Origin of the sequence: Phenylobacterium sp. (assembly GCF_020402505.1) — a bacterium.
In the GTDB taxonomy this organism is placed as follows: Bacteria; Pseudomonadota; Alphaproteobacteria; order Caulobacterales; family Caulobacteraceae; genus Phenylobacterium.
Genome location: NZ_JADBZL010000023.1, coordinates 1 through 55280, shown reverse-complemented (window position 1 = coordinate 55280; position 55280 = coordinate 1). Strand labels below are relative to the sequence as shown.

57 protein-coding genes and 1 pseudogene (1 of these 58 running past the window's edge) are annotated in these 55280 nt (G+C 66.0%); 36 read left to right on the top strand and 22 right to left on the bottom strand.

The window, feature by feature from the left end; translation table 11 throughout:
- A protein-coding gene (locus tag IM632_RS01995; RefSeq protein ID WP_296479905.1) for a transglycosylase SLT domain-containing protein crosses the window boundary here: on the top strand, positions 1–445 show its 3' portion. 416 nt of this gene lie to the left of the window's left edge; only the last 445 of its 861 coding nucleotides appear in the window; the start codon falls outside the window, past its left edge; the stop codon is at positions 443–445.
- A gap of 9 nt (positions 446–454) precedes the next feature.
- On the opposite strand, the gene IM632_RS01990 is transcribed toward IM632_RS01995, so the two are convergent.
- Positions 455–1651 (bottom strand): CaiB/BaiF CoA-transferase family protein, encoded by a 1197-nt coding sequence (locus tag IM632_RS01990; RefSeq protein ID WP_296479904.1) that lies wholly within the window; start codon positions 1649–1651, stop codon positions 455–457.
- Positions 1652–1902: 251 nt separating this feature from the next.
- Here IM632_RS01990 and IM632_RS01985 point away from each other — a divergent pair, with 251 nt between their 5' ends.
- Entirely contained in the window at positions 1903–2067 is a 165-nt protein-coding gene (locus IM632_RS01985; protein ID WP_293541222.1) for a leucine zipper domain-containing protein, read from the top strand.
- A gap of 45 nt (positions 2068–2112) precedes the next feature.
- Here the strand turns inward: IM632_RS01985 and IM632_RS01980 are convergent.
- Positions 2113–2247 (bottom strand): annotated as a pseudogene (locus IM632_RS01980) (integrase core domain-containing protein); the annotation flags it as partial.
- A 103-nt stretch (positions 2248–2350) separates the two neighbouring features.
- Positions 2351–4666 carry a TonB-dependent receptor gene (locus IM632_RS01975; protein WP_296479903.1) on the bottom strand — a complete coding sequence of 772 codons (2316 nt, stop codon included), beginning with the start codon at positions 4664–4666 and terminating at the stop codon, positions 2351–2353.
- Positions 4667–4788: 122 nt separating this feature from the next.
- On the opposite strand from IM632_RS01975, the gene IM632_RS01970 reads away from it, so the two are divergent.
- Genes IM632_RS01970 through IM632_RS01960 form a run of 3 tightly spaced genes read left to right on the top strand, consistent with a single transcriptional unit; the run spans position 4789 to position 6874 of the window.
- Complete coding sequence (locus IM632_RS01970; protein ID WP_296479902.1) at positions 4789–5586, top strand: hypothetical protein; 798 nt, start codon at positions 4789–4791, stop codon at positions 5584–5586.
- Positions 5583–6281, top strand: a complete 699-nt coding sequence (locus IM632_RS01965) for an isochorismatase family protein (protein WP_293541229.1) — start codon at positions 5583–5585, stop codon at positions 6279–6281. The genes IM632_RS01970 and IM632_RS01965 overlap by 4 nt, the downstream gene beginning before the upstream one ends.
- Positions 6278–6874 (top strand): VOC family protein, encoded by a 597-nt coding sequence (locus IM632_RS01960; RefSeq protein WP_296497746.1) that lies wholly within the window; start codon positions 6278–6280, stop codon positions 6872–6874. Before IM632_RS01965 ends, IM632_RS01960 begins: the two co-directional genes overlap by 4 nt.
- Positions 6875–6877: 3 nt before the next feature.
- Here the strand turns inward: IM632_RS01960 and IM632_RS01955 are convergent, their stop codons facing one another.
- From IM632_RS01955 to IM632_RS01935, 5 genes are read right to left on the bottom strand one after another with little or no spacing between them, the layout of a single operon-like run.
- Positions 6878–7732, bottom strand: coding sequence for a polysaccharide deacetylase family protein (locus IM632_RS01955; RefSeq protein WP_296520750.1), 855 nt, complete (start codon positions 7730–7732; stop codon positions 6878–6880).
- Between the two features lie 34 nt (positions 7733–7766).
- Positions 7767–8717, bottom strand: coding sequence for a polysaccharide deacetylase family protein (locus tag IM632_RS01950; RefSeq protein WP_296503768.1), 951 nt, complete (start codon positions 8715–8717; stop codon positions 7767–7769).
- Positions 8714–9592 carry an oxaloacetate decarboxylase gene (locus IM632_RS01945; RefSeq protein ID WP_296497334.1) on the bottom strand — a complete coding sequence of 293 codons (879 nt, stop codon included), beginning with the start codon at positions 9590–9592 and terminating at the stop codon, positions 8714–8716. Before IM632_RS01945 ends, IM632_RS01950 begins: the two co-directional genes overlap by 4 nt.
- Entirely contained in the window at positions 9589–10101 is a 513-nt protein-coding gene (locus IM632_RS01940; protein ID WP_296518091.1) for a 3-isopropylmalate dehydratase, read from the bottom strand. The genes IM632_RS01945 and IM632_RS01940 overlap by 4 nt, the downstream gene beginning before the upstream one ends.
- Positions 10098–11408, bottom strand: coding sequence for an aconitase/3-isopropylmalate dehydratase large subunit family protein (locus IM632_RS01935; protein WP_296518093.1), 1311 nt, complete (start codon positions 11406–11408; stop codon positions 10098–10100). The genes IM632_RS01940 and IM632_RS01935 overlap by 4 nt, the downstream gene beginning before the upstream one ends.
- A gap of 380 nt (positions 11409–11788) precedes the next feature.
- On the opposite strand from IM632_RS01935, the gene IM632_RS01930 reads away from it, so the two are divergent.
- Positions 11789–13096 carry an MFS transporter gene (locus IM632_RS01930; RefSeq protein WP_296497341.1) on the top strand — a complete coding sequence of 436 codons (1308 nt, stop codon included), beginning with the start codon at positions 11789–11791 and terminating at the stop codon, positions 13094–13096.
- Between the two features lie 113 nt (positions 13097–13209).
- On the opposite strand, the gene IM632_RS01925 is transcribed toward IM632_RS01930, so the two are convergent.
- Genes IM632_RS01925 through IM632_RS01915 form a run of 3 tightly spaced genes read right to left on the bottom strand, consistent with a single transcriptional unit; the run spans position 13210 to position 16486 of the window.
- Positions 13210–14610: an alpha/beta hydrolase gene (locus IM632_RS01925; protein WP_296497344.1), complete on the bottom strand. Its 1401-nt coding sequence runs from the start codon at positions 14608–14610 to the stop codon at positions 13210–13212.
- On the bottom strand, positions 14607–15608 hold the full coding sequence (locus IM632_RS01920; protein WP_296497346.1) for an NADP-dependent oxidoreductase: 1002 nt from the start codon (positions 15606–15608) through the stop codon (positions 14607–14609). Before IM632_RS01920 ends, IM632_RS01925 begins: the two co-directional genes overlap by 4 nt.
- On the bottom strand, positions 15605–16486 hold the full coding sequence (locus IM632_RS01915) for a hypothetical protein (RefSeq protein ID WP_296497349.1): 882 nt from the start codon (positions 16484–16486) through the stop codon (positions 15605–15607). Before IM632_RS01915 ends, IM632_RS01920 begins: the two co-directional genes overlap by 4 nt.
- A 96-nt stretch (positions 16487–16582) precedes the next feature.
- Here IM632_RS01915 and IM632_RS01910 point away from each other — a divergent pair, with 96 nt between their 5' ends.
- Both IM632_RS01910 and IM632_RS01905 read left to right on the top strand, forming a co-directional pair.
- Positions 16583–16864, top strand: a complete 282-nt coding sequence (locus IM632_RS01910) for a DUF1330 domain-containing protein (RefSeq protein WP_296497352.1) — start codon at positions 16583–16585, stop codon at positions 16862–16864.
- Positions 16865–16907: 43 nt separating this feature from the next.
- On the top strand, positions 16908–17783 hold the full coding sequence (locus tag IM632_RS01905) for a DUF1838 family protein (RefSeq protein WP_296497354.1): 876 nt from the start codon (positions 16908–16910) through the stop codon (positions 17781–17783).
- Between the two features lie 40 nt (positions 17784–17823).
- Here the strand turns inward: IM632_RS01905 and IM632_RS01900 are convergent, their stop codons facing one another.
- Genes IM632_RS01900 through IM632_RS01890 form a run of 3 tightly spaced genes read right to left on the bottom strand, consistent with a single transcriptional unit; the run spans position 17824 to position 19833 of the window.
- Positions 17824–18312 (bottom strand): VOC family protein, encoded by a 489-nt coding sequence (locus IM632_RS01900; RefSeq protein ID WP_296497357.1) that lies wholly within the window; start codon positions 18310–18312, stop codon positions 17824–17826.
- 1 nt (position 18313) lies between these two features.
- The gene (locus IM632_RS01895; RefSeq protein ID WP_293519961.1) at positions 18314–18676 is read right to left on the bottom strand and encodes a hypothetical protein; all 363 of its coding nucleotides are present in this window, start codon (positions 18674–18676) and stop codon (positions 18314–18316) included.
- Complete coding sequence (locus IM632_RS01890; protein WP_293541235.1) at positions 18673–19833, bottom strand: class I SAM-dependent methyltransferase; 1161 nt, start codon at positions 19831–19833, stop codon at positions 18673–18675. Before IM632_RS01890 ends, IM632_RS01895 begins: the two co-directional genes overlap by 4 nt.
- A 158-nt stretch (positions 19834–19991) precedes the next feature.
- Between IM632_RS01890 and IM632_RS01885 the strand changes: the two genes are divergently transcribed.
- Together IM632_RS01885 and IM632_RS01880 are read left to right on the top strand one after the other, a co-directional pair.
- A complete protein-coding gene (locus IM632_RS01885) occupies positions 19992–20303 on the top strand; it encodes a hypothetical protein (protein ID WP_293519959.1) in 312 nt (103 codons plus the stop codon).
- Positions 20303–21127, top strand: coding sequence for an SDR family NAD(P)-dependent oxidoreductase (locus IM632_RS01880; RefSeq protein WP_296497362.1), 825 nt, complete (start codon positions 20303–20305; stop codon positions 21125–21127). The genes IM632_RS01885 and IM632_RS01880 overlap by 1 nt, the downstream gene beginning before the upstream one ends.
- A 124-nt stretch (positions 21128–21251) precedes the next feature.
- Here the strand turns inward: IM632_RS01880 and IM632_RS01875 are convergent, their stop codons facing one another.
- Positions 21252–21425, bottom strand: coding sequence for a hypothetical protein (locus IM632_RS01875; RefSeq protein WP_293524137.1), 174 nt, complete (start codon positions 21423–21425; stop codon positions 21252–21254).
- Positions 21426–21686: 261 nt separating this feature from the next.
- Between IM632_RS01875 and IM632_RS01870 the strand changes: the two genes are divergently transcribed.
- The 7 genes from IM632_RS01870 to IM632_RS01840 are packed head-to-tail and all read left to right on the top strand — an operon-like array spanning position 21687 to position 28049.
- Positions 21687–22571: a polysaccharide deacetylase family protein gene (locus IM632_RS01870; protein ID WP_296497364.1), complete on the top strand. Its 885-nt coding sequence runs from the start codon at positions 21687–21689 to the stop codon at positions 22569–22571.
- A complete protein-coding gene (locus IM632_RS01865) occupies positions 22568–23197 on the top strand; it encodes a glutathione S-transferase family protein (RefSeq protein ID WP_296497367.1) in 630 nt (209 codons plus the stop codon). Before IM632_RS01870 ends, IM632_RS01865 begins: the two co-directional genes overlap by 4 nt.
- A gap of 50 nt (positions 23198–23247) precedes the next feature.
- Positions 23248–24036: a CoA ester lyase gene (locus tag IM632_RS01860; RefSeq protein ID WP_296497368.1), complete on the top strand. Its 789-nt coding sequence runs from the start codon at positions 23248–23250 to the stop codon at positions 24034–24036.
- Entirely contained in the window at positions 24037–24558 is a 522-nt protein-coding gene (locus tag IM632_RS01855) for a MaoC family dehydratase (protein WP_293519952.1), read from the top strand.
- Between the two features lies 1 nt (position 24559).
- Positions 24560–25753 (top strand): acyl-CoA dehydrogenase family protein, encoded by a 1194-nt coding sequence (locus tag IM632_RS01850; RefSeq protein WP_293519951.1) that lies wholly within the window; start codon positions 24560–24562, stop codon positions 25751–25753.
- On the top strand, positions 25753–26892 hold the full coding sequence (locus IM632_RS01845) for a CoA transferase (RefSeq protein ID WP_296497372.1): 1140 nt from the start codon (positions 25753–25755) through the stop codon (positions 26890–26892). The genes IM632_RS01850 and IM632_RS01845 overlap by 1 nt, the downstream gene beginning before the upstream one ends.
- Complete coding sequence (locus IM632_RS01840; RefSeq protein WP_296523136.1) at positions 26889–28049, top strand: CoA transferase; 1161 nt, start codon at positions 26889–26891, stop codon at positions 28047–28049. Before IM632_RS01845 ends, IM632_RS01840 begins: the two co-directional genes overlap by 4 nt.
- Before the next feature lie 82 nt (positions 28050–28131).
- Here the strand turns inward: IM632_RS01840 and IM632_RS01835 are convergent, their stop codons facing one another.
- Both IM632_RS01835 and IM632_RS01830 read right to left on the bottom strand, forming a co-directional pair.
- Positions 28132–28845, bottom strand: coding sequence for a GntR family transcriptional regulator (locus tag IM632_RS01835; protein ID WP_296504108.1), 714 nt, complete (start codon positions 28843–28845; stop codon positions 28132–28134).
- A gap of 8 nt (positions 28846–28853) precedes the next feature.
- Positions 28854–30104, bottom strand: coding sequence for an acetyl-CoA hydrolase/transferase C-terminal domain-containing protein (locus tag IM632_RS01830; RefSeq protein ID WP_296504107.1), 1251 nt, complete (start codon positions 30102–30104; stop codon positions 28854–28856).
- A gap of 55 nt (positions 30105–30159) precedes the next feature.
- Between IM632_RS01830 and IM632_RS01825 the strand changes: the two genes are divergently transcribed.
- From IM632_RS01825 to IM632_RS01805, 5 genes are all read left to right on the top strand, one after another.
- Positions 30160–31509: an MmgE/PrpD family protein gene (locus tag IM632_RS01825; RefSeq protein ID WP_296497380.1), complete on the top strand. Its 1350-nt coding sequence runs from the start codon at positions 30160–30162 to the stop codon at positions 31507–31509.
- Positions 31506–32873 (top strand): MmgE/PrpD family protein, encoded by a 1368-nt coding sequence (locus IM632_RS01820; protein ID WP_296497383.1) that lies wholly within the window; start codon positions 31506–31508, stop codon positions 32871–32873. Before IM632_RS01825 ends, IM632_RS01820 begins: the two co-directional genes overlap by 4 nt.
- Positions 32870–34267, top strand: a complete 1398-nt coding sequence (locus IM632_RS01815; protein ID WP_296497386.1) for an AMP-binding protein — start codon at positions 32870–32872, stop codon at positions 34265–34267. Before IM632_RS01820 ends, IM632_RS01815 begins: the two co-directional genes overlap by 4 nt.
- Positions 34267–35601: an amidase gene (locus IM632_RS01810; protein ID WP_296551958.1), complete on the top strand. Its 1335-nt coding sequence runs from the start codon at positions 34267–34269 to the stop codon at positions 35599–35601. Before IM632_RS01815 ends, IM632_RS01810 begins: the two co-directional genes overlap by 1 nt.
- Before the next feature lie 87 nt (positions 35602–35688).
- A protein-coding gene (locus IM632_RS01805) for an IS630 family transposase (RefSeq protein WP_296497390.1) occupies positions 35689–36637 on the top strand; the annotation gives its coding sequence in 2 pieces (ribosomal slippage) (positions 35689–36029 and positions 36028–36637; 951 coding nt in all).
- A 12-nt stretch (positions 36638–36649) separates the two neighbouring features.
- On the opposite strand, the gene IM632_RS01800 is transcribed toward IM632_RS01805, so the two are convergent.
- Complete coding sequence (locus IM632_RS01800) at positions 36650–37429, bottom strand: enoyl-CoA hydratase-related protein (RefSeq protein ID WP_296497393.1); 780 nt, start codon at positions 37427–37429, stop codon at positions 36650–36652.
- 139 nt (positions 37430–37568) lie between these two features.
- Here IM632_RS01800 and IM632_RS01795 point away from each other — a divergent pair, with 139 nt between their 5' ends.
- Positions 37569–38015, top strand: a complete 447-nt coding sequence (locus tag IM632_RS01795) for a DUF3598 family protein (protein WP_296518102.1) — start codon at positions 37569–37571, stop codon at positions 38013–38015.
- Between the two features lie 17 nt (positions 38016–38032).
- Entirely contained in the window at positions 38033–38458 is a 426-nt protein-coding gene (locus IM632_RS01790) for a hypothetical protein (RefSeq protein WP_296497399.1), read from the top strand.
- Here the strand turns inward: IM632_RS01790 and IM632_RS01785 are convergent.
- The 3 genes from IM632_RS01785 to IM632_RS01775 all read right to left on the bottom strand — a co-directional run bounded on the left by IM632_RS01785 (position 38455) and on the right by IM632_RS01775 (position 42985).
- Positions 38455–39405, bottom strand: a complete 951-nt coding sequence (locus tag IM632_RS01785; RefSeq protein WP_296497402.1) for a chromophore lyase CpcT/CpeT — start codon at positions 39403–39405, stop codon at positions 38455–38457. The genes IM632_RS01790 and IM632_RS01785 overlap by 4 nt on opposite strands.
- Positions 39406–39419: 14 nt before the next feature.
- Positions 39420–41771 carry a TonB-dependent receptor gene (locus IM632_RS01780; protein ID WP_296497404.1) on the bottom strand — a complete coding sequence of 784 codons (2352 nt, stop codon included), beginning with the start codon at positions 41769–41771 and terminating at the stop codon, positions 39420–39422.
- A 167-nt stretch (positions 41772–41938) separates the two neighbouring features.
- Complete coding sequence (locus IM632_RS01775; RefSeq protein ID WP_296520762.1) at positions 41939–42985, bottom strand: nitrilase-related carbon-nitrogen hydrolase; 1047 nt, start codon at positions 42983–42985, stop codon at positions 41939–41941.
- A gap of 63 nt (positions 42986–43048) precedes the next feature.
- Between IM632_RS01775 and IM632_RS01770 the strand changes: the two genes are divergently transcribed.
- The 7 genes from IM632_RS01770 (at position 43049) to IM632_RS01745 (ending at position 49671) form a co-directional block, all read left to right on the top strand.
- Positions 43049–43840 (top strand): GntR family transcriptional regulator, encoded by a 792-nt coding sequence (locus IM632_RS01770; RefSeq protein ID WP_293519936.1) that lies wholly within the window; start codon positions 43049–43051, stop codon positions 43838–43840.
- 69 nt (positions 43841–43909) lie between these two features.
- Positions 43910–44560, top strand: coding sequence for a hypothetical protein (locus tag IM632_RS01765; RefSeq protein WP_296497410.1), 651 nt, complete (start codon positions 43910–43912; stop codon positions 44558–44560).
- The gene (locus IM632_RS01760) at positions 44557–46143 is read left to right on the top strand and encodes an FAD-binding oxidoreductase (protein ID WP_296497412.1); all 1587 of its coding nucleotides are present in this window, start codon (positions 44557–44559) and stop codon (positions 46141–46143) included. Before IM632_RS01765 ends, IM632_RS01760 begins: the two co-directional genes overlap by 4 nt.
- The gene (locus tag IM632_RS01755; protein WP_296497415.1) at positions 46140–47567 is read left to right on the top strand and encodes an aldehyde dehydrogenase family protein; all 1428 of its coding nucleotides are present in this window, start codon (positions 46140–46142) and stop codon (positions 47565–47567) included. The genes IM632_RS01760 and IM632_RS01755 overlap by 4 nt, the downstream gene beginning before the upstream one ends.
- Entirely contained in the window at positions 47564–48277 is a 714-nt protein-coding gene (locus IM632_RS01750; RefSeq protein WP_293519932.1) for a hypothetical protein, read from the top strand. The genes IM632_RS01755 and IM632_RS01750 overlap by 4 nt, the downstream gene beginning before the upstream one ends.
- Before the next feature lie 83 nt (positions 48278–48360).
- Complete coding sequence (locus IM632_RS14465; protein ID WP_363278547.1) at positions 48361–48528, top strand: FAD-dependent oxidoreductase; 168 nt, start codon at positions 48361–48363, stop codon at positions 48526–48528.
- A 58-nt stretch (positions 48529–48586) separates the two neighbouring features.
- Positions 48587–49671, top strand: a protein-coding gene (locus IM632_RS01745) for an IS3 family transposase (RefSeq protein ID WP_296497418.1) whose coding sequence is annotated in 2 segments (ribosomal slippage) — positions 48587–48836 and positions 48836–49671 — 1086 coding nt in all. Because the reading frame shifts where the segments join, the coding sequence is not laid out codon by codon here.
- Between the two features lie 88 nt (positions 49672–49759).
- Here IM632_RS01745 and IM632_RS01740 read toward each other — a convergent pair.
- A complete protein-coding gene (locus tag IM632_RS01740; RefSeq protein ID WP_296497420.1) occupies positions 49760–50311 on the bottom strand; it encodes a pentapeptide repeat-containing protein in 552 nt (183 codons plus the stop codon).
- Between the two features lie 81 nt (positions 50312–50392).
- On the opposite strand from IM632_RS01740, the gene IM632_RS01735 reads away from it, so the two are divergent.
- The 5 genes from IM632_RS01735 (at position 50393) to phhA (ending at position 55117) form a co-directional block, all read left to right on the top strand.
- The gene (locus tag IM632_RS01735; RefSeq protein ID WP_296497422.1) at positions 50393–50713 is read left to right on the top strand and encodes a DUF6665 family protein; all 321 of its coding nucleotides are present in this window, start codon (positions 50393–50395) and stop codon (positions 50711–50713) included.
- Positions 50714–50867: 154 nt separating this feature from the next.
- Entirely contained in the window at positions 50868–51998 is a 1131-nt protein-coding gene (gene hppD / locus IM632_RS01730) for a 4-hydroxyphenylpyruvate dioxygenase (protein ID WP_296497425.1), read from the top strand.
- A complete protein-coding gene (locus IM632_RS01725) occupies positions 51995–52537 on the top strand; it encodes a VOC family protein (RefSeq protein WP_296497427.1) in 543 nt (180 codons plus the stop codon). The genes hppD and IM632_RS01725 overlap by 4 nt, the downstream gene beginning before the upstream one ends.
- A complete protein-coding gene (fahA, locus tag IM632_RS01720) occupies positions 52474–53832 on the top strand; it encodes a fumarylacetoacetase (RefSeq protein ID WP_366817219.1) in 1359 nt (452 codons plus the stop codon). Before IM632_RS01725 ends, fahA begins: the two co-directional genes overlap by 64 nt.
- Before the next feature lie 424 nt (positions 53833–54256).
- A complete protein-coding gene (gene phhA / locus IM632_RS01715) occupies positions 54257–55117 on the top strand; it encodes a phenylalanine 4-monooxygenase (protein ID WP_296503356.1) in 861 nt (286 codons plus the stop codon).
- Positions 55118–55280: the final 163 nt, after the last annotated feature.

The following is a 55280-nucleotide window of genomic DNA, read 5'->3' as shown; positions in this document are numbered from 1 at the left end:
CCACTTCCTCGGTGTCCTGGGATCCGCCCGACTCATCGAGGCCCTCGAGAAGCAGGGCGCGGCGCCGGCCGCGAATCTCTTTCCGGAAGCGGCGCGGGCCAATCCGACCATCTTCTACAAGGAAGGGCGTGCGGCGACCGTGCAGGAGCTCTACGCCAACCTCAGCCGGACGGGCGGCTCTGCGCCGGCGAGCCCGCCTTCCGCGCCCGAACCGTCCGGCTTCATCCAGTACGCAGGCAACAGCCGGTCCCAGGATATACAGCGCGAGCAGGAGGTGCTGATGTCCCTCATTCTCGGCGGAGACCGCGGCGGAGACGGTTCGACCCCCGGGGCGCGGCTGGGCGGCTCGATGTTCTCGACGGAGATGCTGAGAATCCTGTCCGAGGCGTCCGCGGGGAGGGACTCCGCCGCCGGTCGCAGGGGGGATGAGCCCCTCCTCGGCTAGCCCGGCGCCTCAGGCGGCGGCGCCGCTGGCGTAGAGGGCCTCGATCTCGCTTTCGGAGTATCCCAGCTCGGAGAGGACTTCGCGGGTGTGCTGGCCCAGCCCCGGCGGGGGCGGGCGGACCGGCTGGTCGGCCCCGGGGAACCGGGCGGGCGCCGCCGGGGACCGGAAGTGACCTCCCGCGCCATCCTCGACCTCGACCCAGCCGCCTGCGGCGGCCACCTGCGGGTCCGCTGCGACCTCGGCGGGCGTCTGGACCGGCGCCCAGACGAGGTCCTCGCCGTCCAGCCGCGCCCGCACCTCCTGAAAATCGAACGCAGCGAAGGCGGCCTCAAGCTCCCGGACCAGGGCCGCGCTGTTCATGCGCCGGGAGCGGCCGTTGGCGAAGCGCTCATCATCGGCGAGGTCAGGGCGACCGCAGGCGCGGGTGAGCGCCTTCCAGTCCGCGCCACCCCCACGGGGGTTGAGCACGAACCAGTGGTCGTCGGAACTGCGATAGAAGTTGGCGAGGGGATCGAAGGGATCCGTGCGCGGCCGGTTGGAGGCCAGACGCCCGAAAGCGAGCTGAACAGCCATGTCGGAAGAGACGGTGTAGACCCCGGTGGCCAGAAGCGAGGTCTGCACCAGCCGGCCCCGGCCGGTCTGCTCGCGCTCATAGAGGGCGGCCAGTATGGCGGAAACAGTGGCCATCGAGGTGGTGTGATCGCCGACCCCGGTGCGCAGGATGAAGGGGTCCGTCCCCTTGGGGGCATGCATCCGAGCGACTCCGGAGCGGGCCCAGAAGGCGGTGACGTCAAAGCCGGGCAGGTGGGCGTCGGGGCCTTCGAGACCGTAGCCGGTGACCATGGCGTAGACCAGACGGGGGTTGTCCCGGCGCAGAGCCGCCTCATCGAGACCGGCGCGCTTCAGGGCGGCGGGACGGACATTGGTCAGGAACACATCCGCCGTGGCCGCCAGACGGGCGAGGGCGTCCCGGCCTTCGGGACGTGAGATGTCCAGGACAATGGCGCGCTTGCCGCGGTTGTCGACGGCGAAGGTCGGGTTTCCGGCGACGGCGTTCTTGGTGTCGGCGAAAACGTGACGCATGGGGTCGCCTTCGGGGCGTTCGACCTTGATGACGTCCGCCCCCCAGTCGCCGAGGACGCCAGCGGCGCCCGGCGCTGCGATATAGGAGGCGAATTCGATGACTTTCAGACCTTTAAGCAGCATTTCCTCATCCCGAATTCTGATCTCTGGCCGGGGTTCCCCGACGAGATACCAGCCGGGGTGCGGCAAGTCTTGCTGAACTTGATGCGACAGCCGGGCCCGGTCGGAAAGGTTTGCCGGCGGGCCATCTTCATCGGTGGCGTCGATGGACTCGCAAGGCGACCTAGGTGTCGTTGCTACGATGGTTGTTCACCCGAGGAGGCGCTTGAGCGAAGCTGGAGTTGCAACACACCACTTCCAGCGGAACTCCTCGGATGAACGTGCACCAGAAAGCCCGGCTGACGCCTTCGGGTCGAGACCTTCTGGCTGAGCGGATTTATCAGGGCTGGTCGGTTAAGGCGGCGGCGCAGGCCGCCGCGTCTCGACGGTGTCCGCGCAAGACGCCTGATCTGCGGGTGGCTGTGATCCGCTACGAATGACCCTGTCCCGGATTTGTATCCGCCCAGAACGAGAGATCTGGCGCTTCATCGGCCGGGGTTAACCCCGGCCGATGAAGCAAATTCGGCAGGCGTCATGAACCCCAGAGATGTGTGAGGACGGCTCTCGTCGAAGTCCCGTCGCCACGCCTCAATCTTGGCCCGGGCATCGTTCAAAAACGAAGAGGGGCGCGAGCCATGTGCTCGCGCCCTCTGAGGGTTCGCGTTCAGAACCGCCCCCATGGCGCCGCCAGCCAAAAGCGTGCGGCGGCGCAATCTGTTGGCGTCAGAAATTCCGGCGCAGGCGGAAGGTGATCCGACGCGGATCGTTCGGATAGGCCAGGCCCACCAGCGAGGTGGTGACGTAATACTCTTCACCGCAGTTCGAGCAGTCCAGCGATGCTTGCCAGGCCCCGTCGCTGCTCTCGTAGCGCACGCCGATGTTGTAGACCGTGGTTGCTGCGGTCAGGGATAACGGCGCCGTGATGGCTGTCGTTCCGCCAAACGGCACACCGGTCACGGTGCGCGCATCGTTGTAGGTCGAAGTCCAGTACTCGTCAGAGTAGCTGATCGAACCGTTCAGCGACCACTCGCCGTCGAGCAGTGTGGTGGGCAGGGTATAGCGGCCGCCTAGCGTGCCCTGACTCTCCGGGAAACGGACCGGCTGGTCGCGAGTGGTCACACAGTTCAGCGGCTCTGGCGTCGTTGAACACGGGACGCCACCTGCGCCGTTACGCAGCGGGATGTCGACGTATTGCCGATCAGCGATTGAGCCGGTGGCATAGACTTCCAGCGCTTCTGTCGGACGCCAGGTGATCTCGGCCTCAAGGCCGGTTGCTTCGAGCCCACCCGCATTACGGGTCACGAAGTCGATCCCGCCGCCGGGGCGAGGTTGACCCGAAAGCAACTGCAGGTTCTCCACCTCCAGACGATACAGGGTCAAGTTCAGGCGCAACGTATCCTCAAGAAGGTCAGAACGCATGCCGAGTTCGTACGACCATGCCTCCTCCGGGCCGAAGGCGGAGTTGGTGATTGCGGTTGTGCCGCGCGCGTTCCAGCCGCCTGACTTGAAGCCATTGGTCGCCGAAGCAAAGAACATCACGTCATCGTTCATTTGGTAGGCGAGGGCGACGCGGGGCGTGAACTTCGAGGTGGACTGCGACACCGGTATTCCGGCCGCAATCAGGTTCGCGGTCGTCGGCCGTGAGGTCGCGGCGCCGGTGAAGCCGATGAAGCCGGCCGGATAGGTTGCTCGGGTCCGATCACCGAAACGGACGTCCTTGTCTTCATCGGTGTAACGCCCCCCAAGCGTCAGGGTGAGCTGGTCCGTGATCGCGAAGTCGCCCTGGGCGTAGGCCGCAAAGGACCGGGTCCCGTTATTGAGCAGACGATCGCCCAACACCAGGGCGCTGGTGGCCGTCGGCGTCGTGGCGAAGGTGTCGACCTGATAGGTCGAGTTGTCCTCATCAAGGTAGAAGAGGCCCGCGACCCAGTTGACGCGGCCGGTTTCGCCGACCAGCTTGAGCTCCTGCGTCCATTGCCTCGTCTCGACGTCATTGGAAATGACGAAGCCGCCGAACGGCGTCGGGCTGCCGCCAAGGCCGAAGTCGACCGAGAAAATCTGATCGGTGGAGATGTAGCCGCTGATCCAGGTGACACTGGCCCAGTCCATGTCGTGGGTCAGGTTCGAAATCACGGTGGTGACCCGAGTGCGGGCACAGTTGCCAAGGCGTTGGTTCAGGAACGACTCCACCGCGCTGTCGGAGCAGTCGCCGCGCCTCAATCCCGTCCGGCTCGTGTACTGGCGATCCAGCGGGTTCACGCCAATGGTGGTCTTGGCCTGGTCGATGTAGTCGGCGGACAGGTTCCAGTCCCAAGTCTCGTTCGGCTGGAAACGCAAGGCCGCGCGGACGCCCCAAGTGTCCTCGCCGTTCAGATCCTGTCCGGTAACAAGGCTGCGCGAGTAACCGTTATCGCCGATTCGGAGTACCGTCGCGCCCGCCGAGACGGCGTCATTCAGCGGTCCACTGATTGCACCGCGCAAGGTATAGCGGTCGAATGATCCGAAGGCGCCTTCAACGGAGGCTCGGAAGTCCTGACTGGGCTTGCGCGTCGTGATGGAAATTGCGCCGCCTGTTGTGTTGCGTCCAAACAATGTGCCTTGCGGCCCGCGCAAGACCTCGATCTGATCCACGTCCAGCAGGGTGATGTTGTTGGCGATCTGCCGGGCGACATAGACTTCATCGACATAGGTCGCGACAGGCACATCGAAGGTAGCGACCTGTTCGGTCGATCCGAGACCGCGGATGAAGTAGCTGACAGCGCCTCCCGTGCCGGTGTTCAACCCCCCCGTCAGGCTTGGCGTCACTCGCACGAGATCGCTTGTATCCTCTACGATCGCGACTTCCAGCTGCGTATCCGTGAAGGCCGTAACGGCTATCGGCACGTCCTGGATGTTCTGCTCCCGGCGCTGGGCAGTGACGATGATTTCATCGACGCGCGTGACGGCCTGGTCGGACGGCCCATCCTGAGCAGCCGCAGGAAGTGCGACAAACATGGCGGCGGCGGAGGCGGTGGAGAGAAGCAAAACGGAAAAACGCATGGAGGGATCTCCGGGTTCATGTTGTGGGCCCGGATCTCAGCCCGGTTCTATTGGTATAATCTTATATCATTTGAAGCCGCCGACAAGCGGGGTTACCCTGATTGCGGATTGGAGGCGCACAAATGCGACGATTGACCCTGCTTGCATTCATCGCGGCCACTCTGGCTGGCTTGGGAGACGACGCCAAGAGCCAGGGGTTCAACCGGGAAAGCTTCGACGTGTTTGTCGATGCTCGCACCGGGACGGGGCGGCCGGTCTATTGGTATTCCGTCGGCACTCTGCGGGCCTATCCTTCGGGCGATCTGCTTGCGCGGGTCGAAGGCTTCGACACATCGATGTCCGACCGCCCGGATCCCGGCCGGGCGCTGGCGCGGCAGTTCTCGCGCAAGATTTACATCTATCGGGACGCGGAATCGAACGAGGTCCTGCGGGAGAGGAACGGAGTCGCCGTCGAACCGGTGGCTTATCCCTATCAGTTCATCACCTACGAGCTGGTCGGTGATCGCCTGACAACGATGGTGGAACAAGGCTCAGGCGCGCGTCTCCAGCGCATCGGACCGGGCGATACGATGCAGGCGCGCCGGATCGGCGACGCCTACGTGTTCACCGCGCCGCTCTTTCTGGACATACCGACCCGCGGGGAGCGCCGCTACCAGGCCTTCGAGAACTACGATTTCTTCATCCAGGCGCCGGGCGGGGCCTCCAATCCGAACCAGCTTTCCTGGGTCCGGTACGGAGAGGCCCCGGCGTGGGCAGGCGGTGGGCCGGCGATCATGCACCTGGTTACTTGGCGCATTGACCAATGGAAGGACGTGCCCGCCTCGCTGCGCGACTACGTCGAGACGGAGGCCCCGCTCTGGCGAGCGCCGCCGACGGGACTTCAAGAGATCCGGCGCCTGCAGTCCGGGGAGCCGCAATGATGGGCGATCTGCGTTTCGAACCCACGATGACCCGCGACGACCGGCCCGCTAGACTGATCTATGAGGAAGTGCGGGCGAGCCCGGCGCGCCGGAGTTTCGGCTTCGGCCAGCGATCCGCTGTTGTCAATGTCGATGTGCAGCAAGCTTACACCCGGCCAGACCTTTTTCCGAAGACAGCCTACGTGACTGACCCGGACCAGATAGCCTGGATCAACCGGATCAGCGAAGCTGCTCGCGCCGCAAGTCTGCCGGTCGTCTGGACCCGCGTCTGTTACAAGCCCGACGGCGGTGACGCGGGCGTGTGGGGCACACGGAGCGACACGCCCGACAGCCTGCAGAACATCCGGTTCGGCTCGGACCGTCACGCGTTTGATCCGCGCGCTCGGCCCGACTGCGAGGTCGACCTGATCTTCGACAAGCGCATGCCGTCGGCATTTCACGAGACGCCGCTGCAGAGCTACCTGATCTGGCATCGCATCGACACGGTGATCGTCACCGGTGGCTCGACCTCGGGCTGTGTTCGCGCCACGGCCGTGGAAAGCCTGTCGCGCGGATACCGGACGATCGTCCCGGTCGAATGCGTCGCCGACAAGCACGAGAGCTACCACTACGCCAACCTGACGGACCTGCTGCTGAAGTACGCCGATGTCCTGCCGGCGGCCGATGTCCTGAACCACCTGGAGACCGCCCGATGATCCGCGCCCTGATGTTGGCTTTGGTCGTGGCGACCTCGGCCTGTGGCGCCGGTGCAATTGCCGCGCCCGCTCCCGAGCGGGTGTCGGCCGACCAGCGTGTTCCGCTGGACCTGCGGCGCACCACCCTGGTGGTGCGCGACATCGAGGCATCTCTGGCCTTTTACCGAGCGATCGGTCTCGTGCCGATCTATGACAACGTGATCCGTACGCCGCGAGACGCCAAGAACGACGAGTCGGCCGAGCAGTCTTTGCGGCTCGTCTTCCTGCGCGCCAACAACGACTACATCGGCATCCTCGGCCTGATGGAATACACTAGGCCTGAACGCCAGCCCCGGCCCAAGCGCGCCCCGGACGACAACTTGCTGAATCCCGGCGACATCGTGCTCGTGTTCAACGTCGAGAACCAGGAAGAGGTCTTCGCCCGCGCCGTCGCCTCGCCGGGCGTCCGGGTGGGGGAGACGCCTCATGTGGTGACCTACCCCGGCTACGACGGGACCAGCGTGATCCGCGTGAGCTTCTCGTCGGTTTATGATCCCGACGGTCATTACGTCGAACTGAATCAGGTACTTACCGATCTCCCGGTGGGAGAATAGGCGTCAGGCGGCCGCGATCTCGCTCGCCGTCGCAGACCACGCCCGAACTTCCGCCAGACCCGCGAGCATGCGGCGCACGGCGCTCATCCGGAACGGCTGGCCCGCGACGTAGCTCGTCAGGGTAAAGCCCAGCACCCGCCGGTCTTCGGTTCCGGCGTCGGCCTTCAGATAGGTCGCCGCCTCCAGCACCTGATCGATCCACGCGTCTTCTGTCTGTCGCCGATCGATCAGCAGCGTCCGGTCGTCAAGCTCGTTCATCAACGGCACGGCGTGAACCATCCCGGCGTCGGTGGTCATCACCACCGGCACCTCGTCCTGCTCCCAGTCCAGGCAGACGTCGAAGCCTGCCTCGGCGATCAGCGACAGGGTGCGGAATGACTGCTGCCGTGCCGGGCTCATCCACGTGCGGGGCTTCAGGCCCACGCGCTCGAAGGCTTCGCGTGCGCGCGCCACCAGCGCCCTCTCTTCGCCCTCGGACAAACCCGAATGATGGATCGCATCCGTAGACCAGCCGTGAGCTGCGATCTCGTGCCCGTCCTCCAGCGCCGCCTCGACCAGCGGCCGGTAACGCTCCAACGCGATTCCGTTCACCGGGACAGTCGCCTTCAGCCCCGCCTCCTTCAGCGCCCGTAGCAGGCGGAAGCCCCCCACGCGGGGGCCATAGTCTCTTGTCGTGTAGTGCCGGAGGTCCGGCCATGCGGTCTGCATGGCGCCGGGATGCTTGAACGGCTTTCCCGAAGGATCAAGCATGTGCCACTCGACCGGCATCACAATCATGATCGCCATCTCGCGGTCGCCGGGCCAGCGCCCCCTGGGCCGCGCCGTCGCCGGCCGCCAGTCGTAGAGCGACTGGTCCATGCCCCGTCGCCGGTGTGGATAGATAAGATGCTCCTCAGGCAGCGGCATCGTCGAACCCATATCCGCCTGTCGCCAGGCCGCGCCGCTGAATGTCCGCCACCGTCTGATCCCAGCAGTGCTCCAGGTAGTGAGCCGCGATCTCCGACCCCGTCGCGAACCAGACATCATCGCGGTGGTCCATTATGTGCTCCAGCGCGTTCTCGAAGGCCCGGATACGATGCGGCTGGCTGACCAGATAAGCGTGCAGCGGTATGCACATCACCGTTCCGCTCTCGCGCCCCTCGGCCAGCAGCTGGTCGAAATGACGCTTCAGGATGTCGGCATATCGCCAAGGGTCCAAGCCCATCACCGAGTAGCCGATGACGTCGTTGACCTCGAGCGAATAGGGCATGGAGACCAGCCGCCCGGATCTCGTCTTCAGTGGTTGGGGCTGGTCATCCTGGAACAAGTCGCAGGAATACCAGAAGTCGTGCTCGCCGAGCAGATCAAGGGTCCGCGCCGTGTGCGTCAGGGCAGGCGCCAGATAACCCCGGATGCGCTGGCCCGTCGCGGCCTCGACCGAGCGGATCGAGTCGACCAGAATCGCCCGTTCCTGGGCCTCGTCCATGCCGTAGGAGTAGCGGGTGTTGTAGATACCGTGGCTGAAGAACTCCCAGCCCCGCGCGTTGGCTGCTTCGATGATCTCGGGGTGGTGGTCGATCAGCCCGATCGACAGCGATACGGACCCCCTCAGCCCGTGCCGGTCCAGCAGGTCCTGAAGCCGCCAGTGCCCGACCCGATTGCCCCAGTCCCTCTGGGAATAGCCAACCACATCCGGGGCCGGGCGCGGCCAGCCGGGTCGCGCCGGGTTCACCGGCGGGTCGAACTCGTAGAATTCGATGTTGGGCGCGATCCAGAAGGCCAGGGCCTTGCCGCCCGGCCAGGTGATCTTCGGCCGGTCGCGATAGGGCCAGTGGTCGTAGAGGTTGGGATCGGAGCGGTTCACTCTGCCGCTTCCTCTCGCTCCCGCTCGTAGCGGTCGCCGAGCGCCAACATCTCCTCCAGGCCGATTCGGGCGTTTACCCCGGCGAGGTCCGTCATCCTGTCCCTGTAGCTGACGGTCGACCCTTCCGTCCCGAGCGTCCTCAGGAAGCTCTCCGCCGCAGGGATCAGGGCGCGCACGAGGGCGCCAGGGCTGATAACCAGCCTGAAGCCAATCTCTCCCAGGGCGTCCCGGGTCAGTATCGGCGTCTTTCCGCCCTCGACCATATTGGCCATGGCGGGCGTGCGGCCGAGCGTCGTCACGATGCACTTCATCTGCTCCTGGTCGCGCGGGGCCTCGACAAAGACAACGTCCGCGCCCGCCTCTGCATAGGCGACCGCTCTCTCCAGTGCGGGTTCGAATCCCTCCACCGCGATGGCGTCGGTCCGGGCGATGATCAGGGTCTCGTCGAATCTCTTGGCATCCAGCGCCGCATGGATCTTGCCGACCATGTCCTTCGTCGAGGTCACGCCCTTGCCGGCAAGGTGTCCGCAGCGTTTCGGGAACGTCTGATCCTCCAGCTGAATGGCGCGGGCCCCGTTACGCTCGAAAACCTTGACCGTACGCGCCACGTTCAGGGCGTTCCCGAAGCCCGTATCGGCATCGACGATCAGGGGAATGTCCACCCGCTCGCAGATGCGGGCCACCACATCTGCGACGTGGTCGAAGCTAACCAGCCCAAGGTCCGGCCGTCCAAGTTGGGTGTAAGCGATAGACGCGCCGGACAAGTAGATGGCCTCAAAGCCCGCCTGCTGGATCAGCAGGGCCGACAGAGCGTCGAATGCACCCGGTGCGTGGACCGCCGGTCCCGGCGTTGTCAGGCGGGCCTTCAGGCTCACGATGCGGCTCCCGAGGGTTCAGAGGCGGAACGCTTCAGATGGGCGATCAGCCCTCCATCGCGCATCATCGCCGTCAGGTGGTCGGGGAAGGGGGCGAACGCATAGACCCGACCCGAAGTCTCATTGATCAGTTCGCCCGCCTGCAGATCGAGGCTCAGCCGGTCGCCGGCCATGATCTCGTGCGCGGCGGCGAGAGTTATCGCAGGTAGGCCCAGGTTGATGGCATTGCGCCAGAAGATTCGCGCGAAAGACCGGGCGATGACGGCTCGCACCCCCAGGCGCTTCAGCGAGACTGCGGCCTGCTCGCGCGACGACCCCAGACCGAAGTTCAGCCCGGCCACGACGAAGTCTCCCGCGCGTACGCTGCTCGCGAACGTCGGATTGATGGCCTCCAGGCAGTGGCTTGCCAGAGCGTCTGGATCGAGCTTCATCAGGTGGCCTGGCGCCAGGAGGTCGGTATCGATCTGGTCGCCGAACACGAAGGCACGGCCGCTGTCGGGTAGGGTCATGCCGCCGCCCTCCGTTGACCGAGGTAACCCCGCGGATCGATGATCCTTCCAGCGACGGCCGCCGCCGCCACACTATAGGGCGAGCCGAGATAGACCTCGGCTCCTGCATGGCCCATCCGGCCCTTGAAATTCCGATTGGTCGTCGAGATGCAAACCTCGCCATCGGCCAGCAGGCCCGCGCCCATCCCCGCGCAGGCCCCGCAACCCGACGGCAAAAGGGTGGCCCCGGCAGCCATCAGACAGGCCAGGGTCCCATCTCGCGCGGCGGCCTCCGTAACCCGCGACGACGCCGGGGCGACGAGCAACCGCACGCCAGGCGCTATCCTTTGGCCCGCCAGCACCCGCGAGGCCATGTGCAGGTCTTCCAGCTTTGCTCCCACGCAGGCTCCGACATAGGCTTGGTCAATTCGGCGACCAGCGGCGCTGGCGACCGACACACTGTTGGCGGGGGAGTGGGGCAGGGCGATCATGGGTTCGAGGGCGCCCGCGTCGAACCGGTGTAAAGCGATATAGTCCGCGTCCGGATCGGACGTCCAGGCCTGCGCCGCCGCCTCATCCTCGACCGGCGCTCCGACCTCCCTCAGCCAGGCAAGGGTGGTCGCGTCCGGCGCCACGATCCCGGTTTCGGCTCCCAGCTCGGCGGCCATATTGGTCAAGACCAGCCGCTCGGGCATCGACATGGCCTCGACCATCGGACCGGCGAACTCCACCGCGCGGAAGGCATTGTCCATGCCCAGTTCGCGGCACAGGAACAGCATCACGTCCTTGGCCGTCACCCCGTCCGCCAGGGCCCCGGACCACTCCACCCTGATCGTCGCGGGCACTTCCAGCCAGGTGCGACCCGTTGCAGCGATCGCCGCCATATCTGTCGCTCCGTAGCCGGCGGCATAGGCCCCGAAGGCGCCGGCCATAGGCGTATGGCTGTCGCCCCCCGCCACGAGCATGCCAGGCCGCACCAGTCCCCGTTCGGCCAGCAGCATATGGCCGATTCCTTCCATGTCGTAGAAGCGGCCCACGGCATGTTCGGCAGCGAACCGGCGTGTCAGGCTCAAAATAGCTGCGCTCTCGGCGTCAACCGCAGGCACGTAGTGATCCGACGCGATCACGACCTTGGACGGATCCCACAGGCCGCGCCCAATCTCCGCCAGCATCGGCGCCCAGCGGCGTGGTCCAGAGCTGTCATGCGCGAAGCAGAGGTCCACCTCGGCCGTCACCAGATCGCCCGCGCGCGCGTCTTTTTGACCCGACGCCTTGGCGGCGATCTTCTCGACAAGCGTGCGACCCCTTGTGGCCTTGGCTCCAGCCATCCGAACCCCTTAGTGGCGCGGGCTGACCGCGCAAAAGATATAATCCTATATCATTTGCTCTTGCGGGCTTGCAAAGGCAATTCCGCGGTCGGGCTTCCGGCCTCCTGCTCCCGCAGCGCGCCAATGAACTGCGTCTCCTTGAACCTGCTCCTCTTCACGTCCGTCTCCTTGCTGTGACAGACTCTCACTCAAATCGACGGATCAGAAAGGGGGGCAGGTCATGGACTATATCAGCCCATCCGACGCCGAGCGCCGATCGGCTAAACCCCGTCCACTAATTCGAGGGAAGATCACGGACAGCGTCGCGGCGGTCGGCTCTTGCATTGGTCGGGAATCCATCGGCAAATGGATTTACATTTTACCCACTGAACGGGACCGGCATGCAAGAAAAGTCTGGGGCGAAGGCCGGATACGGTGAGTTCAAGCTGGGCTGGCCCGTCGTGGTGTCCGCCATGCTTGGCATCGGGCTCGGTCTGTCGCCGCTGCCGTTTTACACCATTGGCGTCCTGGCCCCGGAGCTGGCCAGAGAGTTTGGCTGGGGCTTCGCCGAGATCCTCGGCGGGCTTCCGATCATGACGTTCGCCGTGCTGTTGGCGAGCCCGCTGGTGGGGCTGCTGGCGGACCGGATCGGCGTACGGACGGTGGCTCTGTTGTCGCTGCTGCTGTTCGGCCTGGCCTTCGCGGGGTTCGCGGCGAGCAACGGCGACATCATGCTCTTCTACGTGACCTGGGGCGTCATGGCGCTAGTTGGCGCGGGCACCCTGCCGGTGACCTGGACGCGGGCGGTGAACAACCGGTTCGAGGTGCACAAGGGGTTGGCGCTCGGACTGTCGCTGGTGGGCACCGGTCTGTTTGGTTTCGCATGCAAGCCCTACACGGCCTGGCTGGTGGAAGAGTTCGGCTGGCGGATCGCCTATCTGGGTGTGGCGGCCTTGCCGCTTCTGATCGCCCTCCCGGTCGCCTTCATCTTCTTCCACGACGTGGGCGGCAGGACCGTCACGGCGGCCGAGCGGCGTGCGGCGGATGCGGAGCGCAAGGCCGTGACGCCGGGAAAGAGCTTCGGGGAGGCTCTGCGTGACTGGCGTTTCTGGATTCTGGCGGTCGCCTTCGTGCCGATCAGCTTCGCGGTCGGGGGACCGATCCCGAACATCGAGAACATCTTGCGCTCCAATGGCTTCGAAGCCGGGGATATAGTTTCGCTCGCCTCGCTTATCGGTCTGTCGGTGATCGGAGGTCGGCTCTTGGGCGGCTGGCTGATCGACCGCTTCTGGGCGCCGGGTGTGGCCTTTGTATTCCTGAGCGCGCCCGCCGTGGCCTGTTGGCTCCTGGCTGCCGGAACAACCGACCCGCTTATCGCGGGCCTGTCAATCGTACTGATCGGGTTCGCGGCGGGTGTGGAATTCGATCTGATGGCCTTTATGGTGGCGCGCTACTTCGGGCTGAAGAGCTATGGCGGCATCTATGGCGCGCTGTACGGCTTCTTCGCGCTGGGGGCCGGCGTCGGGCCGGTGATCTTCGGCCAGTACTTCGATCGGACCGGCAGCTATGAGACGATCCTGCTGTACTCGGCTTTGGGGCTGGTTGCCGGGGCGGCGCTGCTGCTCTTGATGGGCAGGTACCGCAATTTCGGTGGGGATCGGACGGAAGGCCTGGCTGCAGCGGGGCAAACGGCGGATCCGGCGGCCTGAGACCCGGTGAAGGACACGGTTCGCTGGGTCCACCTCGTCATCCCGATTGAGCCGCTCGACTTCGACATCAGGCAACGCTTTGCACCTAGACGTCCGTATCGTTCGAGTCCCCTTCAGGGCGCGTTTTGAACCGCCCATGTCTCCAGGGCGGACCATCTCTGTTGGGCGAGGAGCAGACTGACTGCTCGGGCATGGACGGCGCTGAGGTCTGACGGACGGTGGATGCGATGAGCAGGGTCGCGGCGGTGCCAAGGGTCGAACAGCCGCTCCCATGAGGCGATGCGGAAGGCGCGGATCAGGTGGGCGCCGTCCCATTGGGGCGACAGCTTCGGCGGGGGATTTGGCACGCCGAGGACACGGCAGGGCATGGGCGCCGCGCCGGACAGGGCGGATGCGAGCACAGAGCCGGCGCCCACGCCGGAGACCTCGGCGTCAGAGAGGTTCAACGCGTTTAGCACGGTGCGGACGATCCCGGGCCAGTCAACGGGACCGTGCCAGCCCTCTGCAGAAAGTCCGTGGCCAGGGAGATCCAGCGCGATGACGGGGCGGTCGGTCGGCGCTGTCAGATCTTCGGCTGAACCGCCGGCGTCGTGGAGGATTACGAGCGGGCAGCCGGGCCCTTCGGAGAGGCGGTGGATCGCGAGGCGCTCGTCGCCGAGCGCGAGGAAACCGCCCTCGAGGTGATTGGGAGCCGGCTCACCAGGATGGGCCGCGAGGTGGTCGGCGGCGGCGGCGTGAAGGTTCGGCATGTCCGGCAGGATCAGGCCACGACCAGCGAGCGCCGGGCGGTCAAGATGGGTGGCGAGGACGTCGGAGGCGGCGCATACGACGAGGGCGGTGGACGGCAGGCGAGCAACAACGGTCTCGGCCCGGAACGTAAAGGCGGCGCGATAGACCGGGCGATAGCAATCTCCCGCGGCCAGGAGGTCCATAGCGTTGGCATGGATTTGCTCCGGGCTGGAGACGGCCATCGACATGCGCTCTGAAGGGGCGGTCGAGTGCCAGGGGAAGAAGACGGTCTGGGCCTCCATACGCGCCCACAGCCAGGCCATGTGGGAGCCGTCCCACCTCGGTTCGAAGGGCGTCAGATAGTCCGCGAGAAAGCGGGCGCGTTCGGTTTCGGTCCACGCGGGCAGGCCGTCACAGACAAGAGCGGCGGTGTTCTGAGGGAACAGGGCCGCAAAGGTTGCGGCGGTCGCGGCCCCGGTGTGAAAGCCGTAAAGGCCAACACGGGAAAGGCCCAGCGTCCCGGTCAGGCGGTGCAGGGCGGCGGCGAAGTCGGCGCTGTCGGGGTCTGCAAGGGGCAGGGGATCCGAAGCTCCGGCCCCCGGCGTGTCCGGGGCTATGGCGGTCAGGCCGCGCGCGGCGAGGGTCTGACACACGGCCTCGACGGCGCGCGAGGACTGGGGCGAGCCGTGGATCACAAAGACCGCAGGGCCGCGTCCGTAACGACGGATCAGGACGCGACGGCCGTCGACCGTGACGAAGCCGCGCTCGCCGCCGGGGCGGATCACGCTACCCGGACCAGGGTCTTGCCGACGTTCTCGCCGCGGACAAGCCGTTCCAGCTGGGCGCCCGCGTTGTCGAGGCCTTGCCCTATGTCCTCGGCGATGGTCAGGCGGCCCGCCTTGACCCAGGGCTCGGCCAGAGCGGTCCACTCCGCCCAGCGGGGATAGAAGTCGTAGACGACCAGACCAAAGACGGCAGCCCGCTTGCCCAGGAGGGGACCGATGGCGGTGACGGCCGGGCCGGCGTCGGCGTGATAATGCTCGGCCAGCCCGCACAGGACGATGCGGCCATAGAGGTTGAGGTTTCGGATGCCGGCGGCGAGTTGGCTCGCGCCGACGTTCTCGAAATGGATGGTCGACCCCGGAGCGACCGCGGAGGCCAGCTGTGTCTCCCAGTCCTCGGTACGGTAGTCGATGCAGGCCTCGAAGCCATAGCGATCAACGACGAGGCCGCACTTTTCCGATCCGCTCGCGATGCCGACGGCGCGGCCGCCGAGGTTTCTGGTGATCTGGCCAGCGACTCCGCCGACCGTTCCGGCCGCCGCGTTGACGGTCAGGAGATCGTCAGCGCCGGCCTTCGCCAGCTGGGTAATGCCGGCCCAGGCGGTCAGGCCAGGCATGCCGAGCACGCTGAGATGCAGGGACGCGGCGATATCGGATGAGACTTTGCGTGCGGTCCCGGATCGGACCCAGACAAGGTCGGTCCAGCCGGCCTCGGTGACGACGCGGTCGCCCGGCGCGAAGGCGGGGTCACAGCTCTCCTCGACCTCGGCGACGCAGAAGCCGGGCAGGGGCTCGCCGGGCGCAGGGGCGGGCTCGCCCATGTGACGACCCCGGATGCGGGCGCCGATGTAGGGGTCGAGAGACAGGAACAGCGGTCGGACTTTCAGCCACCCCTCGCCCTCGGGCTGTCGGCGGTCGCGAGTCACGACGGTGAAGTCTGCGGCGACCGGGGCGGCTGTGACAGGGCGGGCCAGGACGACTTCGCAAGCGGTGTTGGTCATGCCGCCTCGACGACCTCGACAAGGGCGCCGTCGGGCGCGCGAAGCGTACCCGCACGCCTGCCGCCGTAGACGGCGCCGTTGCGGACAACCGGCGGGCTGATCCAGCCCTTCAGGGCGTCGAAGTCCGGGTGGCGGAAGGTGGTGATGGCGATGCCGGGGGGCAGGGCCCCGGGTTCCGTCGGGCGGGCGGTCGTCTCGTCCGGATACTGGTCCAGCTCCAGGAAGCAGTCGCGCCCGTGCATCATGGTGGCGAGGGCGTGCTTCGTGTCCGCGGGCAGGTCGAAGGCCGCGTTGATCATGGTGTAGACCAGGTCCATTGAACGGCCAGCTGACAGCTTCAGCTCGGTCTCGAACCAGTCCAGCGAAGCCTGAAGGTCCGAACAGGCCAGCACGATGATGAATAGCTTGTCGATCAGACTTGCAGCACGGGGCAGGTCGTAGGCCGGCAGATTGTCCCGAATCTGGGTCAGGTAGACGATTTCCTGATCCGGACCCTTCACCTGCATGGGGAAGATGGAGGGCAGCCCGTCAAGCTCCTTGGGCGGGCCGATGATCTGGAAGGGCGAGCCCTCCATGCGCGCGTTTACGGCGTGGGTGTCCTGAGTGCAGATCTCGATGGCCGCCCAACCGAAGGTGCGCAGGGGCTTGAAGTCAGCAGGCGTCGCGCCCTCGATGAAGCGAAGGAAAACCTCCGCAGCCGATGCCGGACGGCAGACTACCGACGCGCGGCCCGCTGACGCCGGACATCCCCATGCGGCAGCCAGATCGACGGAGACCGGGCCGCGCTCGACAATCGAATAGTCGAGCCACTCGACATAACGAGCCGCCGTCGCTTCCGGATCGGCAACGGTCAAGGTGGCGGCGCGCAGAAGTTCCATGAGGCCCGGTTCTCGTTAGTTGGCGAAATGATATAGATTTATGCCATTTGAGCGCGCTAGTGTGGATATGGCAAGGGGGCTGACGTGGCGGCATATATGATCGTATTGGCAAAAATCGCGGACCGCGAGGCGTTCCTCGGTGGCTACGGCAAGGCAGCCGCGGCCCTGATCGAACAGCACGGCGGGCGCTATCTGCTGCGCGGGCCAGGGGTGCGGCTGCTGGAGGGTGACTGGGGCGACGGATCGTCGGCAGTCATCTCCGAGTGGCCGGACATGACGGCTTTGCGCGCCTTTTGGGACAGCCCCGAGTACGCAGAAGTGAAGAAGCTCCGCCAGGGCGTCGCCGACTGCCGCGTATGGGCCGTCGAGGCCCCATGAATCATCTGAACGCACCGGAGGGCGAGAGGTGAGGCTTGTACTGATGACCTCGGCCGTGCTGGCCGCCATGGCGATGCCGATGGCGGCGTCGTCGCAGACGATCGATCTGTCGACGCCGGCCGGCGCGATCGCGGCGAACCGTAAGATACAGTGCTCGACCGTGGACGGTGAGCCGGTGGTCTATCACTGGTCCGGTCGAGTCTACGCCCGTATGCCGGGCATGCCGGACCGTCACGTCTTCAACGTCGAGGGGATGAACGTGCGCCAGTGCGGCACGGTTAGGGACTCCTCACGCGGGACCGGCTATCGCCTTGTGTCGCGCGAACTCATGATCTACCTCGACCCCCGTACCAACGAGATCCTGCGGACCTGGACCAATCCCGAGACCGACCAGGTCGTCGAGGTGGTACACGTCGCCAACGATCCGGTGAACTCGCGCCCGACCTATGAGCGGACAGCGGACGGGTCTCCGTTTCGGTTTTCGGGCCGGGTCAGCCAAGGCTGGGTCTTCCTGCCGTTCGAGGCACCGCTGTTTTACGTGAACCCGTTGGGCGGCGATTATCAAGAGTATGTCGGCAACCATTACCACGCCATGGAGATCTTCGACTTCTCGGTGCGGCAAGACGACCTCCTGGACGCGTCGCGCCCCCGCGCCGACGCTTCGATTGCTTGGGTGCGGATCTCGCCGTGGCTGCCTTGGATGAGGATGGGCGGTCGGCCGGGCGGGCTGGTATTCAACGCGGTCGGCCAGACCATGGCGAATGGCATCAACGGCCTGCCGCAGATTCTGAGAGACGAGATCGCGACGAACTACCCGGACTATGTCGCCCCGCCCCCGCTGAATGATGCGCGGCCGAACGAGACCAGCTGGTCGTATTTCCGGAAAGTCTTCGACGCGAAACGTGCTGTGGCGAAGTGAGGGTACAGGTCTCCCTCTCCCGGTGGGAGAGGGATGGCCGTCATCTGACCGGGATCGTCCGGTCCTGCTCTGCAGGGTCGCGGTCGATGAGATTGACCAGCACGCCGTCAGGATCGCGCAGGCAGACCTCCATCTGGCTGCGATGAGGCATGGTGAAGATAATCGGCTCAGGCGACCAGGTGGCGCCGGCCCGTCGCGCCGCGATCAGCACCTCCATGAAGGGCTGGGCGTAGAAGACCAGCGCCGTCTCGCCCAGGCGTGGCGGCCCGGCGGGCACGGGCAGGGGCTCTAGCGCCGGCGTCAGCTCGAACAGGCCGACCATGCCGAAGTTGGGTGCGTCCGCGCTGCGCTTGAGGATTCGACAGCGCAGGGTCGATACCGCCGGGACATGAAGCGCGCCCTGCGAGGACTCAGGGTCGAGGTCACCCTCGAAGTAGACGGCGTTCAGACCCAGCGCACGGTAAAAGGCGGTGGATCGATCCAGGTCCGAGCAGAACACGGCCGAGCGGATGAGGCTGGAAATCGGCATCTCAGCCGTCGGCCCTGGACACTTCAAGCGCAACCTCTTCCGAGGCTAGGTCGTCCGTGGTCTGCATCGCTTCCGCTTCCTGTTGCAGGGTGCGCAGCACGCGGTTGAGATACTCCTGCATCCATAAGCCCCGCTCGGCGGCCTCGTCCTTGTTTGGCTCAAAGCGCTCGATCTCGGACCGGGCGACAATGCCCTTGGCCTCTAGCAGCCGTTCCAGAGTGTCCAGCCTTTCGCGCGTGACGGCCAGTTCCTGGACCGTCGCCATCAGGATGTTGAGGACCCGCTCAACCTCGCGGTCCATGAAGTAGGGTCGTTTGCCCGCCGCCTTTGCGGACGACAGGGCCAGCGCAAGATCGATGCTCATTTTCGAGCCCCGATCACATGCCATGCGGCCTTACGGCCAAAGTCCTCCCCCTCATCGTCGGCCGCGTCGGGGAAGACATCCTTGTCGACCACGGCCGTGACGCCGCCGTGGATCAGTCGATCGCTCCGGAAGCCCGCCTCGATCAGGAAGCCGTCGATGTCCAGGCCGTGCATCGTGCTCCAGAAGGGCTCGTTGTTGTAGAAGGCATCCCAGTCGCGCATGGCCTGTTCGAACAGGGGCATGTCAGCAGCGTACTGGGGCTGTTCAACGTGGAGCACGATCCCGTCGGGTGACAGGACGCGGAAGGATTCTGCGAAAATGGACTTCATGGAGGTCAGGGACAGCTCGTGCAGGGTCATGGTGGTCTGCACCCAATCGAACGAGCCGTCTGCCCAGCGCGACAGGTCCGATCCATCGCCTTGAACGAAGCGCACGTTCTCGACGCCCAGCGACTTCGCCCGCGCCGCTCCGTAGCGCAGCATGGGCGCGCCGACATCCAAGGCGACCACCTCGGCCTCGGGAAAGGCCTCTGCGATCGGAAGGACGTTCTGGCCGAGGTTCGCGCCGATGTCGAGGATGCGACGCGGCCGGAAGTCTGGAAGGGTCTTTCTGATCCACTTGACCACAGCATGGCCGCCACCGTCGGAGAATCGGCCCAGCGCACCGCCCGTTGTGGCGAAGATGCCGCTGTCGTAGTTGGCCGCCCCGGAAACGTCACCCGGGAAGACCTCGAGGTGATAGCTGCCCGGCATGCAATGATGATCCACAGCCGAGACATAGCGTGGAATCGGGATGGCGGGGTTCAGCTCCAGCTGGTCGGCCGACCTGGTCAGCGCGTCGACTTTGGCCGACAAGGTTTCGGCCTGCCGAAGGGCGATCCAGCGGCCGGCCTGTTGACGTTGTTCCATGGTCGCGCGGCGCAAGGCAGACCAAGCCTGGTAGTAGGGATCCTGCAGCAATGCCTTGCGCACCTCGTGGCGGTCCTTCGGTGTGCGGCCTTCGCGGGCCTCGAAGGCCGGACCGGCGCGGCGCTCCCATGCCGTCTTTACCGCCGGCATGACCCTGGTCGAGAGGTGCCGGTTCAGGTGAGCCAGGAAGTTGAATCGCGCGATCTCGTCGTGGCTGGTGTCAGGAAAAACGCCGTGGCGACCGACCACGCGATAGTCTGGGGGACCCGAGTAGGTCTGGGCCGGGCCAGCGTTCTTCACATCGGGTGAACCATCCATGATCGACCTCCGGGGCTTGCCGCGCACAAATGATATAGGGTTATATCATTTGCCCGTCGAGGGTTCCTTTAGCTTCCAGGATGATGCACATGCCCGCCACCCGAATCTTAGCCCTTTTCAACCTGAAGACCGGCCAGAATCCGGCGGCCTATGAAGCGTGGGCCAAGGCGACCGACATTCCTGCGGTCAGGGCCATGGCGTCTGTCGACGACTTTCAGGTCCACAAGGTCGAAGGTCTGCTCGGCTCCGACGTCGCCCCGCCATATGGCTACATCGAAACCATTGATGTCCGTGATATGGATCAATTCTTCGCCGAGATTTCCACTCCGCAGGCGCAGAAGATCGCAGGTGAGTTCCAGTCGATGGTCGACGTGACCTTCCTCGTGACCAAGAGTCTCTGATGGGGCGCTTCGATGGCAAGGTGGCGGTCGTCACCGGATCAGGCCGCCGCAAGGGTCTGGGCGAGGCGATCGCCAAGACGTTGGCGATGGAAGGCGCGCGGGTGGTCATCTCTGACATCGGCGCTTCAAGGGATGCGGCCACGCCGGGCGGTATGATTGGCGCGACCGGAGAGATGGCGGCGATCGCAGCCGAGCTGCCGGGCGCCTCGACCTGTGTTTGCGACGTGCGCGATCCGAACCAGGTGCGGGCTCTCGCGGCCCATGCGGTCGAGACGCACGGCGGGCTCGACATCTGGGTCAATAACGCCGGCATCGGTTACATCATGAAGCCCCTGATGGATGTGACGCCCGACGACTGGCGCGCCGTGATCGACGTCAATCTGTCTGGCTGCTTCTACGGCATCCAGGCGGCTGCGGAGGTGATGATCAGACAGGGCCGTGGTGGACGGATCGTCAATATCGCCTCCCAGGCCGCCAAGTCCGGCTTTCCCCACGCCCAGGCCTATACCGCCTCCAAGCACGGCCTCGTCGGTCTGACGCGGTCGGCGGCAATTGAACTGGGCCCGCACGGGATCACGCTGAACAACGTCTGCCCCAACCACGTCACCACGGGTCTGGGGGCTTGGCAGAACGAGTACTTCTCCAGGGTCGTGGGGGCTGCCTCGGTCGACGACTACCTGCAGGCCATGGCCAATCGCATTCCCATGCGCCGCCCTGGCCTGCCGCAGGACACAGCGGACGCTGTCGCCTTCCTATGCTCGGACGCGGCCAAATACATCACTGCCGAAAGCCTGAACGTCTCCGGCGGAGAAGAGCCCCACTGAACGGCCAGAATGGTTTGGCTTCCCCGAGGAACGCCGCCGACGCAATCTCGATTCCGAAGACATGGGCCAGGCCGCGTCCGATGGCGATCTCGCGCTTCAGCGCGGCTTCCTCCCGGGGGTTGGGTCACTTGGCGAGGCGACGAAAGCGCGTGGTCCACGCCCGCATGATGAAGCGCAGGCCAAGCCCAATGACCAGCATCAAGCCATAGACGGTGATCTTCGCCGGGTACCACAGCGTGCCTTCACCGACAGCCAGCGGACCGTGGTCCAGAAGGGAGGCGACCCCGACGATCAGCAAGGCCGGAATGAGGATTTATCGCAGTGTCTCATCGATCTTTGTGAGACGGAAACCCAGATCCGTTTCGCGCTGGAAGAAGGCGGACCAGGTCAGGCTTAGCAAGGCGATGAAGACCCCCCCACTCCCCCCAACAAGTAGACCATGGCCAGAATGTGCAGCCGGCGCAGGACCTCAATTTCGCCGATGATCATCGCGTACCCTTCCCCCGAAAACGAATAAAGTTGTATCAATCGATCATAAGATCCTCCGCAAGAGTTTTCGATGCCCGCACCCTCCGACTTCATCTGGCCCGGTGGCCATCGCCTGGCCCTGTCCATTGTCGTCAATGTCGAGGAGGGAGCGGAGCAGAATATCCGCGACGGCGACAAGGGGCCCGAGCCCGTTGATGAGTTGTCTGCCGTGCCCAAGCGGCCGATGCGGATGCACGGAAACGAGTCCAACTATCAGTACGGCATAAAGGCGGGGGCGCCACGCATCCTGAAGCTGCTGGACGACCACAAGATCGAGGCGACCTGGACGGCGGCCGCTCTGGCGCTGGAGCGAGCTCCGGAGCTTGCGGCAAGGATCGCCGAGCGGGGCGACGAGGTCTGCTGCCATGGCTGGCGCTGGGCGCACCAGTTCTGGATGGACGAGGAGAAGGAGCGCGACTTCATCCGGAAGGGCTGGCAGTCCATCGAGCGCACGATCGGCAAGCGTCCGATCGGGTGGCTCAGCCGCTATTTGCACACCGATGCGACCCGGAGATTGCTGGCCGAGGAGGGGTTCTCCTATCACATGGACGACTACTCCGACGACTTTCCGTTCTGGGACGTGGTCGAGACTTCAGAGGGCGCTAAACCCATCGTCATTGTGCCCTATGCGCTTGACTCCAATGACATGAAGTTCTGGCTGGCCCCGGCGCTGACGGCGCGGGACTGGCTACAGTACGCCACCGACACCTTCGATCAGTTGCACGCCGAGGCCATGGAAGGAGAGACCAGGATGATGAGCCTGGGGCTCCACCTTAGGATCATCGGCCGACCCGGTCGGATCGGCGCATTCCGAGGCTTCCTGGAGCACGTAGCAGGGAAGCCTGGGGTCTGGATCGCCAGCCGCGCAAGGATCGCCAAGGCCTTCGCCGCCGCCGTTCCGCCGCCCGTCGCATGATTGACCTCTGGTCCGTCCCGACGGCGAACGGTCAGAAGGTCCACATCGTGTTGGACGAGGCCGGGCTGGCCTGGCGCGCGACCATGGTCGACCTCACAAACGGCGAGCACCAGACGCCGGAGTTCCTCGCGCTGAACCCCTTCGGAAAGGCCCCGGTGATGCGGGACTCAGAAGGACCGGGCGGGCGGCCTTTGGTGCTGGCCGAGACGCTCGCCATCGCCTGGTACGCGGCCGAGAAGGGCGCAAACGGCTTGATCTCCGACGACCCGGCCGCGCGCGCCGAGCAGATGATGTGGGCCGCCGCCATCTCATCCTCGGTCGCCATGCCCTTCGCCATGCAGTTCTTCGCCACTCACCTGGCTCCCAAGCCCGACCCCTGGCTCATCGAGACGATGACCAGTGGCGCGCGCCGCTCACTCGACGTGTTCGAGGCGCTTCTGGCGGAGCGGGCTTGGGTTTGCGGTCCGACTTTCAGCATCGTCGATTGCCTGCTGTTCCCGGTCGTTGCAACCTCGGCGAAGCGGCTGGACGGCTGGCTGGACGGCTACCCGTCGCTCAGGCGGTGGCATGACGAGGTAGCCAGACGCCCAGCCGTCCAAAGAGGCATGGCGGTCGGGACGGATTGACCTCCGCGCCTGGCTCCGACAGAATGTCCGGACATTTGATCCGAGGCGTCATGGCCTATCGCTCTCTCCTATTCGTACCCGGTTCGCGACCCGACCGCTTCGACAAGGCGGCCAATGCGGGGGCCGACGCCGTGTGCATCGACTTGGAAGACGCCGTGACGCCTGACGGCAAGGACGCGGCGCGCGAGGTGGCAGTCGCGGCCCTGGATGGCCTGTTCGGGCTGCGGATCAACGCGGTCGGCACGGCTGAGGGCGAGGCGGACCGGGACGCGCTCGCGGCCGTAAAGCCGGTCTTCGTCATGATTCCTAAGGTAGCCTCTGCCGCCGATGTCGCCGCCGTACGGGTCAAGACCGACGCCCCCCTGTGGCCCATCGTAGAGAGCGCCGGCGGTCTGCACGCCGCCTGGGAGATCGCCGGTGCGCCGGGCGTCGTCGGCGTCCTGTTCGGCGGGGCAGATTATGCCGCCGACCTGGGTTGCACCATGGAGTGGGAGCCGCTGTTCCATGCGCGGAGCGTACTCGCCGCCGCCTGCGCGCGGGCGGGAGTCGAGCTCCTGGACGTGCCCCACCTCGACATCGCCGACGAGGTGGACCTCTCGGCCTCGACTCGACGGATCAAGGCCATGGGCTTCACGGGCCGCGCCTGCATCCACCCCTCGCAGATCTGCCCAGTTCACGCCGTCTTCACACCGACCGAGGTCGAAATCGCCCGCGCGCGCCGGATACTGGAGGCCTTCAAGGCGGCCGGCGGCGGCGCCGCCCTGCTGGACGGCAAGCTGATCGAAAAACCCGTGATCCGCGCCGCGATGCGCACGCTCGAACACGTCGGAGGTGCCTAAATGGTGCAGAAGTTCAAGGAAGTCGGCCCCCAACGCTATCGGGAGACCTTTGGTCGCTATTTCGAGGATTTTGTCGTCGGTGACGTCTATGAGCACCGTCCCGGCAAGACGGTGACGGAGTACGACAACCACCTGTTCACGCTGCTGACAATGAACACCCACCCGATGCACTTCGACGCCGAGTTCGCCAAGTCCTCGGAGTTCGGACGGAACATCGTGGTCAGCCCCTACACCCTGGCGCTGCTGATCGGCATGAGCGTGACGGACTGCAGCCAGAAGGCCATCGCGAACCTGGGCATGGATGAGGTCAAGTTCACAGCTCCCGTCTTCGCAGGAGACACCATCTACAGCGAGAGCGAGGTCCTGGCCAAACGCGAGAGCAAGTCGCGGCCGGGCCAGGGCATCGTTACCATCCGCACCATCGGCCTGAACCAGGACGGGGTGAGAGTCTGCACCTTCGTGCGCAACATGCTGATCCCGGCGCGCGGCAACGCGGTCGAGGATCGCGCCGGGAACTACTGACATGAACGCCCATAGTTCGATCATCACCGACGCTGACGAACGCGCCTTCCTGGACGCCATAGACAAGTGGATCGAAAAGAAGGTCCGCCCCGTCGCCATGGAGCTCGAGCACGGCGACATCTGGCCTGCCGATCTGGTGGACGACATGGCCGAGCTGGGCCTGTTCGGAGCCATAATCGATCCGGAGTACGGAGGCCTCGGCCTTTCGGCGACGACTTACTCGCGCATCGTCATGCGTATCGCCGAGGAGTGGATGAGCCTGACGGGCATCTTCAACTCCCACCTGATGATGGCCACCGTCGTTCAGCGCTTCGGCACCCGGAAGCAGAAGGACTACTGGCTGCCTCGATTTGTCACCGGCGAGATGCGCGGCGGCCTCGGCCTGACCGAGCCGGACGCGGGCACCGACCTTCAGGCCATCCGTACCGTCGCTGCGCGCGACGGCTCGGACTACGTCGTGACCGGGACCAAGACCTGGATCTCCAACGCTATCATGGGCCACTGCTGCGCCCTGTTGGTGAAGACCGACCCGGAGGCCCAGCCGCGCCACAAGGGCATGTCGATGCTGATCGTGTCCAAGATCGACCCGGAGACCAAGGCGCCGCTGCCGGGCGTCTCGAACGGAAAGAAGCTGGAGAAGCTTGGCTACAAGGGCATCGACTCCGGTGAGTTCATCTTCGACGGCTATCGCTGTGACGCCGAGCTGAGCCTCGTCGGCGGCGAGGAGGGCAAGGGCTTCGCCATGGCGACCGGCGGGCTGGAGATCGGCCGCGTGAACATCGCCGCCCGCTCGGTCGGCATCGCCAAGCGGGCGCTGCGCGAGAGCGTCGCCTACGCCCAGACCCGCAAGACCATGGGCAAGCCTATTGCCGAGCATCAGGCCATCCAGCTGAAGCTCGGCGACATGGCCGCCCGCACGCGCGCGGCTGAGCTGCTGGTCGAGGACGCCGCCCGCGCCTTCGACGCCGGCGGTCGCGTCGACATGGAGGCCGGCATGGCAAAGTACTTCGCCTCCGAGACCGCCGTCGACGTCGCCACCGAGGCGATGCGCATCCACGGCGGTTACGGCTACTCCAAGGAATACGTGATCGAACGCCTGTACCGCGATGCCCCCCTGATGTGTATCGGTGAGGGCACCAATGAGATGCAGCGTATCATCATCGCCAAGCAGCTGGTGGCGAGGAACAAGATCTGATGCGCCCCCTCGAAGGCGTCCGCGTCCTCGCGGTCGAGCAGTACGGGGCAGGCCCCTACGGCACCATGCTGATGGCCGAGCTGGGGGCGGAGGTCATCAAGATCGAGGCTCCCTCCATGGGCGGGGACGTCAGTCGCCAGACCGGGCCCTACTTTCTCGGCGATCAGGACAGCCAGTTCTTTCAGACTTTCTCGCGCTCAAAGTCCTCGGTGGCGCTGGAGATCAAGACTCCGCAGGGCCGTGCCGACTTCGAGCGGCTGGTGCGTTCGGCGGACGCCGTCGTCAACAACCTGCGTGGCGATCAGCCGGCGAAGATGCGCATCGATTATCCAGCGCTAAAGGACACCAAGCCATCCATCGTCTGCGCCCACCTCTCGGCCTATGGGCGGGGCAACAGCCGCGAGGCCTGGCCCGGCTATGATTACCTGATGCAGGCCGAGGCCGGGTTCATGAGCCTTACCGGAGAGCCCGATGCTCCGCCGACACGGTTCGGACTGTCGATGGTCGACTTCATGACGGGGACGATGTGGGCCATGGCCACGGTCAGCGCCATTCTGAAGGCGCGCGAGACCGGCGTCGGCTGTGACGTGGATGTCAGCCTGTTTGACGTGGCGCTGCATCAGCTCAGCTACCCCGCCGTGTGGGCCATGAACGAGGGCCACGACGTCGGTCGCCTGCCGAGGGGCGCCCATCCCTCGATCGCGCCTTCGCAGCTGGTGAAGACCCTGGACGGTTGGGGGCTTCTGATGTGCCAGACGCCGAAGTTCTGGGCCCGCTTCTGCGAGCTGGCGGGCGCGCCGCACCTGATGGCAGACCCGCGCTTCGCCGACATCCCGTCGCGTCGGGCCAATCTGGCGGCCCTTAGCGAGGCGGTAGATGCGGTCACCTCGATCCGAACGACGGACGCGTGGCTGGGTCTGTTCGGCGGCGATGTTCCGTTCGCACCGGTTCGCGACGTGCCCGAGGCCTTGTCCAATCCTTTCGTCACCGAGGTCGGTATGCGGGACGTGGTTGAGCACCCTGACCGCGACGGTGGGCTGCACATGCTGGCGAGCCCGGTCAAGATCGATGGCAGGCGCGCGCCGGGCGTGCGGGCTCCCAAGCTGGGCGAGCAGACTGCCAGGGTGCTGGGCGAATGAAGCTCGAAGGGGTCAAGGTCCTCGACCTCAGCCTGTTCCTTCCGGGACCAATGCTGACAATGATGATGGCCGACCACGGGGCCGAGGTGATCAAGATTGAGCCGGCCGGAGAGGGCGAGCCCACCCGTCACGTCGGTTACCGCAAGGGTGGGGAGAGCGTCTGGTTCAGGAACACTCATCGCGGCAAGCGCTCCATCCAACTGAGCCTTAAGGACCCGGCGGATCATGCCATCTTCATGGCGCTCGCAGCCGAAGCCGACGTCGTGGTCGAGAGCTTCAGGCCCGGCGTCGCCTTGCGGCTGGGAGTCGACTACGATGCCGTGCGGGCGGTCAATCCCGGCGTGGTCTACTGCGCGATTTCGGCCTTCGGGCAGGACGGACTTTATCGGGATCGCCCTGCACATGACGTGGCGGTCCAGGCGCTGGCAGGCGTGGTGTCATTGAATGAGGGACAGGACGGTCTGCCCGCCATGCCCGGCATGCCGGTGGCCGATGCGCTCGGGTCGCTGACAGCGCTTTCGGGCGTCCTGATGGCGCTGTTGCGCAAGCGAGAGACCGGGCAAGGCGACTATCTGGATGTGGCCATGTTTGACAGCGTCATGGCCTGGACCCCGAATGTCACGGGCCGGATCTTCGCGACCGGGCAGGCCCACGTCGTCAAGGACGAACGGTCCTGGGGCGGCAATGCCATGTACGGCCTCTACCGCACCGCCGACCAATGCTGGCTCGCGCTGGGTGGGGCCGAGGTGAAGTTTGCTCGCAACCTGCTGACGCCGCTCGGCCGCGAGGATCTGGTCCGGTGCGCCGAGCTGCCGCCGGGGCCGGGGCAGGAGCCGTTGCGAGTCTTCCTTCGTGAGACGTTCGCGAGCCGAACGTTGGCGGAGTGGCAGACCTGGTTCGCCGACAAGGACGTTTGCTGGGCGCCGGTCCGGACGCTGAAGGATGCCTTCGACGATCCGGCGCTGGTCGAACGGGAGATGCTGGCGCGGGACGCGAACGGCAACGAAATCGTCGGCACGCCCATCCGCTTTCGCGAAGAGCCTGCGGTGATAGACCCAAAGGCGCCGTCGCTGGACGAACACGGTGCGGATATCCGGGCGCGGCTTGGATGCTCTGCCGTTGGGGGACGGGGACTGCGAGATAGTGGAGGGCGGTAGCCACGAATGGCGGCATGTGCGGCTGGGACCCTCCGTGTGGTCGCCCCGAGCTCAGATCCGCCTCTAGGAAGGGGAGGGACCTCTATCCCTCCCGCCGGTATGTCATCGCATAGACGAACCGCCCCCCAGGATGGACGGAGTCCGACGCCAGGATCAGGGTATCGTCCTCGGCGAAGTAGCGACGAAGCGTCCGCAGTGCGGCCCCACCCGTCTCGGCCTTAAGGGTCCTGGCGTCCACTGCGGACAGCAACTCCGCCGTGATCTCCTGCTCGATCCGGCCTGCCGACACCCCGAACCGATCGTCAAGCAAGGCATACACAGAGCGACCTTCGCCCAGATCACCCGCAACGCTGGTGAACGGCTGGGGTACATAGATCCGCGACAGGGCCAGTGGCGGCGACTCCGCGATGCGCAGCCCGTCGATCACCAGCCAGTCTCGTGACAGGTCCCCACCGATCCGCGCCGCTTCCTCGGACGTCAGCGGACGTTCGACCTGGGTCAGCACCGTCAGCCGGGCGGTCTGGGCATACTGCATCAAATCCTCGACCCCACCCAGCGGCTGGACATAGGCCTGAGGGCTGGAGGCGGCGATCACAGTGGTGCCCGCCCCCCGTCGCCGTGCGATCAGCCCGGCCTCCCTCAGCAGGCGGATGGCGTCGCGAGCGGTGTGGCGCGACACCCCGTGGGTCTGGGCAAGCTCCAGTTCGGGCGGCAGCTGAGACCCGACGGGGAAGTCGCCGCGAGCAATGGCGGCGCGCAGGGTCTCGGCGAGCTGACGATAACGGGGGGACGCCATGGTTTCCCCTACATCGCCCGTCGCATCGCGGACCAGGCCTCGGCCAATCGATCGCGGTGCGAGGGTGCTGCGACGTCGATCAGAGCTGCAGCCCGCGCATCGATCGACAAACCGCGCAGATCGGCGACGCCGTGCTCCGTCACGATCACGACCGGATCGCCTCGACCGACGCTGGGCGGACACGACAGGCGCGGCACGATCCGGCTGAGCGCATCGCCCTTGGCTGAGGCTGGCAGGGCGACGACCGGCACCCCGCCGTCGGACGCCCAGGCCCCGCGAAGGAAGTCGATCAAACCACCGCCCCCCGACACCTGCCGTCCATCCATCCACTCGGCGTTCACCTGCCCGAACAGATCGATCTCGATCGCCGAGTTAACGGCGATGAAGCGCGGGATGGCCGCGAGCGTCGAGATCGCGTGCGTCTCGCCCACTGAACGGAAGCGAACACGCGGATCGGTCGCGACGCGGGCGTAGAGGTCGGCCGAACCGAGCGCGACTCCGGTCGTCACCCCCTCCACGGCGTCGCGATCCAGCAATGCGATCAGCGGCTCGGTCACCATGCCGGAGTGGATCGACAGGCCCCGGTGATCGGCCAGCGCTACCAGCGTTGCCATGCCGATCTTGCCGAGGCCGGTCTGGACGGTCGCACCCTCGGGGACCAAGGCCCCAACCCGCGCGGCGATGGCGGCGCTGACCGGATCGATCGTGCCCGCGCAATAGCCCGGCAGGGGCGTGTCGACCTGCACCACGACATCGAAGGTGTCCAGCGGGACGGTCGGCCCGTCACACACGGCCGGCATGGCCGCATGGATCAGGCCTATCCGCAGTCGGGTTCGGTCGAACACGGCCGGGCTGAAGTCGGCCGCGACACCGAGACTGCAACGACCGTCCGCGCCCGCTGGAGCAATGGTGAAGACTCCGGCGTCGAACGGGCGCCCCGATAGCCGTCTCCAGACCTGGGTGTAGGTCATGGGCGAGAAGGTCAGCTGACCCGCCCTGAAGCTGTCGCGCCATTCGGGCGCCAGAAAGATGGCCTCGGCCCGTGCAAGGGCATGCAACCCGGCCCAGTCCGTGCGATTGACCCCCGGTATCCATACGCCTTCGAACGTCAGCCTCGCCGCCGCTTCGGGCTGCCGCGCCAGGGCCTCCGCCAACGCCAGCGGCTCGCCCGCGCAGCCCTGGACGAAGACACGGCCGCCGTTTGGCAAGGTCGACTTGAGGGCGCCGATAGCAGCGTCTATCGTCTCGGAATACGGCATGGGTCGAGGATGGCTCCGGCTTGACCGGCGAGGGTCGGGGACGCGATAACACCATATGTCCGGACATTTGTCCTCCATCGCCGAACGACTGTCGGTTCTGCTGGCGAGGCCGGTCTCGCCGGATGATCGCGCGCGGGCCCGATTGCACCTGCTCGACTGGGTCGGCTGTACCGTGGCGGGAGCACGGGAGTCCGACGCGGAGCGGGTCCGGGGTTTGGCTCAGGCAGAGGGCACGGGCGCCTGCAGCATCATCGGCGGCGCTCGCGCTGGGCCCCAGGCGGCGGCGCTCGCCAACGGTCCAGCCGGAGCGATCCTGGAGATGGACGACGTCGATCGCCGCGCCCTGCTGCACCCTGGCCCCGTGGTCATGCCCGCCGCCCTGGCGCTGGCCGAGCATCTCGGAGTGACGAGCGGCGATGCGCTGTTAGACGCGGTCGTTCGCGGCTATGAGGTCATGATCCGCATCGGCCGGGCAGCCGGGGCCTCGCACTATCGCTTCTTCCATCCGACCGGCACCGTCGGTGGATTCGGTGCGGCGGCGGCTGGTGCGAGCCTCATGGGACTGGATGACGAACGGACCGCCTGGGCGCTCGGATTAGCCGGCCAGCAGGGCGCCGGGCTTTGGCGGGCGCGGCATGAACCTGGGTCGGTCAAGGCGCTTCACGACGGACGGGCTGCGGCGAACGGCGTGGCTTCGGCTCTGCTGGCGCGCGACGGTTTCCGCGGGCCGCTCAGGGTGCTGGAAGGCGAGCAGGGCTTCTTCCCGGCCATGGCCCCTGACGCGGACCCCGAGGCCGTACTGATTCCCGCCCACAGCTGGTTCATGCACGAAGTAAGCTTCAAGCCCCACGCCGCCTGCCGTCACGCCCACCCCACCATCGACGCCGCCCTTGCTCTGCGCGCGCGGATCGCCGGGCTGCCGGACACCGTGCGGGTCGAGACCTACCGCGATAGCGTCCTCTTCTGCGACAAGCCTGCGCCGACGACTGCCCCGGAGGCCAAGTTCTCGCTCCAGCACAGCGTCGCCGTCGCCCTGATCCGCGGCGACGCGGGCCTTGACAGCTTCGAACCCGCCGCCCTGGCCGATCCGGAGATCGCGGCGATGCGCGCCCGCGTCTCGGTCGCCGTGGCCGACGACCTGACCGCCACCTATCCGGCCCGCTTCGGCGCGCGTTTGATCGCCACGGCAGGCGCCGTAGACCACCGGATCGAAACGCTTGACGCACTCGGCGATCCCGAGAACCCCCTGTCGCCCGGTGCAGTTTGCGACAAGGCCCGCGCCCTGTTGGCCTGGGGAGGCATGAACCCGGATGCGGCCGAGCGCCTGATCGCCGCCGTCCAGGGGCTGGGCGTCAGGACCACGGTTGCGGACCTTTCGGCCGCCCTGCCGGGGCGCGACGCATGACCCTGTCTCGCACGCTGGGCGAGCGCGTCCTGGCCCTAACCTGGGCGGACATCGACCCTGCTGCGCGAGCGGCGGCGAAGACCTTCCTGCACGATACCCTTTGCGTCGGTGCCGCCGGAGCCCACGCACCGCTTGCCGACAACGTGCTCGCCGCCGCCAGGCGTTGGGGCGAGGGCTCGGCCTGCGGCGTGCTCGGCCGGCCCGATGTGCGATTGCCCCAGCCCTCGGCCGCCTTCGTCAACGCCTTCCAGATCCACGCCCAGGAGTTCGACTGCGTCCATGAGCCGGCCGTCGTTCACCCCATGGCGACTGTTGGCGCCGTGATCCTGTCCGAGGCCGACCGCGCCGCCTCCGAGGGCAAACCCGTCACCGGCGAAGGCCTGCTGACAGCCCTTGTCGCCGGGGTCGAGGTCGCCGCCTCCCTGGGGCTCGCTGCCAGCACGCCGCTCAAGTTCTTCCGCCCGGCGACGGCGGGAGTCTTTGGCTGCATCGCCGCCCTGATCTCGCTGCGCCGTCTGCCGGTGAATCAGGGTGTCTCCGCCTTCGGCTATGCCCTCGCTTTCGCCTCGGGCACAATGCAGGCCCACGCCGAGGGCAAGCCAGCGCTGCCAATCCAGATCGCCAACGCCGCCCGCGCCGCCGTAATGGCGGTTGATCTGGCTGAAGCTGGACTGCCAGGCCCAGAGGCTTCGCTGGAAGGGCCGTTCGGCTACCTTACCCTGTTTGAGACGGCACACGACGCCGCACCCCTGACCCACCCCGCCCCCGGCTTCCGCATCGCCGAGGTAAGCTGGAAGCCCTTCCCGACCGGCCGCGCGGCCCACGGAGGCATTGTCGCCCTTCAGACCCTTATGGCGGATCACGGACTGACTTCGAAGGATGTGGCGGAGATCGTTTATCGTGCGCCGCCCCTCATCCACCGCCTCGTCGGGCGTCGCCCCGGCGCCGGCATGGTTCCAGCCTGGGCGCGGCTTTGCCTGCCGTGGCTTGGAGCCATAGTTCTCGCCCGAGGCACCGTGGGTCTCGCTGACTTCACGCCGGAGCGGCTGTCCGATCCGGCGCTTCTCCAGCTTGCGGACCGCATCCGCGTCGAGGTCGATGATAACCCCGACCCCGCCGCCTTCACGCCGGCGACCCTTACTGTCAACACGACCGATGGTCGCTTGTTCCGACACACGATCACGGCTCAGTTGGGTTCGCCCGAACAACCCTTGACCCGCGAGCAGCACCTGGCCAAGCAGGCGACCTGCCTCGACTTCGGGGGCCTCGGTTCTAATGCGGCCGCGCTCGCCGACGCCATCGACCGGTTCGAGGCCCTGCCTGACGCCGCTTCGATCCTCTCTCTCCTCGGAGCCCGCCGATGACCGACACCCACCGCAACTACTGGGACGAGATCGATTTCGCCGCCATTGCTCGTGACCACCCCATCGGGGATGCCTTCACCAGGCTGGTGACCTCCATCAGCCGCGACGAGCTGCGCGCCCGACAAGAGACGCTGTTCGCCCGCTGCGTCGCTCGCGCGTGGAAGACCGCCTTCTATCGTCGTCTGTGGGGCGCCGCCGGCATCGCCGAGGGCGACATCAAGAGCCTCGACGACCTGCCGAGCCTGCCCAGCTTCGACAAGTCCGACATCATGAAGTCGCTGGAAATCGCGCCGCCGTTCGGCGACTTCGCCGGCTTCGACAGCTACCCCGCCGCCAAACGCCCGCCCGTCATCTTCCACACCACCTCGGGCACCACCGGAAAGCCACAGGTCCTGCTGTTCGGGCCCAAGAGCCGTGAGCTCCAGAACCTGCTTCTGGCCCGCCTCTATCGTTGGCAGGGACTGCGCCCGGGCGACGTCGTCCACTCGGTCTACGGCCACGGCATGATCAACGGCGGCCATTATGTGCGCGAGGCCGTGACCCACTGGACCAGCGCCGTCTTCATGTCGGCGGGCACGGGAGTCGAGACCCGTTCGGCCCAACAGGTCGAGCTGATGAAGACCTTCGGGGCCACGGCCATCTTTGGCTTCGCGGATTACATCAAGCGGCTGGCCGAGGTGGCGCGCGAGGCTGGACTGCGTCCCGGCGTCGACATTCCCGTGCGGATGATCTCGGGCCACATGGGGCGCGAGGACAAGCAGGCCCTGTCCGAAGCCTGGGGCGGGGCCGAATGCTTCGACTGGTATGGCGTCGGCGACACCGGCTGCATCGCGGGCGAGGGCCCTGACCGCGACGGCCTCTACGTCATGGAAGACGCCCAGTACCTGGAGGTCTGCGACATCGACACAGGCAAGCCTGTGGCCGACGGCTCGCCCGGCGACATGGTCGTGACCTGCCTCTACAAGGATGATCTTTACCCGATCATCCGCTTCAACACCCACGACGTGACCGAAGTCATCACCCGGCCGTCGTCCATCGGCGCCAGCTTCCGGCGCATCGAGGGGTTCCTGGGCCGCTCCGACAACATGGTGAAGGTGCGTGGCATCAACATCTTCCCCCAGGCCATCGGCCCCATGCTGGACGAGGCTCCGGAGTTCGCGGGCGAGTTCGTCTGCAAGACTCGCCGAGACGCCGCCGGGCGGGATACGTTCGTGGTGGTAGCCGAGGCCTCGGCTTCGGGAGACCCTGCCCTTGCCGGCCGCCTCGGCGAGATCCTGAAGCGCAAGATCGGCATTGAAGTCGAAGTCGAAGTGGTGGGCCGTGGTGAGACCGCCGCCTTAACCCAGGTGGAGGTCCGTCAGAAGCCCATCCGCCTGATTGACGAGCGGTTCTGATGACCGGCTCGTTCGAGCCCGAGGTCGCGGCCGGGGTTTGCGGGCTCGCCGCCGCCTATGGCGAGGGCTCCGCAAGGCCTACCGCGGTGCTTGAGACCTATCTGGCCCGGATCGAGCAGGCGAACCCGGCGATTCACGCCTTTGTCGATCTGGACATCGAGGGCGCACGCGACGCGGCGAAAGCGTCTTCCCATCGCTGGGCCTCGGGCCTGGCTTTGTCGCCGCTGGACGGCTGCCTCGTTGGAGTAAAGGCCAATATCGCCGTCGCCGGATTGCCCTGGACAGCCGGCATCGGGGCCTATCGCGACCGCGTCGCCGACCGTGATGCGGCCTGCGTGGCGCGCCTTCGGGCCGCCGGCGCGATCATCCTCGGCACGCTGAACATGGAGGAGGGGGCGCTCGGCGCCGTCACAGATAATCCGTGGTTCGGCCGGACTCAGAACCCCTGGCGCGCAGGCTACACGGCCGGCGGATCGTCAGGCGGTTCGGCCGCGGCGGTGGCGGCGGGCTTATGTGCGGTGGCGCTGGGCACCGACACTATGGGCTCGGTGCGCATTCCTTCCGCCTACTGCGGCGTGTTCGGGATCAAGCCTCGTTACGCCGCCATATCGGAGGAGGGGGTCATGCCCCTGTCGCCCAGCCTCGACCACGTCGGTGTCCACGCCAGGTCGGCGGGGGACTGCGCTGCGGTGCTCGCCGAGATCGCCGTGCCGGATCCCGCCTCGCCGAACGCCCCGCTCGCGGTGCTTGACGTCACCGACCGCGCGTCCCTGCCCGACGATGTCCGCGCCGCCTTCGTCGCCCTGGTCGCCGCCGCCGAAGCCCAAGGCGTGCTCGAAGGGTCCGTGCCGCTCGATATCGATCTCGGCCGCCTGCGACGCCGGGGCCTCCTGATCTCCGAGGCCGAGGGCTTCGCAGAGCACGCCGCTATGCTCCAGGCCCGCCCCGACGGCTTCTCCGAGACCTTCGCCAGCATGCTCCGCTGGGGTGCGGCCCAGCCCCCGGCAAAGCTCGCTGAGGCCCGCGCCGAGATCGCGGCGATGAAGGAGCGTGTGGAGGTCCTGATTGGCGACCGCCTCGGCTTTCTATGCCCCACTACCGGCGCCCCGGCCTTCCCGTTCGGTGATCCCGTTCCGGCGGACCAGGCCGACATTACCTGCCTCGCCAACGTCGCGGGACTACCCGCCGTGGCGTTTCCGATGGGCCTGTCAAGAGACGGTCTGCCCCTGTCTGCCCAGATCATTGGTCGCGACAGCCAGGCGATCCTCGGGTTGGCCGAGCGGTTGGCGGTGACGCTACCACCGCTCTCCCTTTTGGGCGAAAGAACAAGCTAGAGCAAAGTCCGGTCTGATGGAATCGATAGGGATTCACGAGGCGTGCGGATCGTGATTCAAGATGCTGGCTGGGGGAGGCCAGCATGAATGGCGAGACCGTATTCGGATGATCTTCGGCAGCGAGCCGTGGCGGCGGTGGATGGCGGGCTGAGCCGACATCAGGCGGCGAAGCGGTTCAGCGTGGGTGTGAGCAGTGTGATCCGCTGGGTGCAGGCCCATCGTCGGACAGGCAGCGTGTCGCCCAAGCCGGTCGGCGGCAGCCGGGGTTGCCGGATCGAGGGCGCGAACCGGGACTGGCTACTGGCGCGGATCGCGGCGAAGCCGGACCTGACGCTGGAGGAAATGCGCCGGGAGCTTCTCGCTGAGCGGGGCCTGTCAGCGAGCTATGGCGCGGTCTGGCGGTTCTGTGACCGCGAGCGGCTGAGCTTCAAAAAAAACCCTGCACGCCGCTCAGCAAGACAGGCCTGACGTCGCCGAAGCCCGGGCGCTCTGGCGTGAACAGCAGCCGACGCTCGATGTGAAGCGCCTGGTGTTCATCGACGAGACCTGGGCCAAGGACAATATGATCCGGCTTCGGGGCCGCGCCCCGCGAGGCTGTCGGCTCATGGACAAGATCCCGCTCGCGCGCTGGGAGACCACCACCTTCGTCGCGGCGCTCCGCTGCGATGGTCTTACGGCGCCCATGGTGCTGGAGGGGCCGATCAACGGCGAGTGGTTCCTGGCCTATGTCGAGCAGGTGCTCTGCCCGACGCTCAAGCCAGGCGACGTCGTGGTGGTCGACAACCTCGGCTCGCACCGCAACCCGAGGATCCGGCTGGCCATAGAAGCCTGCGGCGCCAGCCTGGTATTCCTGCCGAAATACTCGCCAGACCTGAACCCCATCGAGATGGCCTTCTCAAAACTCAAGGCCCTCCTGCGCAAGGCCGCCGAACGATCCACCGAAGCCCTCTGGAACCGCATAGGCCTCATCATCGACGGCTTCACACCCGACGAATGCGCCAACTACTTCACGGCTGCAGGCTACGGTGCAAAGTGAACGGATTCCGCTCTAGCGAAACGGAAACTCCGGCTTCCGCTTGCTCAGAAATGCATTCCGCCCCTCGCTGAAGTCCTCGCCCTCGACCGCTTCAATCAGCCACCGCGCGGTCTCGTCCGTGTCCCTTGTCTCCCCGTCGGCGATCAGGCCGACGATGGCCTTTGCCCTGCGCGCGGTCCACTGGCTCGCCGCCGCGATCTGGGCGGTCTTCTCGGCCACCGCTGCCTCCAGTGCCTCCGGCGCATGCAGTGCATCGACGAGCCCGATCACGAGGGCCTCTTCCGCCGCGATCATCCGCCCGGTAAACAATATGTCCTTTGCCCGGGACAGGCCTACGGCCTGCACCAGTCTGCGTGTATCCGGCAGCGAATAGACCAGCCCCAGCTTGGCCGGGGTCAGGGCCATCCATGCGTCGGCGGCCGCGATCCGCAGATCACACGCCAGCGCCAACCCCAGTCCGCCACCGACGCAGGCCCCCTCGATCATGGCGATCGTCGGCTTCTCGAACGCCGCCAGCGCCGCCATTGCCTTGCCGACCCGGTCGAAATAGTCGCGGGTTCTGTCCGGGGTCGCATAAACGGTCTCGAACTCGCCAATGTCGGCCCCCGCCGCGAAGGTCCCGCCAGCACCCCGCACCACCAGGACCTTGGCCGCCCGATCGGCCGCCACCTCCGCCAGCAGGCCGGGCAAGGTGCTCCACATTGCAAGCGTCAGGGCGTTCTTCTTCCTGGACCGGTTCAGGGTCAGGGTTGCCACATCGCCCGAGACCTCGACCTTCAGAGCATGATCCATAAGCCCGTCCACATCCTGTTGAGCGCCTGATTTACAGCCATTCGACCGACTACGCGCATTGGGGGTTTCAAGCCCAAATGATCTAAGTCTATATCACTTTCCAGGGGCGGATCGCACCGCCCGAGCGAGGGAGACGACGATGAGGGGTATCCGCGAAGGCATGCCGGTCCTGGCCCGCCACGCCGGCGAATGGGAAGGCGAATACATCCACGTCGATCCCGACAACAACGTCATCGATCGTCACCGATCGCATCTCCAGTGCAAGTTCCCTGACGACGGCCCCCATGCCTACTATCAGATCAACACCTACATCTGGGACGACGGCAGGAGGGAAGAGATTCACTTCCCCGCCACCTATCGCGACAATCAGATCTGGTGGGACACCGACCGCATCGATGGCCGCGCCTGGGAAATCGACTCGCGGACCGTGTGTCTCACCTGGACGCGCAAGGACATGCCGGGCGCCTATCTCTATGAGATGATCCAGCTGTCCGCGGATGGCAACGACCGCGCCCGAACCTGGCACTGGTTCGAGAACGACAAGCTGTTCAAGCGGACCTGCATCACCGAGCGCCGAGTGAAGTGAACCCCCTGCATGAGCATATGCCCGCGCTGGTCAGCCACGCGGGGGTGTGGGAGGGGACCTATCGGACGGTGACGACCGATGGCGTTGAGGTCGATTGTCATGCCTCGCGCATCGAGGTCTCTTTCCCTGACGACGGCCCCTATGCTTATGTGCAGAAGAACCGGTTCACTTGGCCCGATGGCCGGTTGGTGGAGGCCGAGCATCCGGGCGTCTATCGCGACGGTCGGCTGTGGTGGGACACCGGATTGATCCGGGGACATGCCTGGCAGGGCGACGACCGAACCTGCATCCTGACGTGGGAGCGGACCGACACGCCCGGAGCCCATCTCTATGAGCTGATCGTGCTGGCTCCGAATGGACGGACTCGCGCGCGGACGTGGCACTGGTTCCGGGATGGTGAATGCTATCAGCGGACGCTGATCGACGAGGTAAAGGTCGCCTAGCGCGAACAGCTGCCTTGCAGCGTCCGCAGATTGATCCCGATCCGCGTCGCGTCGGGGTTTGCCCAGGCATAGCTGATCGCGGGCGCGCCTCTCTGGTCGTGGACATACAGCGTCAGGGCGTCGGCGTTCTGTCCCGTCGGCCAGCGCACGTTCCGCATGCCGAAGCCAAACGAGCGGGGCGTGGTCTCGTCGGTGGTGATCCAGACCTCGCCGCCCTGGTCGTGGATGGTCAGGTCCCGGGCGAAGAACCAGCCCTCCTGCGGAGCTTGCCTCGGCACAGCTATCCAGCAGGTAAAGGCCGTGGCGCGGCGGTATTGGACCGGGGCGTCGGGCTCGTCCGGCGTGACGTCGCGGCCCTCAGTGTCCCGCACGGTCTCGGTCATCCAGAGCTGGTCCTCTGACAGGACGATCTCCGCCCCGATGGCCAGGGTCGTCCCGGCGTTGGTGCGCACGCTGCATGCGCCGTCTTCGATCCATCCGATGAACTGATCGGCGCTGCGCCGCCACAGGGTCTCGCAGCCCGGATTGCGCCGCAGGGTCGCCGGCGTGAGGCTGGCCAGGTTGGCATCGGGCGCAAGACGGTCGCCGGGCGGCGTGAAGGAATCCATCCGGATCGCCCGCTGGTCCGCGTCAACCGCGAGCGCATAGAACCTCTGCCGCCCCAGATCGGTGGGGTCATTGTTCCGGTATTCGTCGAGCTTCAGCACGAGCGGCCCAAGGCCAGGGGCCTCCACCCGGCGGATCGTGACATGGCGGCGAGTCGGCGGGGCGTCGGCAGGAAAGCCGAGCTCCTCGGCGAACCCGACCTGCTCTGCGTTGTCCCAGTCCCCCTGAAACATCTCGACCAGAGCGCGCAGGTCGCGTTCCAGCGGCCCCGCCGCCAGCGGCGCAGGCGGCGCGGACTGGGTCAGAACCGGGCCCGCCGCGAGGGCGAGCCCGGTCATCATGACCGCAAGGGCCTTCAGAAAGAGTACCCGATCGCCACGCCGATCTGGCGCCGGTCGGCCCCGGTCACCAGCGGCGAGGACACCGAGTAGTTGACCGAGTCGAAGAAGCGCACGCCGGCCGTCGGCGTGTCGTCGTCCAGAACGTTGTCGGCATAGGCCTGAATCCGCCAGCCATCCTCGCCGCGTAGCGTCAGCCGCAGGTCCAGCGTCGTCTTCTCGCCGAAGTATTGCAGGTTGTCGGCGCGCAGGTAGGCCTTGGACTGGTAGGCCACGTCGGCCCGGACCGAGAAGTTCACGCCGTTGCCGAGCTCGCGCTCGTACTGCGGGCTGATCACCAGCTTGTGCTCGGGCACATACGGCAGGTGGTTGCCGTTGAAGTCGATGGGCGGGCGGCCGGCCAGCACCAGGGTCGCGGCGAGCGAGTCGTCCACGAACGCCGAATAGGTCGCGTCGGTGTAAGCGTAGTTGCCGCTGAGTGTCAGGGTGTCGGTCAGCTGCCACACGCCGTCCAGTTCCAGGCCGAGGACCTCGGCCTTACCGACGTTGCAGGTATAGGTTCGCTGGGTCGACGTCCCGCCCAGCGTCACCGGGTTCTGGCAGGCCACCTGCTGGTCGGTCCAGTCGGTATAGAACAGGGCGGCGTTCAGGATCAGATCGCCATCCAGGAGGGTGTTTTTCAACCCGATCTCGTAGTTCCAGCTATACTCGGGCTGATAGGTCCATTGGGCCGTGGTGATGTTCAGGTTGGTGTTGAACCCGCCCGCCTTGGCTCCGCGCGCGATGATGCCGTAGAGCATTCCGTTTTCCGTCAGGTCATAGTCCAGCGTGACGCGGGGCGTGGTGAAGTCGAAGGACTGTTTGGAGTTGCGAACCAGGGCCGAGGCTCCCGTTCCGCCGGTTCGTGACGGCGCCTGCTGGTAGCTCTGATCCTCCTCCTCGTAGCGTAGCTCGACGGACCCGCGAAGGCGGTCGGAGAACTCGTAGGCGAGGGATCCGAACACCGCGATGCTGTCGATCTCGGTGCGCGAGCGCGGAACGCCGTTGGTGTTGACGGCGGCTTGGGTCAGTGGCGCCTGGCTCTTCGCCAGAACGCGGACCTCGTTCGAATAGTAGAAGGCCCCGATCAGCCATTGCAGGCGGCTGTCGCCATTGGAGGCGAGGCGCAGTTCCTGGCTGCGGTCTAAGAAGCGGTCTTCGCTGGAGGAGGTGGCGAAGCTGCTCTGGCCGAAGGGGATCGCCGGGGCGAAGGGGAAGCCGAAGTTGGGGCATCCGCCGGCGCGGTCGCAGATCGTGTTGTCGCCGTCAAACGTGTACTCCGTCTTGCGGCGGCTGTAGCTGCTGATCGAGGTCAGGGTCGCATAGTCGAAATCGTAGTCCAGCGTCAGGCTGGTCCGCAGGGTGTCGCCACGCTGGCCGTAGTCGGTCGGCTCGAAGCCCGTGCGGCGGGTATTCACCGTGACCCCGTTCTCGGGAATCGAAGGCAGTTCGCCGAGGTAGAGCAGGTTGCGCTGCTGGGTTGCCGACCCACCCGCAGGCGTGCCGGGCGCGCCATTGGTGCGAATGACGCTCGATGCGGGCTGACCCGAGTCCTCGGTGCTCACGGTCGTTCGGAAGGTCGCAGTCAGGCGGTCGGTCGGACGTGCTTCAACCACGAGCGACGCCCCGCTGTTCTCCACGAAGTCGACGCGGCCGCCATCGATGGAGCTGGTGTAGAAGCCGTCGAACGTGCGCGCGAATCCCGACAGGCGGAACGCAAGCCAGTCGTTCAGCGGACCGCTGATAGACAGCATGCCCTTGCGTAGACCGTTGTCGCCGACCGTCAGCTCGGCGCTGCCGGTATAAGCACCGCTGCTGGGACGCTGGGTGATGTAGTTGATCGCGCCGGCGAAGGTGTTGCGGCCATACAGCGCCGATTGCGGCCCCTTTACGATCTCCACCCGCTCCAGGTCGTTGAGCTCCAGGTCCACGCCGGCCTTGCCGCTAAGGTAGACGCCGTCCAGGAAGACGCCGACGTTCAGTGGGCCGAACGTTTGGGCCGCGCCGCGTATGATGGGCAGCTGGTTCTGGGCGCCGAACAGGGGCGTGTAGACCAGGCCGGGAGTCAGGCGCCCAAGGTCCGCCAGGCTCTCGATCCGCGCTTCCTGGATGGTTTCCTGCGTGAAGGCGGTGATGGCTATCGGCGCGTCCTGGATCGCTTCCTCGCGCCGACGCGCGGTGACCACAAGGTCATCGACCGTCGTGGCTTCAGGGCCTGTGTTCGATGCCCGCTGCGCGGAGGCGGGCGGGGCGGCCGAGGTCAAGGCTGCGAACGCGACGCCCGCAAGGAAAACGCTGCGGGTCAGGATAACACGATGATTGCGCGACATTGGGTCCAGCCCCTCCTATTGCCGAAACAATATACTTTTGAGACATTTGACTATGGACTAGCGAGATTAGGCGTCAATGCTGCGATGCAGCGGCGCGGTTCAGAGCCTCCGGTTGTCAAAAAACCGTAACCATGACGACACGGTGAACGCCGTTGAGCTCGCGATGACTATATCAGTCCTGCATCGACCAGCTTGTCGATCACAGCTCGCTGACGCTGGGCATAGAAGGCCGGGTTCGGAACGGTCAGCTCTCCCCACGCGTCCACCAGTGTGTTGCTAGGCTGGATGTCCACGCCGGCGTAGGCTTGGCTCCAAAGGTGCATGGGCTGGCGCGACAGGAGGTTAGGCATGCCGGGACGGCGGCGGTAGCGACGCAGATCACCTACGTCGATTTCGGCGTAGCTCGCCATGCTCTCGCCATAGCCCGCTTCTGCGAGCACCTGACCCCGGAAATCGATGATCTTTGAGGATGCGTCGGTGGAGGCGCTGGGGATGGCGATGCCCTCTATGCCCGCCGAGTTGGCGCTGACGACGTAGGTCAGGTTCTCGATTGCGCGGGCCTGTTTGGCGACGTTTTTCGGGGTTGTCAGCGCAGCGGCGATCTCGCTTGAGGAGTGGACGAACACCTCGGCGCCGCGCACGGCTTGGGCGCGGGCGATCTCGGGATACAGGATCTCTTCCGACGCGATAGCCGCCAGTCGACCGATCTCGGTGTCGACAACGGGGAAGACGCCATCCAGGCCGTACCTGGCCAAGTATTGATCCCAGACGTCATAGGGGCTGGGACCGAACAGGGTGACAAGGCGGCGATACCTAAGCACCACCTCTCCGGCGGGGGCCACAACGAAGCTGCACTGGAAGTAGAGGCCCGGAAAATGCTCGTCGGTCTCATAGGCGTTGCCGGCCAGGAAGACGTCATTGGCGCGGGCAATCTCCCCCAATGCCCGATACTCGGGCCCTCCGGGCGCCAGGCAGGCCCTCTCGGACCAAACGGCGGTGGGTTCCCCCATTGGAAAGCCCGTCAGGAAGTACTCCGGCAGGACGACCAGTCGCACGTCCGGGCCGATGAAGCGTTTCGACGCTGCGATCTGGGATCCGATCCGCCGGATCGCCTCCGCCATGCGGGGCCGACTGGCGCGGGCGTCGGCATCGCCGTTGACTGCGAAGCATTTCGTCTGCAAGGCCAGAGCGATGTAGGGTGAGGGGTCGGACATTGCGCGCTCCGTATGGATCGTCCTATGCCTAGCGCGGACGGAGTTGGTTTAGGAATAGGTCATTTGACCGACGGCGCATCAGACATCGAGGCTCGCGACGCGGGACTTCTGAACGCGGCCCTGCCCACGCCGTTGTATCATCAGGTCTATCTGATCCTGCGCGAACGCATCCAGTCGGGCGTCTACGCCGATGGCGAGACCCTGCCTGGTGAGCAGGAGCTGGCGCGAGCCTTCGACGTGTCGCGTATCACGGTCAAACGGGCGTTGAACGAATTGGCCGCCAACAATCTGGTCTCGCGCCATCGAGGTCGGGGGACGATCGTGTCTACCGGAGGGGTGATCCCGCTGGTGTCTGGCTCCTTCGAGACCCTGATCTCGTCCCTGAGGTCGATGGGGCTCACGACCGAGGTGGAGCTGCTGGAGGTGGCGGACGAGCCAGCCAATGCACTTGTCGTCTCGCGACTGAAGCTTGAACCCGGGGCGACGGTTCAGAGGGCCGTCCGCCTGCGAAAGCTGCAAGGCGAACCGTTCTCCTACCTGACGACCTTCGTTCCAGCCGACATCGCGGCGCGCTTTCCGATTGATGAACTGCGCACGACGCCTCTTCTGACGCTGCTCGAACGCGCTGGAGCCGAGGCCGTGGAGGCTGAACAGTGGATTACGGCGGGCGCGGCCTCGCCCACCGTTTCGGCCTGTCTGGACGTGCCGTCGGGATCGCCCGTCCTGAAGATAGAGCGGATCATGATCGGCGCAGACGGCCGCCCCGTTCAGATGATCGTCGGCCACTACCGCCCAGACCGGTTCCAGTACCACATGACGTCTCGGCGCAAGTCGGGGGCCGAAGGCTGGACCTGACCGCCCTTTGGGCTTGCCAACAGCGTCGTCCTCAAATGATATAGAGTTATATCATTTGAGGATGACTCCTTGGCCGACGCGCTTCTCCTGCTGCTGCACGTTCTGATCCTGGTCTATTGGCTGGGTGGCGATCTGGGTGCGTTCGTCGCATCTTTCCTGATCGCCAATCCCGCCAATGACCGGGCGGCGAGGCTAGGAGCGGCCCGTTTGCTGGGCGACGTCGACATGGCCCCTCGCACGGCACTCATCCTGGCGTTTCCAACCGGATTCGCCCTGGCGGCCGCGCGGGGGTGGGTCGCGGTCGATCTGGTGTGGATCGCGGTCTCATGCGTCGCGAGCCTTATCTGGCTGTTCGTCGCCTGGCGAATTCATCTGGACCACGCCGCACCCGGGTCGAGCCTGCGCCAGATTGATCTTGGCTTGCGTTGGGTCGTCGCAGCCGGTCTCGGCGCGGGCGGCGTGGCGGGGCTTGCAGGGGTCATGGGTTGGCCGCTGTTTGTGAACCTCAAGCTCCTCATCCTCGCCGGATGCGTCCTCACCGGCTTGTTTGTCCGCCGCCTCACTGCTGACCTCGGTCCGGCGCTGGGTGCGCTCGCGGCTGGACAGACCGACGCCGACACACGTATCGCCCGCTCGCTCGCCGCGACGCGCCCTGCCGTTCTCTTCATCTGGCTGCTGCTGCTTGCGGCGGCCCTGCTGGGTTTGTGGAAGCCCCAATGAGCACCGCCGACGACCTGTCCCGCACTTTGCCCGCCGACTCTCTCCGGGCCGCGCTGAGCCCCGAGGTCGTCTCAACCGATCCGGCCCTGCTGGAGCTCTACGGCCAGGACATCTGGAAGATCTGTCGTCGTCCGGTCGTGATTCTCCGTCCGGCAGACACAGCTGGCCTGTCGCGGGCCCTTGCTGAAACAGCGCGGTTGAACCTGCCCGTGGCCCCGCGCGGCGGTGGCATGAGCTACACCGGCGGCTATGCCTCGGACGCTGGTCCGCTCGCATTGATCGACTTGTCGCGGATGGATCGGGTGCTGCACGTCGATCCCGAGGCCATGACGGTCACGGTCGAGGCCGGTTGTACCTGGAAGACCCTGCACGAAACCCTGAGGCCGCATGGCCTGCGGACGCCCTTCTGGGGCCCTCTGTCCGGCGTGTCGTCGACGATCGGCGGCGGACTGTCCCAGCTGAACGCCGTCTTCGGTGCTGGCCACTGGGGCACGACGTCCGAAAGCGTGGTCGGCCTGACAGTCGCCCTCGCCGACGGGCGGCTCATCGCGACCGGCGCTCGCCGCAAGGCCGACGGCAGGGCCTTCTACCGTCACTATGGCCCTGACCTGACCGGCCTGTTCTGCGGTGACTGCGGCGCGCTCGGAGTCAAGGCCGAGATCACACTCCGGCTCATGCGGACGCCGGCGCACGAGGCGCACGGCTCCTTCGCTTTTGACACAGCAGACAAGGCGCTGTCGGCGACGGCCGAGATCAGCCGAGCCGGCGTTGCGGCTGATATGTTCGGATTCGATCCGTCTCTGTCTGCGATGCGACTGAAGCGGGCGTCACTCCTTCAGGGGGTCAAGGCGCTGGGGGCCATCGCGACGTCTGGAGGCGATCTTTTCAAGGGCATGGCGGCCGCCGCCCGAACGGCGGTTGCTGGGCGGGGTTTCCTCGGCGCCGATGATTGGTCGATCCATCTGACGGCCGAGGCCCGCTCCGCCGCCGGGGCCGAGGCCGATCTGGTTGAGGCGCGCCGCATCTGCCTGGGTCTGGGTGGACGCGAGGTCGAAGCGTCGGTCCCGCGCGTCGTCAGGGTTAGCCCCTTCACGCCGCTAAACAATGTGCTGGGCCCTGACGGCGAGCGCTGGGTGCCTGTTCATGGCCTCGTCGCCTTGCAGGACGGCCAGGCCGCCTATCGCGCCATCATGGCCCGGTTCGAGGCGCTGAGGCCCCGATTCGAGGCGGGAAGGGTTCAGACCGGCATGATGTTGACGGCGCTCTCGACCAACGCCCTCCTGATCGAGCCCGTTTTTGTTTGGCCGGAAGAGCGTCGCGCCCTGCATGAGGCGACGGTTGAACCTCACGTCCTGTCGAAACTGCCTCGCCATGGCGAGAACCCTGAGGTCACTGCGCTGATCGCCGAGGCCCGCACCGCCGTCATTGACGCCTTCAATGAAGTTGGCGCCGCTCACTTCCAGATCGGACGGACCTATCCTTGGCGCGACAATCTGGATGAGGGCAGTCGCCGGCTGATCGATGCGATCAAGGCCGATCTTGACCCGACCCATCGGATGAATCCCGGCGTGTTGGGCCTGTGAGGGATTTCACCGCTCGCAACCCGAGAACTGGCGTCCACGACTGGCGCGGAAAGGCGCTTGACCCGCCCGAGGTCGGCGATGTCGCCGCACGCCTGCGCGATGGACAGGCCACCTGGGAGGCCAGAGGAGCCATCTCCCGCTTGGAGGTGCTGCGCGCGTTCGGTCAGGCGCTCCGCCGCCACGCCGAACCCATCGGCGCCGCGCTGGAAACCGATACGGGTCGCCGCCGTATCGCCCGACTGGAGATAGACAGCGTCGTCGGCTCGATCGAAGGCTGGGCCCGAGTCATCGCTGCCGACGCCCCGCCGGCTTGGGTGCAGGGTCGAGGCCTTCCGTCCGTGCGCCACATCACCGCCTGGAAAGCCTATCCCCTGGTCGGCGTGGTCAGTCCTTGGAACTTCCCCCTGCTGCTCGGCATGATTGACGCTGTCCCGGCGCTGCTGGCAGGTTGTGCTGTCTTGATGAAGCCGTCCGAGGTGACACCCCGTTTCGTGGCCCCTGTGATCGCTGCCCTCGCCGAGGTGCCCGATCTCGCAGCCGTCTTCGCCGTCGTCACTGGCGATGGGATCACAGGGCAGGCGGTGGTCGACGCCGCCGACTGCGTCTGTTTCACCGGCTCGGTCGCGACAGGGCGCAAGGTCGCCGTCCAGGCCGCCGGGCGACTGATCCCCGCCTTTCTTGAGCTCGGCGGCAAGGACCCGCTGATCGTTCTGCAGGGAGCAGATCTGGAGGCTGCGACCGACGCCGCGCTGCGCGGCTCTGTTCTGTCTACGGGGCAAGCGTGCCAGTCGATAGAGCGCATCTATGTCGCCCGACCCATCCATGACGCCTTCCTTGCTCGTCTGGTCCAGAAGGCCGAGGCCACCCGCCTGAACTGGCCCGACATCGCTTTCGGTGAGATAGGTCCGATCATCTTTGACCGCCAGGCAGACATCCTGGCTACCCAGATCGCCGATGCGCGCGACAAGGGGGCCCGCGTCCTGACCGGCGGCGAGATCGAGACCCACGGCGGCGGTCGCTGGCTGCGCCCCACGGTTCTCACCGGCGTCACTCCTGACATGCTGGTCATGCGGGACGAGACGTTTGGTCCCATTCTGCCCGTCGTCGCCTTTGACACCTTGGACGAGGCTGTGTTGATGGCCAACGACGGGGAGTATGGGCTCTCCGGCGCAGTCTTCGCCGCCTCTCTGGACGAAGCCGAGACCATCGGGCGCCGGCTGCTGGTTGGGGCCATAAGTCTGAATGACGCGGCCCTGACCTCCATCTTCTTCGAAGCCGCGAAGCAGGGTTTCAAGAGCTCAGGTCTCGGCCCCTCCCGGATGGGTGAGGATGGATATCGACGGTTCCTGCGTCGCCAGGCCCTTATCGCCAACACCGCCCCACCCGTTCCGCTGGGGGCCTTTTCCGAAGAGGGATTGACGTGAAGCACCGCTCCATCACAGGCACCATCCTCTACACCTCCAGGAAGCCGGATCGCCTCGATCAGCCGCGAGGCATCGAGCATTTCCGCTTCACGCATCACACTGACGGCAAGCGAACGCTCCGCGCCCACTGTGAGATCGAGGAACCGCATCCCAGCGTGCTTCGCGACATCGTTTACTCGCTGGACGAGCACGGTCGTCCCATGGATTGTCATGTTCGCCTCACGGTCGACGACCGCTTCATGGGATCAGGTTGGTTCCGTTTCACCCAAGACTTTGTCGAGTGCGAGAGCTACGGCCCCACTATCGGCCGTCTTTCCCAGCGCATGCCGTTGAACGGTCCCATCGACGGGATGGGCACCCATCCTGTCGTGGCGGATGGCTATCTGCTGAGCCTGTTTGACTGGGTCGAGGGCGAGAAGAAGAAACTGCGGGTCATGCTGCCAAGCCCCGACCACCGGGGCGCGACCCCGCCCATCATCGCTGAGGTCAATATCGACGCCGTCTTCCTCGGCCGCGAGACGGTGACGGTCAAGGCCGGGACCTTTGCCACGAAGCACTTCCAGTTTATCGATGACGGCAGCTCGGGGATGGCGGGTCAGCATCCGCCCTATGATGTCTGGATCACCGACGATGCCGACGCGATCATGCTTCAAGGCGGCGTCGGCGGCTACATGCAGACCTGGTACGAACTGATCGCGCTGGATCGTTGAGATGGACCGCCGGGCACTGCTTGCGACTGGCCTGGCTGCGACGTTTGCGGATCGGGCAAGGTCTCAGGCTCGGCATGATGTGATTGTGTTCGGCGCCGGTCTCGCCGGGGCTGTCGGCCGCCCTGACCCTACAGGCTGCAGGCGCGCGGGTTAGGGTGCTCGAGGTGCAGGACCGGCCAGGCGGGCGACTGAGAACCGAGAGCGGTGGCGGTCTGACGATTGACGTGGGCGCTGTCGAGGTCGACCCATGACCTGCCCCCCTTCTGATCGCTCGATTTGAGTGAGAGTCCGTCCACAGAGGAGACGGACATGAAGAAGAGCTGGTTCGACGAGGCGCAGATCATCGGCGTGCTGTGGGAGCAGGAGGCCGGTAGCCCGACGGCGGATGTGTGCCGTCGGCACGGGATCAGCGAGCAGACGTTCTATCGCTGGAATGCGAAGTACAGAGGCATGAGCGTGTCGGACGCGCAGAAGCTGAAGACGCTGGAGGACGAGAACCGGCGGCTGAAGAAGCTGCTGGCGGAGTCGATGCTGGACGTGTCGGCGCTGAAGGACCTCCTGGGAAAAAACTGATCGGGCCTGCAGCGCGCCGGGAGGCTGTGCTCCGCCTGATGGCGGAGCGCGGTTTCTCGCAGAGGCGCGCCTGCGGGCTGGTCCAGGTCGATCCGAAGACGGTGCGCCGCGTAGCCCAGCCGGGCGACTCGGAGGTGCGTGAGCGGCTGCGGAGCCTGGCGGCGGAACACCGCCGCTTCGGCTATCGGCGGCTTGGCATCCTGCTCGAACGTGAAGGCGTCAGCATGAACAAGAAGAAGCTCTTCCGGCTCTACCGGGAGGAAGGCCTGGCGGTAAGGCGCCGGCGCGGCCGCAAGCGCGCGACCGGCTCGCGGGCGCCCATGGCCCTGCCGAGCGGACCTAACCAGCGCTGGAGCCTGGACTTCGTGACCGACACGCTGAGCTGGGGCCGGCGCTTCCGGATCCTGAGCAGCGTCGATGACTACACACGCGAACACCTAGCCCTGGCCGTCGACGCCTCGATCGGCGGCCATCGCATGGCCCGGGAACTGGACCTCCCGATCCGCCGGCGGGGCAAGTCTTCGACCATCGGCAGCGACAACGGCGCGGAGATGACCAGCCGGGCCATGCTGGAATGGACCAGCCGCACCGGCGTCGACTGGCGCTACATTGCGCCGGGCAAGCCGCAGCAGAACGACTTCGTGGAGAGTTTCAACGGCAAGCTGCGCGACGGGCGCCTGAACGCGGAGGTCTTCGCCAGCCTGTCGGACGCCCGGGCCGTGATCGAGCGCAGGCGGCTGGACTACATCCACGTCGGGCCGCACTCGGCGCATGGCGGTCTGACACCGCCGGCGTCAGACGGGCATTCTTGTGGACGTTGATCCCGGACCTTCCGGGCTAGTTGTTGGAGCTTCGCGACCCCAGCCTCTCAGCCCAGTCCTGGGTGAACAACCTTCATAGCTTGGATGCTTAGTCCTGCGGGCAGGGGCGCAAGGTCAGGCCCCGGGGCAGGCGAACGGTCCCGACCGCACACGCGGCGTCCAGCTGCTCTTGTCTGAGGTTGCGGGCGTTGCTGAGATCGACGCCGGAGAAGGCGGCGGCCTTGAGGCTGGCTCCGTCGAAGTCCGCGCCTTTGAAGCTGGCGCCGCGGATAAGGGCGCCGTCCAGGCGTGCGTCGTTCAGACGGGCCTCATCGAAGTCCGCCCCGGTGATGGCGGCGCCTGTGAGGTCGCTGCGGGTGAGGTCGGACCCGCTGAAGTCGGCCCCGGTGAAGTGCACCTTGCGGAGATTGGCGCCGATCAGCGACGACCCGGAGAAGTCGGCCCCCAGGAACCGGGCGCCTGGCAGCTGCCGCCCGGACAGGTCGCAGCCGACGCAGGCCCCGCCGAAGCTGACGGCGCGGGGGATGTCCTTTGCAGGCATGAAGGACAGGGCCTGCGCCACTGGCGCTCCGCCGAGGGCGGCGAGGGCGGACAGGACGACGGTTCTGGAAAGAAGACGTCGAAAAGGGGGTGAGGCCATGAGCGGCCTATGGGCCCCCGAAACGTGCGGCGCCACTTAAATTGCTGTAACTGGAGACCAACCCCTCTCCGGAGCCGCACCATGAGCCTGCGTCCTCCCCGCCTTGGACAGGTCTCCGTCCCCGGCCGCGACACCGGCCTCAGCGTGCTGGAAGCCGAAATGATGTCGGAGGCCGCGGCGGCCCTCGGCCGGGCCGGGACCCGCGCCGAGGCGGCCCTCGCCAGGCTGAAGGATCCCGGGGCGCTTGCGGAGATCGGTCGGGAGGTCCTCCTGCGTCAGGCGGCCGACGCCGTCTGGAGCTTTTTCATTCAGCGGGAGGCGTGTGGGCTGAAGGACCAGCGCCAGGTGGTCGCCGACCTGGCCATTCCCAGAGCTGTCCTTGTGCGCATCGGCGCACGTTAGGCTTTGCAGTTCGGGCGCGTTGCTTGAGATCGTCGATCTTTGGAGGCCGGCGCCGCTACGATCAGGCAGGCCATCGGCGTCTAGCCTTCGCCTCTGTCCCATTCAGTCATCTAATGGACGCTGACGGCCACCGAAGTTGCGGTAGACTGGCGCCATGAGCAACCAGCAACAGGTGAAGCCGCCGATGGCCGACGCGTTTGAAAACCCGCTGGGCCTGGATGGCTTCGAGTTCATCGAATTCAGCGCTCCGAAAAAGGGCGTCCTGGAACCCGTGTTCGAATGCATGGGATTCACCCTGATCGCCCGCCACCGATCCAAGGACGTCCAGCTGTGGCGCCAGGGCGGCATCAACCTGATCGCCAATTATGAGCCGCGAAGCGCGGCCGCCTATTTCTCCGCGGAGCACGGCGTCTCCTGCTGCGGCATGGGCTGGCGCGTCCGGGACGCCAACAAGGCCTATGAACTCGCCCTCGCACGGGGGGCCGAGCCGGTCGAAAGCCGCACGGGGGTCATGGAGCTTCGCCTCCCTGCGATCCGCGGGATTGGCGGCTCCATCATCTATCTGATCGATCGGTACGAGGGCCAGGAGCAAGGCGACCTCTCCATCTACGATATCGACTTCGTCTATCTGCCGGGCGTCGATCGTCATCCGGTAGGGGCGGGCTTCCACACCATCGACCACCTGACGCACAACGTTTACGGCGGCCGTATGGCGCACTGGGGCGGGTTCTATGAGCGCGTTTTCGGCTTCCGCGAGATCCGCTATTTCGACATCAAGGGCGAGTATACGGGCCTGACAAGCCGGGCGATGACGGCGCCTGACGGCAAGATCCGCATTCCGCTCAACGAGGAGGGAAAGGCGGGCGGTGGTCAGATCGAAGAGTTCCTGCGCGCCTACAACGGGGAGGGCATTCAGCATATCGCCTTCCTTTGCGACGATCTTCTCAGCTGCTGGGACAGGCTGAAGGCGCTGGGGACGCCGTTCATGACGCCGCCGCCAGCGACCTATTACGAGATGCTGGCGGAGCGCCTCCCGGGGCATGGCGAGCCGGTCGAGGAATTGCAGAGGCGCGGGATTCTGCTCGACGGCTCGACGCAGTCCGGCGATCCGAGACTGCTGCTGCAGATCTTTTCGGAGACGATGGTCGGGCCGGTGTTTTTCGAGTTCATCCAGCGGAAGAAGGATGAAGGTTTCGGCGAGGGGAACTTCACGGCGCTTTTCGAAAGCATGGAGCGCGACCAGCTGCGGCGCGGCGCGCTGGAAACCCGGGAGCTCGCGCGGTGACCGCACCCCGCCTGAAGCGCATCCATCACGTCGCCTACCGCTGCCGGGACGCCAAGGAAACCGTCGAATGGTACCGACGCGTTCTGGGCATGGAGTTCACCACCGCCTTCGCCGAGGACAAGGTACCGTCCACCGGCGAAGAAGACCCCTACATGCACGTCTTCCTCGACTGCGGCGGGGGCAATGTGCTCGCCTTCTTCGAGTTGCCGCAACAGCCGGAAATGGGGCGCGACCCGAACACCCCGGCCTGGGTCCAGCACATCGCCTTCGAGGTTGAGGATCTGGACGCCCTGGTCGCCGCAAAGGCGCACATCGAAGGGCAGGGGATAGATGTGCTTGGCCCGACCTATCACGGCATATTCAAGTCGATCTATTTCTTTGATCCCAACGGCCATCGCCTGGAGCTCGCCTGCAATATCGGCAAGCCCGCACAACATGCGGAGCTGCGCGCCCTGGCGCCGGTAATGCTCGAGGAGTGGGCCCTGACCAAGCGCGCGCCCCGTCAGGCCGCCTGGCTTCACGAGGAGCCCCCGGGGTGATCAGCATAGATCACACCCACGACCCGGCGGCGTCCTGCTGGATTCCGGGCGCAGACGCGCATCCTGATTTCCCGGTGCAGAATCTTCCGCTTGGCGTTTTTTCGCTTGCGGATGGGGCGCCGCGCCTTGGAACGGCGATCGGGCCCTTCATCCTCGACCTTTCCGCCCCTTCGGCTGAGGGTGTTCTTCCCGCCGCGCTTGCGCCGGCTCTGGCCGCGCCCACGCTCAATCTGCTTTTCGCCCTTCCCGCCGACGCCCGGCGGGAGATGCGCTGGGCGCTCTTTGAAGGTTTGACCTCGCCAGCCGGAAGGAAGACCTTTGAGAGGCATCTCCTGGAGGCAGCGGATTGTCGATTACGGTTGCCGTTTGTCATCGGCGACTACACCGACTTCTACGCCGGGATTCACCACGCCGCCAATATCGGCAAGCAGTTCCGTCCCGAGAGTCCGCTCCTGCCGAACTACAAGTACGTGCCGATAGGTTATCACGGAAGAGCTTCATCCGTCCAAGCGTCGGGCGCCCCGGTCTTCCGGCCCAAGGGCCAGCGCAAGAGCGCAGACGCCCCGTCGCCGGATTACGGCCCGTCTCAGCGGTTGGACTACGAACTCGAACTGGCGGTTTGGGTCGCGGGAAGCAATGCGATTGGCGAAACGACGCCGATCGCCTGCGCAGGAGACCGCATAGGCGGCATCGGCCTGCTCAACGACTGGTCGGCCCGCGATATTCAAGCCTGGGAGTATCAGCCGCTAGGTCCCTTTCTGGCGAAGAGCTTCCTGACCACGGTGTCCCCCTGGGTCGTGACCATGGAAGCCCTGGCGCCCTTCAGACGGGCGCAGCCGCCGCGTCCTGAAGGCGACCCGCCGCCGCTGCCCTACCTGTTGGACGAAGCGGATCAGGCAGAGGGCGCTCTGGCGATCGATCTGGAGGTGCTTCTGCAGTCCGCCAGGATGCGGAAAGCCGGAATGGCTCCGGTTCGACTCAGCTACGGTCCTGCAACGAACCTGTACTGGACGATCGCCCAGTTGGTCGCCCATCACACCGCCAATGGATGTAACCTGAACCCGGGTGATCTGCTCGGCACAGGCACGATCTCCGGCGCGGAGAAAGGCGCCTTCGGCAGTCTGGCCGAACTGTCCGAGGCCGGGCGGACTCCATTGACCCTGCCGACCGGCGAGCTTCGGACATTCCTGGAGGACGGTGACGAAGTCCAACTGAAGGGGACGGCTTCGGCCCCCGGTTACCGCTCGATCGGCTTCGGGCCTTGCTGCGGAAGGGTCGCGGGCGAAGCGCCATGATCGGGTTGTGCGAATGCTGGCGCTCTGGCGCAGCCTGGCGGCTCCGCAGTGTCCTCAACCTCAGGGGTGTCGGATCCCGACCCCTCCCGCACGATCTGCGCAAGAGGGAGGAGAGGGCGTCATCCGTCCGCCACGCCTTGTTGCGGGGCCGGGCCGCCTCTGTGAAGACGCGCATTCTCCCGCTAAAAGCTCGGCGCGTCCTGACCCCAATGGGACGCGACCTGAAAAGCGGCGAGAACGCCGCACGGACTGGGATCGCAAGGTGGATCGCCGGCGGGTTCATGACCTTCGCGGGGTTCATCGCACGTCATCGCCAACACCTCGCCTTCGGCCCTGAAGTGAGGGCCGCGGGGGGCGGGGTTTACCCGGCCGGGCGTTGGGCCCATCCCGCTTTCCAACCGGGCTCAGAAGGAGGGAGGGAGCGATGAGCCAGAGTCTGGACCCTCCCGAGGGGGTAAATCCGGACTGGACGATCTCTCAGGACTGGGAGTCCTACACTGCTGCAGATCACGCAATGTGGGACAAGCTGTTCGAGCATCAGTCGCGCCTCCTGCCCGGCCGGGCTGTTCCGGAATTCATCGAAGGTCTGGACATCCTGCGCCTGGATACACCCGGCATTCCAGATTTTGAGGATCTGTCCCGACGCCTGATGAAGGCGACCGGCTGGCAGGTGGTGGCCGCGCCGGGTCTCGTTCCCGACAAGGTTTTCTTTGATCATCTCGCCAACCGCCGCTTTGTCTCCGGTCGTTTCATTCGGTCGGCTGGCCAGGAAGGGTATCTCCAGGAACCAGACGTGTTTCATGACGTGTTCGGTCATGTTCCCTTGCTCGCAAACCCGGTCTTTGCCGACTATCTCCAGGCGTATGGAAAGGGCGGACAGCGGGCGGCGGGACTTGGCTCGCTGGTCAACCTGGCGCGGCTCTATTGGTACACGGTCGAATTCGGGCTGATCCGTAGCGACGAGGGCCTCCGGATCTACGGAGCAGGGATCGTCTCCTCCAGTGCGGAGTCGATCTTCTGCCTGGAGGATCCGTCGCCCAACCGGGTCGGCTTCGATATGGAGCGCGTCATGCGAACCGACTACCGGATCGACGATTTTCAGCAAACCTACTTCGTCATCAACTCGTTCGAAGATCTCCTGCGAAAGACGCAGGATACGGATTTCGCACCGATCTACGCCCGCCTCGCCGACGGGCCGGCTCTGCCCGCGGACGCCTTGATCTCCACTGACAGGGTCCTGACCCGCGGCACGCAGCGCTATGCCTTTGAGAGGGTCAGGGGGTAGCAGGGATCAGGGGATTCTTCCCCACGCTCATCGAGGCCTTCGTCGGATCAGGCGCCCGTCCTTGTCGGAGGGGATCCAGGGGGGTGATCAGACCTCTCAGCCGGCGAGGTCGTTCTCCGCCTGGCCTCCGCAGGTCTCGCAGACCAGATCCCCGCCCTTCCGG

What these genes read in the sequence shown, in the direction of transcription:
- IM632_RS01990 (WP_296479904.1), bottom strand. Translation starts at nt 1,651, where the DNA reads ATGCTGCTTAAAGGTCTGAAAGTCATCGAATTCGCCTCCTATATCGCA.
- IM632_RS01985 (WP_293541222.1), top strand. Translation starts at nt 1,903, where the DNA reads ATGAACGTGCACCAGAAAGCCCGGCTGACGCCTTCGGGTCGAGACCTT.
- IM632_RS01975 (WP_296479903.1), bottom strand. Translation starts at nt 4,666, where the DNA reads ATGCGTTTTTCCGTTTTGCTTCTCTCCACCGCCTCCGCCGCCGCCATG.
- IM632_RS01970 (WP_296479902.1), top strand. Translation starts at nt 4,789, where the DNA reads ATGCGACGATTGACCCTGCTTGCATTCATCGCGGCCACTCTGGCTGGC.
- IM632_RS01965 (WP_293541229.1), top strand. Translation starts at nt 5,583, where the DNA reads ATGATGGGCGATCTGCGTTTCGAACCCACGATGACCCGCGACGACCGG.
- IM632_RS01960 (WP_296497746.1), top strand. Translation starts at nt 6,278, where the DNA reads ATGATCCGCGCCCTGATGTTGGCTTTGGTCGTGGCGACCTCGGCCTGT.
- IM632_RS01955 (WP_296520750.1), bottom strand. Translation starts at nt 7,732, where the DNA reads ATGGACCAGTCGCTCTACGACTGGCGGCCGGCGACGGCGCGGCCCAGG.
- IM632_RS01940 (WP_296518091.1), bottom strand. Translation starts at nt 10,101, where the DNA reads ATGACCCTACCCGACAGCGGCCGTGCCTTCGTGTTCGGCGACCAGATC.
- IM632_RS01935 (WP_296518093.1), bottom strand. Translation starts at nt 11,408, where the DNA reads ATGGCTGGAGCCAAGGCCACAAGGGGTCGCACGCTTGTCGAGAAGATC.
- IM632_RS01930 (WP_296497341.1), top strand. Translation starts at nt 11,789, where the DNA reads ATGCAAGAAAAGTCTGGGGCGAAGGCCGGATACGGTGAGTTCAAGCTG.
- IM632_RS01920 (WP_296497346.1), bottom strand. Translation starts at nt 15,608, where the DNA reads ATGACCAACACCGCTTGCGAAGTCGTCCTGGCCCGCCCTGTCACAGCC.
- IM632_RS01915 (WP_296497349.1), bottom strand. Translation starts at nt 16,486, where the DNA reads ATGGAACTTCTGCGCGCCGCCACCTTGACCGTTGCCGATCCGGAAGCG.
- IM632_RS01910 (WP_296497352.1), top strand. Translation starts at nt 16,583, where the DNA reads ATGATCGTATTGGCAAAAATCGCGGACCGCGAGGCGTTCCTCGGTGGC.
- IM632_RS01905 (WP_296497354.1), top strand. Translation starts at nt 16,908, where the DNA reads ATGACCTCGGCCGTGCTGGCCGCCATGGCGATGCCGATGGCGGCGTCG.
- IM632_RS01900 (WP_296497357.1), bottom strand. Translation starts at nt 18,312, where the DNA reads ATGCCGATTTCCAGCCTCATCCGCTCGGCCGTGTTCTGCTCGGACCTG.
- IM632_RS01895 (WP_293519961.1), bottom strand. Translation starts at nt 18,676, where the DNA reads ATGAGCATCGATCTTGCGCTGGCCCTGTCGTCCGCAAAGGCGGCGGGC.
- IM632_RS01885 (WP_293519959.1), top strand. Translation starts at nt 19,992, where the DNA reads ATGCCCGCCACCCGAATCTTAGCCCTTTTCAACCTGAAGACCGGCCAG.
- IM632_RS01880 (WP_296497362.1), top strand. Translation starts at nt 20,303, where the DNA reads ATGGGGCGCTTCGATGGCAAGGTGGCGGTCGTCACCGGATCAGGCCGC.
- IM632_RS01870 (WP_296497364.1), top strand. Translation starts at nt 21,687, where the DNA reads ATGCCCGCACCCTCCGACTTCATCTGGCCCGGTGGCCATCGCCTGGCC.
- IM632_RS01865 (WP_296497367.1), top strand. Translation starts at nt 22,568, where the DNA reads ATGATTGACCTCTGGTCCGTCCCGACGGCGAACGGTCAGAAGGTCCAC.
- IM632_RS01860 (WP_296497368.1), top strand. Translation starts at nt 23,248, where the DNA reads ATGGCCTATCGCTCTCTCCTATTCGTACCCGGTTCGCGACCCGACCGC.
- IM632_RS01855 (WP_293519952.1), top strand. Translation starts at nt 24,037, where the DNA reads ATGGTGCAGAAGTTCAAGGAAGTCGGCCCCCAACGCTATCGGGAGACC.
- IM632_RS01850 (WP_293519951.1), top strand. Translation starts at nt 24,560, where the DNA reads ATGAACGCCCATAGTTCGATCATCACCGACGCTGACGAACGCGCCTTC.
- IM632_RS01845 (WP_296497372.1), top strand. Translation starts at nt 25,753, where the DNA reads ATGCGCCCCCTCGAAGGCGTCCGCGTCCTCGCGGTCGAGCAGTACGGG.
- IM632_RS01840 (WP_296523136.1), top strand. Translation starts at nt 26,889, where the DNA reads ATGAAGCTCGAAGGGGTCAAGGTCCTCGACCTCAGCCTGTTCCTTCCG.
- IM632_RS01835 (WP_296504108.1), bottom strand. Translation starts at nt 28,845, where the DNA reads ATGGCGTCCCCCCGTTATCGTCAGCTCGCCGAGACCCTGCGCGCCGCC.
- IM632_RS01830 (WP_296504107.1), bottom strand. Translation starts at nt 30,104, where the DNA reads ATGCCGTATTCCGAGACGATAGACGCTGCTATCGGCGCCCTCAAGTCG.
- IM632_RS01825 (WP_296497380.1), top strand. Translation starts at nt 30,160, where the DNA reads ATGTCCGGACATTTGTCCTCCATCGCCGAACGACTGTCGGTTCTGCTG.
- IM632_RS01820 (WP_296497383.1), top strand. Translation starts at nt 31,506, where the DNA reads ATGACCCTGTCTCGCACGCTGGGCGAGCGCGTCCTGGCCCTAACCTGG.
- IM632_RS01815 (WP_296497386.1), top strand. Translation starts at nt 32,870, where the DNA reads ATGACCGACACCCACCGCAACTACTGGGACGAGATCGATTTCGCCGCC.
- IM632_RS01810 (WP_296551958.1), top strand. Translation starts at nt 34,267, where the DNA reads ATGACCGGCTCGTTCGAGCCCGAGGTCGCGGCCGGGGTTTGCGGGCTC.
- IM632_RS01800 (WP_296497393.1), bottom strand. Translation starts at nt 37,429, where the DNA reads ATGGATCATGCTCTGAAGGTCGAGGTCTCGGGCGATGTGGCAACCCTG.
- IM632_RS01795 (WP_296518102.1), top strand. Translation starts at nt 37,569, where the DNA reads ATGAGGGGTATCCGCGAAGGCATGCCGGTCCTGGCCCGCCACGCCGGC.
- IM632_RS01790 (WP_296497399.1), top strand. Translation starts at nt 38,033, where the DNA reads ATGCCCGCGCTGGTCAGCCACGCGGGGGTGTGGGAGGGGACCTATCGG.
- IM632_RS01785 (WP_296497402.1), bottom strand. Translation starts at nt 39,405, where the DNA reads ATGATGACCGGGCTCGCCCTCGCGGCGGGCCCGGTTCTGACCCAGTCC.
- IM632_RS01780 (WP_296497404.1), bottom strand. Translation starts at nt 41,771, where the DNA reads ATGTCGCGCAATCATCGTGTTATCCTGACCCGCAGCGTTTTCCTTGCG.
- IM632_RS01775 (WP_296520762.1), bottom strand. Translation starts at nt 42,985, where the DNA reads ATGTCCGACCCCTCACCCTACATCGCTCTGGCCTTGCAGACGAAATGC.
- IM632_RS01760 (WP_296497412.1), top strand. Translation starts at nt 44,557, where the DNA reads ATGAGCACCGCCGACGACCTGTCCCGCACTTTGCCCGCCGACTCTCTC.
- IM632_RS01740 (WP_296497420.1), bottom strand. Translation starts at nt 50,311, where the DNA reads ATGGCCTCACCCCCTTTTCGACGTCTTCTTTCCAGAACCGTCGTCCTG.
- IM632_RS01735 (WP_296497422.1), top strand. Translation starts at nt 50,393, where the DNA reads ATGAGCCTGCGTCCTCCCCGCCTTGGACAGGTCTCCGTCCCCGGCCGC.
- hppD (WP_296497425.1), top strand. Translation starts at nt 50,868, where the DNA reads ATGAGCAACCAGCAACAGGTGAAGCCGCCGATGGCCGACGCGTTTGAA.
- phhA (WP_296503356.1), top strand. Translation starts at nt 54,257, where the DNA reads ATGAGCCAGAGTCTGGACCCTCCCGAGGGGGTAAATCCGGACTGGACG.